The sequence below is a fragment of the Corynebacterium sp. TAE3-ERU16 genome (assembly GCF_019209935.1).
GTDB lineage: Bacteria > Actinomycetota > Actinomycetes > Mycobacteriales > Mycobacteriaceae > Corynebacterium > Corynebacterium antarcticum.
The window spans coordinates 115344-172696 of the sequence record NZ_JAHUTN010000006.1 but is presented as its reverse complement, the minus strand read 5'-3'; the positions used below and the strand labels follow the sequence as shown (position 1 = coordinate 172696).

General features: G+C 66.5%; 56 protein-coding genes and 1 tRNA gene (2 of these 57 cut by a window edge). 24 read left to right on the top strand and 33 right to left on the bottom strand.

Annotated elements, in window-relative coordinates; all coding sequences use genetic code 11:
• A protein-coding gene (locus tag KRX55_RS08100) for a UDP-N-acetylmuramate dehydrogenase (protein ID WP_370625790.1) crosses the window boundary here: on the bottom strand, nt 1-720 show its 5' portion. Its footprint begins 441 nt before the window's first position; 720 of the gene's 1161 nt are visible here — the first part of the coding sequence; the start codon lies at nt 718-720; its stop codon lies beyond the left edge, outside the window.
• A gap of 23 nt (nt 721-743) precedes the next feature.
• Here KRX55_RS08100 and KRX55_RS08095 point away from each other — a divergent pair, with 23 nt between their 5' ends.
• Nucleotides 744-1247, top strand: a complete 504-nt coding sequence (locus tag KRX55_RS08095; protein ID WP_218407235.1) for a DUF2505 domain-containing protein — start codon at nt 744-746, stop codon at nt 1245-1247.
• 19 nt (nt 1248-1266) lie between these two features.
• The gene (locus tag KRX55_RS08090) at nt 1267-2082 is read left to right on the top strand and encodes a class I SAM-dependent methyltransferase (protein WP_218407234.1); all 816 of its coding nucleotides are present in this window, start codon (nt 1267-1269) and stop codon (nt 2080-2082) included.
• A 91-nt stretch (nt 2083-2173) separates the two neighbouring features.
• Here the strand turns inward: KRX55_RS08090 and KRX55_RS08085 are convergent, their stop codons facing one another.
• Nucleotides 2174-2728: a DnaB-like helicase N-terminal domain-containing protein gene (locus KRX55_RS08085; RefSeq protein ID WP_218407233.1), complete on the bottom strand. Its 555-nt coding sequence runs from the start codon at nt 2726-2728 to the stop codon at nt 2174-2176.
• A 267-nt stretch (nt 2729-2995) separates the two neighbouring features.
• Between KRX55_RS08085 and KRX55_RS08080 the strand changes: the two genes are divergently transcribed.
• Nucleotides 2996-3808, top strand: coding sequence for an LmeA family phospholipid-binding protein (locus KRX55_RS08080; protein WP_218407232.1), 813 nt, complete (start codon nt 2996-2998; stop codon nt 3806-3808).
• A gap of 10 nt (nt 3809-3818) precedes the next feature.
• Here the strand turns inward: KRX55_RS08080 and deoC are convergent, their stop codons facing one another.
• The gene (deoC, locus tag KRX55_RS08075; RefSeq protein ID WP_218407231.1) at nt 3819-4511 is read right to left on the bottom strand and encodes a deoxyribose-phosphate aldolase; all 693 of its coding nucleotides are present in this window, start codon (nt 4509-4511) and stop codon (nt 3819-3821) included.
• 74 nt (nt 4512-4585) lie between these two features.
• Here deoC and purU point away from each other — a divergent pair, with 74 nt between their 5' ends.
• The gene (gene purU, locus KRX55_RS08070; RefSeq protein WP_218407230.1) at nt 4586-5488 is read left to right on the top strand and encodes a formyltetrahydrofolate deformylase; all 903 of its coding nucleotides are present in this window, start codon (nt 4586-4588) and stop codon (nt 5486-5488) included.
• A gap of 98 nt (nt 5489-5586) precedes the next feature.
• Here purU and KRX55_RS08065 read toward each other — a convergent pair whose 3' ends face one another.
• From KRX55_RS08065 to KRX55_RS08035, 8 genes are all read right to left on the bottom strand, one after another.
• Nucleotides 5587-5883 (bottom strand): DUF2516 family protein, encoded by a 297-nt coding sequence (locus KRX55_RS08065; RefSeq protein ID WP_255567692.1) that lies wholly within the window; start codon nt 5881-5883, stop codon nt 5587-5589.
• 74 nt (nt 5884-5957) lie between these two features.
• Nucleotides 5958-6716, bottom strand: a complete 759-nt coding sequence (locus KRX55_RS08060; protein WP_218407229.1) for a CGLAU_01105 family protein — start codon at nt 6714-6716, stop codon at nt 5958-5960.
• 52 nt (nt 6717-6768) lie between these two features.
• Nucleotides 6769-8088, bottom strand: coding sequence for a DUF445 domain-containing protein (locus KRX55_RS08055; RefSeq protein WP_218407228.1), 1320 nt, complete (start codon nt 8086-8088; stop codon nt 6769-6771).
• Nucleotides 8089-8140: 52 nt separating this feature from the next.
• Nucleotides 8141-8275 (bottom strand): hypothetical protein, encoded by a 135-nt coding sequence (locus tag KRX55_RS11860; RefSeq protein WP_255567674.1) that lies wholly within the window; start codon nt 8273-8275, stop codon nt 8141-8143.
• An 82-nt stretch (nt 8276-8357) separates the two neighbouring features.
• Nucleotides 8358-8711 (bottom strand): hypothetical protein, encoded by a 354-nt coding sequence (locus tag KRX55_RS08050; RefSeq protein ID WP_218407227.1) that lies wholly within the window; start codon nt 8709-8711, stop codon nt 8358-8360.
• A 57-nt stretch (nt 8712-8768) separates the two neighbouring features.
• Nucleotides 8769-9518 (bottom strand): succinate dehydrogenase/fumarate reductase iron-sulfur subunit, encoded by a 750-nt coding sequence (locus tag KRX55_RS08045; protein WP_198735034.1) that lies wholly within the window; start codon nt 9516-9518, stop codon nt 8769-8771.
• On the bottom strand, nt 9518-11527 hold the full coding sequence (locus tag KRX55_RS08040; protein ID WP_218407226.1) for a fumarate reductase/succinate dehydrogenase flavoprotein subunit: 2010 nt from the start codon (nt 11525-11527) through the stop codon (nt 9518-9520). The genes KRX55_RS08045 and KRX55_RS08040 overlap by 1 nt, the downstream gene beginning before the upstream one ends.
• Before the next feature lie 21 nt (nt 11528-11548).
• Nucleotides 11549-12304, bottom strand: a complete 756-nt coding sequence (locus tag KRX55_RS08035) for a succinate dehydrogenase cytochrome b subunit (RefSeq protein WP_218407225.1) — start codon at nt 12302-12304, stop codon at nt 11549-11551.
• Nucleotides 12305-12989: 685 nt separating this feature from the next.
• Here KRX55_RS08035 and ramB point away from each other — a divergent pair.
• Complete coding sequence (ramB, locus tag KRX55_RS08030; protein WP_218407224.1) at nt 12990-14420, top strand: acetate metabolism transcriptional regulator RamB; 1431 nt, start codon at nt 12990-12992, stop codon at nt 14418-14420.
• A gap of 94 nt (nt 14421-14514) precedes the next feature.
• On the opposite strand, the gene lpdA is transcribed toward ramB, so the two are convergent.
• Nucleotides 14515-15930 (bottom strand): dihydrolipoyl dehydrogenase, encoded by a 1416-nt coding sequence (lpdA, locus tag KRX55_RS08025; RefSeq protein WP_218407223.1) that lies wholly within the window; start codon nt 15928-15930, stop codon nt 14515-14517.
• A 1331-nt stretch (nt 15931-17261) separates the two neighbouring features.
• On the opposite strand from lpdA, the gene KRX55_RS08020 reads away from it, so the two are divergent.
• The 9 genes from KRX55_RS08020 to KRX55_RS07980 all read left to right on the top strand — a co-directional run bounded on the left by KRX55_RS08020 (nt 17262) and on the right by KRX55_RS07980 (nt 27331).
• Entirely contained in the window at nt 17262-18368 is a 1107-nt protein-coding gene (locus tag KRX55_RS08020) for an alpha/beta hydrolase (protein WP_218407222.1), read from the top strand.
• A gap of 230 nt (nt 18369-18598) precedes the next feature.
• Complete coding sequence (locus KRX55_RS08015; protein ID WP_218407221.1) at nt 18599-20725, top strand: prolyl oligopeptidase family serine peptidase; 2127 nt, start codon at nt 18599-18601, stop codon at nt 20723-20725.
• Nucleotides 20718-22157, top strand: coding sequence for a M1 family metallopeptidase (locus KRX55_RS08010; protein ID WP_218407220.1), 1440 nt, complete (start codon nt 20718-20720; stop codon nt 22155-22157). Before KRX55_RS08015 ends, KRX55_RS08010 begins: the two co-directional genes overlap by 8 nt.
• On the top strand, nt 22091-23392 hold the full coding sequence (locus tag KRX55_RS08005; RefSeq protein WP_370625789.1) for a lipopolysaccharide biosynthesis protein: 1302 nt from the start codon (nt 22091-22093) through the stop codon (nt 23390-23392). The genes KRX55_RS08010 and KRX55_RS08005 overlap by 67 nt, the downstream gene beginning before the upstream one ends.
• 4 nt (nt 23393-23396) lie before the next feature.
• The gene (locus tag KRX55_RS08000) at nt 23397-24221 is read left to right on the top strand and encodes a glycosyltransferase (protein WP_218407219.1); all 825 of its coding nucleotides are present in this window, start codon (nt 23397-23399) and stop codon (nt 24219-24221) included.
• Between the two features lie 100 nt (nt 24222-24321).
• Nucleotides 24322-25071, top strand: coding sequence for a glycosyltransferase family 2 protein (locus tag KRX55_RS07995; protein WP_218407218.1), 750 nt, complete (start codon nt 24322-24324; stop codon nt 25069-25071).
• Complete coding sequence (locus tag KRX55_RS07990) at nt 25071-25433, top strand: DUF2304 domain-containing protein (RefSeq protein WP_218407267.1); 363 nt, start codon at nt 25071-25073, stop codon at nt 25431-25433. The genes KRX55_RS07995 and KRX55_RS07990 overlap by 1 nt, the downstream gene beginning before the upstream one ends.
• A 178-nt stretch (nt 25434-25611) precedes the next feature.
• The gene (locus KRX55_RS07985) at nt 25612-26511 is read left to right on the top strand and encodes a DsbA family protein (RefSeq protein WP_218407266.1); all 900 of its coding nucleotides are present in this window, start codon (nt 25612-25614) and stop codon (nt 26509-26511) included.
• 4 nt (nt 26512-26515) lie between these two features.
• Entirely contained in the window at nt 26516-27331 is an 816-nt protein-coding gene (locus KRX55_RS07980; RefSeq protein ID WP_218407217.1) for a cytochrome c biogenesis CcdA family protein, read from the top strand.
• Between the two features lie 25 nt (nt 27332-27356).
• Here KRX55_RS07980 and KRX55_RS07975 read toward each other — a convergent pair whose 3' ends face one another.
• Entirely contained in the window at nt 27357-28613 is a 1257-nt protein-coding gene (locus tag KRX55_RS07975; protein ID WP_218407216.1) for an MFS transporter, read from the bottom strand.
• Nucleotides 28614-29157: 544 nt separating this feature from the next.
• Here KRX55_RS07975 and KRX55_RS07970 point away from each other — a divergent pair.
• Complete coding sequence (locus KRX55_RS07970; RefSeq protein WP_218407215.1) at nt 29158-29703, top strand: hypothetical protein; 546 nt, start codon at nt 29158-29160, stop codon at nt 29701-29703.
• A 35-nt stretch (nt 29704-29738) separates the two neighbouring features.
• On the opposite strand, the gene KRX55_RS12055 is transcribed toward KRX55_RS07970, so the two are convergent.
• The 3 genes from KRX55_RS12055 to KRX55_RS07955 all read right to left on the bottom strand — a co-directional run bounded on the left by KRX55_RS12055 (nt 29739) and on the right by KRX55_RS07955 (nt 33165).
• The gene (locus KRX55_RS12055) at nt 29739-30125 is read right to left on the bottom strand and encodes a peptidoglycan-binding domain-containing protein (protein ID WP_370625795.1); all 387 of its coding nucleotides are present in this window, start codon (nt 30123-30125) and stop codon (nt 29739-29741) included.
• A gap of 1594 nt (nt 30126-31719) precedes the next feature.
• A tRNA-Thr gene (locus KRX55_RS07960) sits at nt 31720-31795 on the bottom strand.
• 71 nt (nt 31796-31866) lie between these two features.
• Nucleotides 31867-33165: a DNA polymerase III subunit delta' gene (locus KRX55_RS07955; RefSeq protein ID WP_370625788.1), complete on the bottom strand. Its 1299-nt coding sequence runs from the start codon at nt 33163-33165 to the stop codon at nt 31867-31869.
• 60 nt (nt 33166-33225) lie between these two features.
• Between KRX55_RS07955 and KRX55_RS07950 the strand changes: the two genes are divergently transcribed.
• Nucleotides 33226-34755 carry an adenylate/guanylate cyclase domain-containing protein gene (locus tag KRX55_RS07950; protein ID WP_218407213.1) on the top strand — a complete coding sequence of 510 codons (1530 nt, stop codon included), beginning with the start codon at nt 33226-33228 and terminating at the stop codon, nt 34753-34755.
• Nucleotides 34756-34847: 92 nt separating this feature from the next.
• Here KRX55_RS07950 and KRX55_RS07945 read toward each other — a convergent pair whose 3' ends face one another.
• The 3 genes from KRX55_RS07945 to KRX55_RS07935 form a co-directional block, all read right to left on the bottom strand.
• Complete coding sequence (locus KRX55_RS07945) at nt 34848-35483, bottom strand: hypothetical protein (RefSeq protein ID WP_218407212.1); 636 nt, start codon at nt 35481-35483, stop codon at nt 34848-34850.
• A 166-nt stretch (nt 35484-35649) separates the two neighbouring features.
• A complete protein-coding gene (topA, locus tag KRX55_RS07940) occupies nt 35650-38601 on the bottom strand; it encodes a type I DNA topoisomerase (protein WP_370625787.1) in 2952 nt (983 codons plus the stop codon).
• 363 nt (nt 38602-38964) lie between these two features.
• Nucleotides 38965-39168: a cold-shock protein gene (locus tag KRX55_RS07935; protein ID WP_200257926.1), complete on the bottom strand. Its 204-nt coding sequence runs from the start codon at nt 39166-39168 to the stop codon at nt 38965-38967.
• A gap of 275 nt (nt 39169-39443) precedes the next feature.
• Here KRX55_RS07935 and KRX55_RS07930 point away from each other — a divergent pair, with 275 nt between their 5' ends.
• Nucleotides 39444-41822, top strand: coding sequence for a DEAD/DEAH box helicase (locus KRX55_RS07930; protein WP_218407210.1), 2379 nt, complete (start codon nt 39444-39446; stop codon nt 41820-41822).
• A 2-nt stretch (nt 41823-41824) separates the two neighbouring features.
• On the opposite strand, the gene KRX55_RS07925 is transcribed toward KRX55_RS07930, so the two are convergent.
• From KRX55_RS07925 to ssd, 7 genes are all read right to left on the bottom strand, one after another.
• Entirely contained in the window at nt 41825-42142 is a 318-nt protein-coding gene (locus KRX55_RS07925) for an Rv3654c family TadE-like protein (RefSeq protein WP_370625785.1), read from the bottom strand.
• The gene (locus tag KRX55_RS07920; protein ID WP_218407209.1) at nt 42129-42458 is read right to left on the bottom strand and encodes a hypothetical protein; all 330 of its coding nucleotides are present in this window, start codon (nt 42456-42458) and stop codon (nt 42129-42131) included. Before KRX55_RS07920 ends, KRX55_RS07925 begins: the two co-directional genes overlap by 14 nt.
• On the bottom strand, nt 42455-42646 hold the full coding sequence (locus tag KRX55_RS11855) for a DUF4244 domain-containing protein (protein ID WP_370625794.1): 192 nt from the start codon (nt 42644-42646) through the stop codon (nt 42455-42457). The genes KRX55_RS07920 and KRX55_RS11855 overlap by 4 nt, the downstream gene beginning before the upstream one ends.
• Before the next feature lie 128 nt (nt 42647-42774).
• A complete protein-coding gene (locus tag KRX55_RS07910) occupies nt 42775-43353 on the bottom strand; it encodes a type II secretion system F family protein (protein ID WP_255567673.1) in 579 nt (192 codons plus the stop codon).
• On the bottom strand, nt 43350-44141 hold the full coding sequence (locus tag KRX55_RS07905) for a type II secretion system F family protein (RefSeq protein ID WP_218407207.1): 792 nt from the start codon (nt 44139-44141) through the stop codon (nt 43350-43352). Before KRX55_RS07905 ends, KRX55_RS07910 begins: the two co-directional genes overlap by 4 nt.
• Complete coding sequence (locus KRX55_RS07900; protein ID WP_218407206.1) at nt 44138-45283, bottom strand: TadA family conjugal transfer-associated ATPase; 1146 nt, start codon at nt 45281-45283, stop codon at nt 44138-44140. The genes KRX55_RS07905 and KRX55_RS07900 overlap by 4 nt, the downstream gene beginning before the upstream one ends.
• Nucleotides 45280-46332 (bottom strand): septum site-determining protein Ssd, encoded by a 1053-nt coding sequence (gene ssd / locus KRX55_RS07895; RefSeq protein WP_218407205.1) that lies wholly within the window; start codon nt 46330-46332, stop codon nt 45280-45282. The genes KRX55_RS07900 and ssd overlap by 4 nt, the downstream gene beginning before the upstream one ends.
• 468 nt (nt 46333-46800) lie before the next feature.
• Between ssd and KRX55_RS07890 the strand changes: the two genes are divergently transcribed.
• The gene (locus KRX55_RS07890) at nt 46801-47625 is read left to right on the top strand and encodes an HAD family hydrolase (protein ID WP_370625793.1); all 825 of its coding nucleotides are present in this window, start codon (nt 46801-46803) and stop codon (nt 47623-47625) included.
• A gap of 50 nt (nt 47626-47675) precedes the next feature.
• Here KRX55_RS07890 and KRX55_RS07885 read toward each other — a convergent pair whose 3' ends face one another.
• A complete protein-coding gene (locus KRX55_RS07885; RefSeq protein ID WP_370625784.1) occupies nt 47676-48377 on the bottom strand; it encodes a hypothetical protein in 702 nt (233 codons plus the stop codon).
• A 227-nt stretch (nt 48378-48604) separates the two neighbouring features.
• Here KRX55_RS07885 and KRX55_RS07880 point away from each other — a divergent pair, with 227 nt between their 5' ends.
• Both KRX55_RS07880 and KRX55_RS07875 read left to right on the top strand, forming a co-directional pair.
• Complete coding sequence (locus tag KRX55_RS07880) at nt 48605-49114, top strand: phage holin family protein (protein WP_200257940.1); 510 nt, start codon at nt 48605-48607, stop codon at nt 49112-49114.
• Nucleotides 49115-49250: 136 nt separating this feature from the next.
• Complete coding sequence (locus KRX55_RS07875) at nt 49251-50165, top strand: alpha/beta fold hydrolase (RefSeq protein ID WP_255567672.1); 915 nt, start codon at nt 49251-49253, stop codon at nt 50163-50165.
• A 59-nt stretch (nt 50166-50224) separates the two neighbouring features.
• On the opposite strand, the gene KRX55_RS07870 is transcribed toward KRX55_RS07875, so the two are convergent.
• From KRX55_RS07870 to nth, 4 genes are all read right to left on the bottom strand, one after another.
• On the bottom strand, nt 50225-51421 hold the full coding sequence (locus KRX55_RS07870; RefSeq protein WP_370625783.1) for a MarP family serine protease: 1197 nt from the start codon (nt 51419-51421) through the stop codon (nt 50225-50227).
• Between the two features lie 78 nt (nt 51422-51499).
• The gene (locus KRX55_RS07865; RefSeq protein ID WP_218407258.1) at nt 51500-52186 is read right to left on the bottom strand and encodes an NUDIX hydrolase; all 687 of its coding nucleotides are present in this window, start codon (nt 52184-52186) and stop codon (nt 51500-51502) included.
• Between the two features lie 83 nt (nt 52187-52269).
• The gene (locus tag KRX55_RS07860) at nt 52270-52869 is read right to left on the bottom strand and encodes a TlpA family protein disulfide reductase (RefSeq protein WP_218407204.1); all 600 of its coding nucleotides are present in this window, start codon (nt 52867-52869) and stop codon (nt 52270-52272) included.
• Entirely contained in the window at nt 52866-53666 is an 801-nt protein-coding gene (gene nth, locus KRX55_RS07855; RefSeq protein ID WP_218407203.1) for an endonuclease III, read from the bottom strand. The genes KRX55_RS07860 and nth overlap by 4 nt, the downstream gene beginning before the upstream one ends.
• Nucleotides 53667-53785: 119 nt before the next feature.
• Here nth and KRX55_RS11850 point away from each other — a divergent pair, with 119 nt between their 5' ends.
• The gene (locus KRX55_RS11850) at nt 53786-53911 is read left to right on the top strand and encodes a hypothetical protein (RefSeq protein ID WP_255567671.1); all 126 of its coding nucleotides are present in this window, start codon (nt 53786-53788) and stop codon (nt 53909-53911) included.
• A gap of 324 nt (nt 53912-54235) precedes the next feature.
• Nucleotides 54236-54919 carry a CRP-like cAMP-activated global transcriptional regulator GlxR gene (gene glxR / locus KRX55_RS07850; RefSeq protein WP_198735063.1) on the top strand — a complete coding sequence of 228 codons (684 nt, stop codon included), beginning with the start codon at nt 54236-54238 and terminating at the stop codon, nt 54917-54919.
• Between the two features lie 626 nt (nt 54920-55545).
• Here the strand turns inward: glxR and KRX55_RS07845 are convergent.
• Nucleotides 55546-55728 carry a hypothetical protein gene (locus KRX55_RS07845; RefSeq protein WP_218407202.1) on the bottom strand — a complete coding sequence of 61 codons (183 nt, stop codon included), beginning with the start codon at nt 55726-55728 and terminating at the stop codon, nt 55546-55548.
• Nucleotides 55729-55794: 66 nt separating this feature from the next.
• Here KRX55_RS07845 and KRX55_RS07840 point away from each other — a divergent pair, with 66 nt between their 5' ends.
• Together KRX55_RS07840 and KRX55_RS07835 are read left to right on the top strand one after the other, a co-directional pair.
• Nucleotides 55795-56082 (top strand): hypothetical protein, encoded by a 288-nt coding sequence (locus KRX55_RS07840; RefSeq protein WP_218407201.1) that lies wholly within the window; start codon nt 55795-55797, stop codon nt 56080-56082.
• Between the two features lie 612 nt (nt 56083-56694).
• Complete coding sequence (locus KRX55_RS07835; RefSeq protein WP_218407200.1) at nt 56695-57030, top strand: hypothetical protein; 336 nt, start codon at nt 56695-56697, stop codon at nt 57028-57030.
• A 133-nt stretch (nt 57031-57163) separates the two neighbouring features.
• Here the strand turns inward: KRX55_RS07835 and KRX55_RS07830 are convergent, their stop codons facing one another.
• Nucleotides 57164-57353: the 3' end of an MBL fold metallo-hydrolase gene (locus KRX55_RS07830; RefSeq protein WP_218407199.1), read on the bottom strand. It continues 626 nt past the right edge of the window; the window shows 190 of its 816 coding nt (coding positions 627-816); its start codon lies beyond the right edge, outside the window; it ends in the stop codon at nt 57164-57166.

The following is a 57353-nucleotide window of genomic DNA, read 5'->3' as shown; positions in this document are numbered from 1 at the left end:
CGCCGGAGCCGGACGGCGCACGGTGCCCGGGGCTCCGGCATCGGCCGCGGTGACTCCGAGTCGCCGGGCGAGCTCCCCGAACCGGAGCGGTGCGCTCAATCCGTCGGTGCGCAGCTGCAGTTCGATCGCGAGCACGACCCCTCTGCCGGTGTGCTTCAGGTTCGAGGTCCGGTAGCCGAGTTCGAGGGAGCCCGCGGACACCCATTCCACGGTGCCGGTCGCCCGTTCGAGGAGGAGAACGCGGGTGAGCACGTCGGCGATCTCCGCGCCGTACGCGCCGACGTTCTGGACCGGCGTCGCGCCGGCGCTGCCGGGGATTCCGGAGAGACACTCGATGCCGCCGAGTCCCGCATCGATCGATGCCGAGACGACGTCGTCCCACACGGCTCCCGCGTCCGCCCGCAGGAATCCGGTGTCGGTGTCGATGTCGATCTCCGAGCAGTCCACGGCAACGGCGATGAGGGGCAGGTCACCGTCGGCGACGACGAGGTTCGAGCCACCGCCGACGACGAGCAGCGGGAGGCCAAGGGAATCGGCGCGTACGACCGCGGTGGAGAGGGCGTCCGGGGTCGCACAGTGCACGGCACCCACCGGACGGCCGCCCAGGTGCAGGGTCGTGGCGTCGGCGAAGCGGAAGTCGTCGGCGAAGCGGATTCCGTCAACCCCCCGGAGAGCGTCGTGGAGTTCGTTGAATCTGTGGGTCAGCGATGAAAGGGACACCCTCTTAACGGTAGTCTTAACCCATGACCACGCGTAAAGAGAACACTGCAACCGTCAATTTTCCGTCCGCGGCCGTGCACGCTGCACTGACCAACCCGGACTACTGGGCGTACAACGTAGCCAACCTCTCCTCCGAGGCCGGTGAGGTGCACTCCTTCGAGGCCGTCGACGGGGGCGCCGAGATCGTGCTCTACGAGGTTATGCCCACCGACCTGCTGCCCGAGGCCGTCCGCGCGATGATCAGCCAGGCGCTGAAGATCAAGCGAACCGTGAAGATCGGCCCGCTGAACGGATCCGACGCCGAGGGCCGCTACACCGCGGACGTCAAGGGTGCACCCGTCGATTTCTCCGGCGACCTGAGGCTGACCGGTGATGATTCCACCGCCACGATGCACTACAGCCACGAGATCAATGTCACGGTCCCATTCATGGGCCCCGCCATCGAGCCGAAGGTCGCCGACGCCGTCGCCGAACTCACGGTGACCGAAGCTGAGCTGACCGAGAAGTGGATCTCCGAGAACAACTGATCCGTCCCGCACGCCCCTGATGGCCGATCACGCGCACAACCTCGCCGCCGATTTCTCCGCAGGTCGTGGTCGGCCCATCGGTGTGCCCACCCGCGGCACCACCAACCGGAACCGGCTCCGCCGATGCGACCGGTGGATGCTGCACGAGCCCCGCATCCGGGAGGTTCTGCGCCGGGCGGACGGCCCGCTGGCGCTGGACGTCGGGTACGGCGCCTCGGACGCCACGACCGTCGAGTGGGCGCAGCGCCTGCGTACGCTCCGCCCGGACATCACGGTCACGGGTCTGGAGATCACCCCCGAGCGGGTGTTCCCCCCGAGATGCGGCGTCACCTTCGAGCTCGGCGGGTTCGAGCTCGCCGGGCACACCCCCCATCTGGTGCGTGCCTTCAACGTACTGCGCCAGTACGACGTCGAACAGGTTGTCCCCGCGTGGCGGACCGTGACCTCCCGGCTCGCCCCGGGCGGGGTCTTCGTTGAAGGCACCTGCGATGAACTCGGTCGTCGGTGCAGCTGGCTGCTCATCGACTCCGCCGGACCCGTGTCCCTCACCCTCGCCTGGGATCCGTTCGACGTGGAACGCCCCTCCGATCTCGCCGCAAGGCTCCCGAAGATCCTCATCCACCGGAACATTCCGGGTGAACCCGTCCACGAGCTCCTGACCGCGGCGGACAGGGCCTGGGAATACGCGGCCGGCTGGGCACCTCACGGCCCACGGGTCCGGTGGCGCGAAGCCCGTCGTATCCTCACCGAATCGGGGATACCGCTCACGCCCATCCGGCGCCCCGTCAGGGACTGTCTGCTCTCGGTTCCGTGGTCGATGGTGGCACCGGCCTAGCCCGTTCCCGCTTCCCGGGCGGGTGGCGGACAGCCGCATCCCCGGAGGCTCCGCTCCCGGTCGACGGGAACCCCCGGTCACCCCACCGACTTCACCGCGGGCGCGCACCGAGGAATTCCGCCCGGCGCTCCGCCGCCCGGCGTTGCCGTCTGCCGTGTTCGACCAACCGCGGGAAAAGCTCCGTTTCATCGGCCCGGAGACCGATGGCCCGGAGGGTCTCCGCCATCTGGACGTACTGGCGGCGGTACCACGTCCCCAGCAGCTGATCCGCGTAGTAAACCGTACGAACCGGGAGTGCATTCAGCCCGGAGAGCGCGAGGAGCACCCGCCTGAGGGCATCGGCCGGGACGGTCCCTCTCCCGCGGGCGACGATCCTGGAGTTGATCGATGTCGGATCGCACGGCCTGCCTGCGGTGACCTGCTCGACGATCAGGTCGAAGATGTGTCCGTAGACGGGGTCGTTGAAGTCGGCGGAGGACAGTTCCCCGCACACGTACCGGACCGCCGGGTCGTCGGCCCCGTCGCCCCACAACAACGCGCAGAGGAGCTGGGCCTCCGGATCGAGGTCGTCGTCTATCGCGTGCAGGAGGTCGTCGAAGCGCTCGTCATCCGGGATGTGATCGGCGGTTGTCCCCGGTTCCCGCACGTCGCCTCCTGTCTCCCCGCCGTTCCCGCAGATCCTACCCCGCCGATCCGCTCGTGCCCCGGCCACACCGTCGGGGTGTGTGGACGGGGACAGGTCGCTGCCCCCTCTCCTCGTCTCCCACGGATCCCGCCCCACGATCCCCGCACGGACTTCCGTTCAGGCTGGTCAGGGAACACCGGTACCGTGCGTCCCCGGACGACCCCGACTTCCCCGCCACCTGCCCCGCAGGTGTGGCGCGGGAGACGAAGATCAGGAACACTGGGAAAAATGAGTAGACCTGTGATCAAGAAACGCGGTTCCGGCTGGTGGAAGATCCTCATCGGTGTCGTCCTCGCCCTGTTCGTCATCCTCCTGGTTGCCGAGGTGGCACTGAGAATGTTCGTGACCAGGGAACTGGAGGATGATTTCGTGAAGCAGAGCGCGGCCACCGGTGCCGCCACCGATGAGAAACCCGAGATCGGATTCGGGCCGGCGCCACTACTGCTGTCGATCGCCACCGGGACGGTCCCCACGGTGAATATGTCGACCCCCTCCACACTCCGGATCACCCACCCGGACGGTGCCGGATCCGAGCTGGACATCAGTGGTATGCCGGCCTCCGACATTCGTATCACCGACCTCGCTCTCCGCAACCCGGACGGCCCGATCGCCGGGCACATCGTCCTGGAGACGGACATCTCCGACGAGATGATGCTCGCACAGATCCAGGCGGCGATGCAGGAGCAGACCGGCGCGGGGGATGACGGGCTGGCGGCTGCGCTCCTGCAGAACCTGGTGAAGGTCACCGACGTCACCGCCGTCCCCGGGACCGGCACGCTGGACATCGAATTCACCGATGGCGCGGCACACATCGTGCTCAGACCGAGTGCGGTCGACGGTCAGCTGCAGATCGAGGCCACCGAGGCCCGGCTGTTCGGTTTCGCGCTTCCGGGGGAGGTCACCGGGGCGATCAGCAACGCCCTCAGATCGGGGGCCGCCGACATCGGCGACGGCATGAACGTCGATGCCGTATCGGTCCGCCCGAACGGCATGCACCTCGAGCTGAGCGGTGACGACATCAACCTGAACGAGATGGGCTGATCCGACCGGGTCACCGTCCGGAGAAGTCGTCCCCGGCGACACCGAGAATCTCCGCCGCCGCACCACCGACGGACAGGCGGGTCGCACCGGCCGCGATGAGCCGCCGGGCCCGGTCGAGGGTCTCGATCCCACCGGCGGCCTCGATCCCGAGTTCCCGGCCGACCTCCTCCGCGATGGCCCGGACCGCTTCCGGGCTCGCCCCGGGACAGCCGAACCACCCTGTCGAGGTACGCACGTAGTTCGCGCCGGCGGTGCGCGCCGCACGTGCGGCGGTACGGATTCCGGCGTCATCCAGGAGACCGGTCTCGATGATCACCTTGAGGGCGACCGGTGCGGGCACCGCTTCCCGCACCGCGACGATCTCCCCGATCATGCGGTTGGTGTCCCCGGCGCGGACCGCTGCGAGATCGATAACCAGGTCCACCTCGTCGGCACCGGATTCCACGGCGAGCCGGGCTTCCGCCGCCTTGACCAGCTGGTGGTGTTTCCCCGAGGGAAAACCGCAGACGGAGACGACCCGCAACCCGTGTCCCTCCGCGGCCCCGGTGGCGTGCAGCATCGAGGGTGTCACGCACACCTGGCCGACACCCAGTTCCAGTGCCTTCGACACGTGTTCCCGGACGTCCGCGGCGGTCGCCCACGGGGTGTCGAGCGTGTAGTCGATCATGGCGGCCAGACGGTCACGGGTGATGGTCTCATTCATAGCTGAAGAGCCTAGCCTTTTCCGGGTGGGACCGGCGGTGGGTGGTACTTGACCTCCGGAGTAGAATTCCTGGAATGAGCAACGCCCAGAACTCCCACACCTCGCCTGTAGCGGAACGTCAGCTGGTCCTCACCCTCGGGTGCCCCGACACCACCGGAATCGTCGCCCGCCTCTCCTCCTTCATCGCCCAGCACGGAGGATGGATCACCGAGGCGGACTACTTCACGGACCCGGACTCCGGGTGGTTCTTCACCCGACAGGCCGTCCGGGCGGAATCCCTCGACACCCCGGTCGAGGAGTTCCGGGCGGAGTTCGACGAGATCGCGACCGGCTTCGGCCCCGGCGCCCGCTGGCGGATCTGGGACACGGCACGGCGAAAGCGGGCGGTGATCCTGGTCAGCAAGGAGGGGCACTGCCTCCACGATCTTCTGGGCAGGGTGGATCAGAACGACTACCCTATGGACGTCGCCGCGGTGATCGGCAACCACGAGGATCTGCGGGTCATCGCGGAGAACCACCACGTACCCTTCCACCACGTACCCTTCCCCAAGGACGCCGTCGGCAAGCGTGCCTCGTTCGACCGGGTCGCGGAGCTGGTCAACGAGCACGAGCCGGACGCCGTCGTCCTCGCCCGCTTCATGCAGATCCTGCCGCCGGATCTCTGCGAGATGTGGGAGGGCCGCGCAATCAACATCCACCACAGCTTCCTGCCGTCGTTCATGGGCGCCCGCCCCTACCACCAGGCGTACAAGCGCGGCGTGAAGCTCATCGGCGCGACCTGCCACTACGCGACCTCGGCGCTGGACGACGGCCCGATCATCGAGCAGGACGTCATCCGGATCACGCACAAGGACACCCCCGCCGACATGCAGCGACTCGGCCGCGACGCCGAGAAGATCGTTCTGGCCCGGGGTCTGCGGTTCCATCTCGAGGACCGGGTCCAGGTCTACGGGAACCGTACGGTCGTTTTCGACTGAGCCGGGTGCCCGCCGGAGGCCACCCGGCGGACATGAGTGTGCCCCGGGTGGTCTCACGCAGAGCCTGCCCGGGGCACCTTCACATCTTCACACCTGTTTCACCAGGTGGTCTCGCCATTCACGATGTCCTTCAGCTGAGGTCTGACATCGAACCAGTAGAGACCGATGACGACCATGCCCACCCACTGGAGCAGCTGCACGTTGATGAACATCGCGACGGCGGAGGCGACGAGCATTCCCGTCCACACCCACTTCTGCTGCCGGTCGGCGGCGGTGAAGGCGTCGTCGCGGGTGGAGACGCACAGCGCCGCTCCGACGAGCCCGGCGACGCCGATGATCGTCGTCATCAGGAGCACCACGTATCCGAGGATGTGCGCGGATTCGAACAAGAACATATCCATTGTCGGACCGGAGACCTTTCAGGTCGGGCGGAAAAGGTGGGGCGCCGTGCCGGCCACCCCGGAGGTGACTATTTCCCGGTTTCGGTGTCGTCGTCCCCGTTGATCACTTCTCCGTCAATGATATCCGCCGTGTCCGACTTCTCCGAACCGGACGCCTGGACCCGGGTGCGGAGATCGTCGATCCGTTCTCCACCGGTGTTCTTCAGGTCCCGGACGACCTCTCCGGCACGGGCGACGAGGTTGTCGACCGCGTTCCGCACCTCGTCGACGGTGGAGGCGTTCTTCGCCGCGTTGTCGTGGTCGTCGTCGCCGCTGCGGTCGCGCAGTGCCTCGACGGCTTCGTCGAAGGCGCGGCGGGTGGCGTCGACGGCCTCCTGGAACGCGGTGCGCGCCTGCTGGGCGGCCTCGGTGTCCCTGGTCTGTCCGGCGGCGTTTCGCACGGAGCCGGACAGATCGCGGATGGTGCTCTCTGCGGTGGCGGCGAATCCGGACACGGCTTTCTTCGCGTCCTCCACGGAATCGGCGTCACCGAGTTCCTCAGCCGCCTTCTTGGCCTCCTCCGCCGTGTCCTCGACGCGATCGCCGGCCGACTTCTTCTCGTCCCGGCCGCCGACATTGCGGAGATCCTCTCGGAGTCGGTCACCGAGTTCCCCGACGAGGGGCCCCAGTGCCGCACCGGCGTTGACCCAGGCGTTGAAGGGTTCGCGGAGCTTCTCGAGCGCATCGGCGAGGACGCCGCTGCCGGTGCCGCGCTGTCCCGCGTCCGCGGCGCCGTCGGCTGCGGTCGTGTCCTCGGGGCCGTGGTCGTTCGGTGTGGGGTTGTTCATGGTGAACTCCTTCATTCGTGGGGAATCAGATCGGTTCCCGCGGATCTCCGTTTCAGGCGCCGAAGATGATGTGGGAGACAGTGTAGATGCCGAGACCCGCGAGGGCACCGACGATGGTGCCGTTAAGTCGAATGTACTGGAGATCCTTGCCCACCATCAGTTCGATCTTCTCGCCGGCCTCGTCCGCGTCCCACCGTTGGACCGTCTCGCTGATGATCGAGGTGATCTCCTCGGCGTAGTTGTCCGCGAGGAACGCTGCGGCGCCGGTAACCCTGCGGTCCAGGGATTCCCGGAGTTCCGCATCGTCCAGCAGGTTGTTTCCCCAGTTCACGGCTAGTTCGGTGAGCTTTGTCCGGAGCAGCGAATCCGGATCCGAGGTGGCGTCGAGAAGTGACTCGGACGCACTCCGCCAGATCGTCGCTGCGGCACCTCGTACAGGGGTCGAGCCCATGACGTCCCGTTTGATCGTCTCCACCCGTTCGATCATCTCCGGATCATTCTGCAGGTCGTCCGAGAGCTGCCGGATGAAGCGACGTACGGCCTGACGTGCCTCGTGTTCCGGGTCGGCGGCGACGGCGGCCGACCACCGGACGAGTTCCCGGTGCACCTTCTCGCCGATGACGTCGTTGAGGATCTGCGGGGCCCAGCTGGGACGCCGCTCATCGAGCATACGGATGATGAATGGTCCCGCGGCCTCGGTTTTGGTGTGGAGCCAGTGGACGAGCTCATCGACGACAGGCTCGGTCTTTCCCTCCTCGATCAACTGCGCCATGAGTCGCCCTGTGGGTGGCCCCCATTCGGGCTCCGCGATCCTGTCGATCAGGGTGGAGTTGATCACGGCCTCCGCGTCGGCGGGGTCGAGGGCGCCGACGATCCTCCCGGTCAGCCGCCCGACCTCCCTGGAGACCGTCCGTGCGTTGTCCGGTTCCGACAACCAGCCACCGAGCCGGTTGGGTATGCCCGCGGCCCGGACCTTGGCGGTGATCAGCTCCGCGTTGAGGAAGTTCTCGCCGACGAAGCCGCCGAGGGATTCGCCGATCTGGTCCTTCTTGTTGCGTACGATCGCCGTGTGCGGGATGGGGAGGCCCATCGGCCGGCGGAACAGCGCGGTCACCGCGAACCAGTCCGCCAACCCACCGATCATGCCCGCTTCGCTGGCGGCACGGACGAAACCGACCCAGGTGTCGGGTTCCCCGGGACGGGTCTCGAGCCACCGGCAGAACAGGTAGATCGCCGCGGCGACGATCAGCAGGCCGGTGGCGAACGCCTTGTAACGTCGCAGCTGCCGACGGCGTTCCGCCTCCACCTCGGGGGACGGCCCGGGGACGGCGAGGAGCCCGTCCCCGTGTTCGGTGAGTTCGTGTGTGCCCATCGCACCATTATGACGGGTGGTGGCCGGGTATCGAGTAATCGCGGCCTCCGGCTCAGGACCGCGTGGCGACCGCGGCGGCACGCCACGGTGGATCCGTGTCCCAGAGCTCGACGGCCGCGGGAATGAGATTGATCACGACGAGGACGGTTATCAGGGCGATCAGGATCCACATGATCTTGTTGCGCATTCCCTGGAGTGTAGCCGCGGAAATGCCGAGACCCCACCACGCCCCTTCGCGGGGCGGTGTGGGGTCTCGGCCGGGCCGGGTGCTAGTGGCGTCCGGTGCGGGCCGCGTACTCGCGGTAGTAGCGACGCCCGTGGTGGATCATCCAGAAGCCACCGACGAGGAAGACGACCGCCATGATCGCTCCGGCGAGAGCCATCGGCGCCCAGTTGGGCTGGCTGCCGACCGACCAGGAGCCGAGGCCGAAGAGCAGACCGCCGAAACCGGCGAGGGAGCTCAGGATCAGTCCCATGCCGATCCAGGTGGACGAGCGGATGAGCGAGGAGTGCTGCGCGTCGAGGCTGGAGGGATGGTAGCCCTCGACGTAGTGCGGTTCACCCTCGAACAGGGGAAATGACTGCTCGGCGTTCGCCGGAACTGGGGAGTGGCTGGCTGACATAGCGGATGCTGCCTTTCGTGGTCGTACCGTCGGCCCGGGGTCGTCGTCGCGACGAGCCTAGGCGTCCTTTGCGGTGAAGGCCGCTCGGGCCCTCTCTTTGTTGATGGCCGCAACCGCGGTCAGCGGGATACCGGCCGGACATACGTCCGCGCATTCGCCGAAGAGCGAGCACGGGCCGAAGTTGGTCTCTACCTCGTCGACCATGTTACGCGCCCGGCGACCTCGCTCGTTCTTGCCGAGGGGCATGAGCGAGAGATGCACCAGCTTCGCACCCGTGAACAGGTGGGCCGCACCGTTCGGGCACGCTGCGACGCAGGCCCCGCACCCGATGCAGGCCGCGTGGTCCAACGCGAGCTCCGCGGTCTGGTGGTTCATGTGCAGGGTGTCGGCGTCCGGTGCGGTACCGGCGTTGACCGACACGTACCCGCCCTGCTGCATGACCCGGTCGAGCGCGGAACGGTCGACGATCATGTCCTTGATCACCGGGTACGCCGCGGAACGCAGGGGCTCCAGCTTGATGGTGTCGCCGTCGGAGAAGTTGAACAGCCGCTGCTGACAGGACGGCTTGTTCTGCTCGGGCCCGTGCGGACGGCCGTTGACGGTCAGACCGCAGGTACCGCAGATACCCTCACGACAGTCGGAGGCGAAGGCGAACGGTTCCTTGCCGGACTCGATCAGAGTTTCGTTGACGTGGTCCAGAAGCTCCAGGATGGACATCTGCTCCACGGCGTCGGGGACATCGATGGACTCGTAGTGACCCTCGGTCGTGGGTCCGGCCTGGCGCCAGATCTCGAGATGCAGTTTCATTACTTGTAGTTCCTTGTCTGCAGAGGAATCGCATCGAAGTACAGCGGCTCCGCGTGGCGGATGAACTTGTTCTCGCCGTTGGGCTCCCAGGCGGAGACGAAGCACCAGTTGAGGTCATCGCGTTCCGCCTCGCCCTCGTCGGAGAGGTGATCCTCGCGGAAGTGGGCACCGCAGGACTCGTCGCGGTCGAGGGCGTCGACGCACATGAGCTCTCCGAGATCGATGTAGTCGGCGACCCGGTTGGCGTACTCGAGAACCTGATTCATCTCCTCGGCGTTGCCGGTGATGTTCAGCCCGCTCCAGAACTCCTTGCGCAGTTCACGGATCTGCTCGATGCCCTTGGCGAGGTCGTCGATGTTCCGTGACACGCCGCAGCAGTAGTAGAGGATGTCGCCGAGCTTGCGGTGGAAGAACTCCGGCCCGTGTTCGCCCCTGATGTTCATGAGCTTGTCCAGTCGGGACTGGGCGCGCTCGACGGCCGCCACGGCCTCGGGAGCGTCCTCGGACATCCGCTCGGAACCGAGCAGGGGGCCGAGGTAGTTCGGCACGGAGAACGGCAGGGTGAACCAGCCGTCGACCGACGCCGAGAGCAGCGAGTTGGCACCCAGACGGTTGGCACCGTGGTAGGTCCAGCCCGCCTCGCCACCGGCGAAGAGCCCCTCGATGGACGTCATCATGTTGAAGTCGGTCCACAGGCCACCCATGGTGAAGTGGCACGTCGGCGCGATCCGCATCGGGGTGACGTACGGGTCCTCGCCGATGGTCTCCTCGTACATCTGGAAGAGGTTCGAGTAACGCTCCCGGATGGTCTCCTTGCCGAGACGCTCGATCGAATCGCGGAAGTCGAGGTACGCGGAGTTGTGCATGGGGCCGCAACCGAGTCCGGCGATGATCTGCTGCGAAATCGCTCGGGAGGCGACGTCACGGGGGACGAGGTTGCCGAACGCGGGGTACCGGCGCTCGAGGAAGTAGTCACGCTCGTCCTCGGGGATCGAGTTCGGATCGCGGTCGTCCTTCGGCTCCTTCGGCGACCAGATGCGGCCGTCGTTGCGGAGGGACTCGGACATGAGGATGGTCTTGGACTGCCACTCCGAGTTGACCGGGAGCCCGGTCGGGTGGAACTGGATGAACGACGGGCTGGCCATGTAGGCGCCGTGCTCGTACGCACGCATGATCGCGGATGCGTTGGAGTTCTTCGCCAGCGTCGACATGTAGTAGACGTTGCCGTAGCCGCCGGTGCACAGGATCACCGCGTGGCCCGTGTGGGCCGTCAGCTCACCGGTGATGAGGTTGCGCATGACCGCGCCGTGGCACCGTTTCGTGCCGTCATCCTCCTCCTTGACGATCAGGTCGACCATCTCGTTGTGGGTGAAGATCTCGACGGATCCGAGGTGGATCTGACGCTGCAGTGCGGCCGCGGCCGAGAGCTGCAGCTGCTGACCGGTCTGACCACGCGTGTAGTAGGTGCGGGAGACCTGGACACCACCGAACGAGCGGGTGGCGAGGGTACCGCCGTACTCACGGGCGAAGGGGGCGCCGATGGCGTTCATGTGGTCGATGACCCGGACCGACTCGTAGGCGAGACGCCAGCAGTCGGTCTCGCGGCAGCGGTAGTCGCCGCCCTTGACCGTGTCCTTGACGTGGCGGTAGGCGCCGTCGTTGTCGACCTTCTTGCCGCGGGCGGAGTTGACTCCACCCTGGGCGGCGATCGAGTGGGCGCGGCGGGGCGCGTCATGGTAGGTGAACGCCTTGACGTCGTAGCCCAGCTCACCGAGTGCCGCCGCCGCGCCGCCACCGGACAGTCCGGTGCCGATGACGAGGACGCGGAATTTCCGGCGGTTCAACGGGGAGACGAGGTTGTAGTGGTCCTTCTGCCATTCCCAGGCGTCCTTCATCGGGACACCCTTGGGTGCGTGGTCCTCGAGGATCCTGCCCGGGGTGACACCTTCTACGCAGGAGGCCGGCTGGGTGAAGTCGGGCTTGGTGTCGGTTTCAGAGTGAGTGCTCATAGTGTGGTTACCTTCCGGGACCTAGTGGATCCAGCCGAGGGCGATGGCCAGCGGGATGGAGATGTTGCCCACCATGACGGCAGCAGGCACCAGGTAGGAGATGAACAGCAGGACGGCGCGGGTACGGTGACCAGTGATCCCCAGGTCGCTGACGGCGGTGAACAGTCCGTGGGACAGGTGCACGAAGAGCACCATCATCGCGGCGATGTAGAAGATGGTCACGGGCCAGCGACTGAAGCTGGCGACCATGTTCGCGTAGACCGCACCGTGCTCGAAGACCGCGGAGGCGGCGGGCTGGACGCCGAGGGTCAGATCGAGGATGTGGAAGACGATGAAGAACAGGAGCACGAGGCCCGAGACGAGCATCGTGCGGGTGGCGAACGAACCCAGACCCCCCATCAGGTTGGTCCGACGGAACTTGCCCCGGGACTGGTGCGCACGTCCGGTCAGGGCGAATGCGCCGTAGACGTGCAGGATCAGTGCGGTCAGCAGCACGATCCTGAAGATCCAGAGCACACCCTCGCGGGGCAGAAGTGGTTCACCGACGGTACGGAGGAATTCTCCGTAGACGTTGATGGCGGGTTCGCCGTCGTGGTCGGGAAGGAAGATCTTCAGGTTTCCGATCATGTGGATCAGGACGAAGCCGCCGAAGATGAGGCCGGTGACGGCCATCGTCAGCTTCAGCGCCCAGCTCGGAACCTTGGGCCGCTCACGCAGCGGCTTCTCAGTAATTTTGCCGTGACGGATTGCGTCACGGTCCATATCTTTGACAGTCATGGCACCTCCAGTGTTGACCCAACCTTACGGCGCGTTAAGCCCGCCAAACCAGCTGTTGACAGACGTGGTGATATAGCTCACATCGGCCAACCCTGCCACCGCGCCGGACTTTAGGGTAGCGTTACCTGTTTCCACCCTCTCTCCACCGTCGACACATGCCGCTCACCTGCTGAAACGGTGACGGATTTAGAGGGTTGTCTACCGGTGTGATCTGAGACACTAATTGGGCTCATGTCACCTCACGCCTACCCCATTCGGGATCAAACTTTAGTTGAATCCTCCCCCCTCATCCCGGGAAAACCGTGTTCCAAGACCGAACCCACCCCCGGCGAGGGGCCAGACGTCGACGACTCCGGACGGCCACCCGTGTGCACCGCCCCCATTCCGACGAGCGGATCCATCCCGCCCCACCACCGGTCTCCGGGACAGAAACACTGTTAACCTCGGTTTTCGCCGTCAGCTCCGAGGTCTCCCCGGTGATCCATCATCAACGGGTCCGACTCCGTCCAGCGCTGGCACAAGACGCTGGCCCCTCTGCCCCCTCCGACTCCGGGGCGGAACGCGGCACCACCGAAGGTACGATCCACCCACTGCCCTCCACCCCGGTTCTAGGGGTGTTGCAACTTTGCACCGTTCACAGGCAAATTCCTGCGAAGGGCCGTCGGAGGCGCTTAGACTCCCTTCCATGGGTAAGACATATGTGGGGTCCCGACTGCGGCAGCTCCGGCGGGAACGGGATCTGAGCCAGGCCGCACTGGCCTCGACGCTCGGGCTCTCCGCGTCCTATGTCAACCAGATCGAGCATGATGTGCGCCCGCTCACGGTGCCGGTTCTGCTCCGCATCACCGAGACGTTCGGCGTTGACGCGACCTTCTTCTCCCGTGACGACGACTCCCGCCTCCTGGCCGAGGTTCAGGACGTTGTCCTCGACCGGGAGATCTGCCCGGACGCGGTCGAACTCCGGGAGCTGTCGGAGATGGTCTACAACCACCCGGCGCTCGCCCGGGCGATGGTCGAGATGCACCGCAGGTACCGGAATGTCCGCGACAAGCTCTCCCTGGCCACCGATGTCCGCCATTTCCCGCCGTCCGCAGACCCCGGTGTCCGGGCGGCAGACAACCCTCTGGGCATGCCCCACGAGGAGGTCCGTGACTTCTTCTACGCCCGCCAGAACTACCTCGACGAGCTGGACGTCTCCGCGGAGCTCCTCTCGGAGGAACTCGATCTCGACCCCACCGATCCGGCCGGGACGGAGGACGCGATCACCCGACGCCTCGCGCTGCACGGGGTCACGGTGCACAGGGGAACCGGATCCGGGGACACGCTCCACCACCTCGACACGGGCAGCGGCACCCTGTCCCTCTCCCCCAGGCTGAACAGCGGGCAGCGGGCCTTCCGGATGGCCGCCGAGCTGGCGCACCTCGAGGCGACCGACGTCCTCGGCGAGGCCGTCGATTCCGGCCACTTCACCTCGGAGGAATCCCGGATCCTCGCCGCCCGGGGCGTCGGAAGCTACTATGCGGCGGCTCTCCTCATGCCCTACCGGCGATTCCACGCGGAGGCGGAGCGGTCCGGGTACGACATCGACCACCTCACCCAACTCTTCGGGGCCGGTTACGAGACCATCTGCCACCGGTTGTCCACTCTGCAGCGACCGCAGCTACGCGGTATCCCCTTCACGTTCGTCCGGGTGGACCGGGCCGGGAACATGAGCAAACGGCAGTCCGCGACGGGCTTCCACTTCACCCATTCGGGCGGCACCTGTCCGCTGTGGAACGTGTACGAGACCTTCACCAATCCGGGTACGATCATGCGCCAACTCGCCCAGATGCCCGATGGCCGGAACTACCTGTGGATCGCACGCACCGTGCGCCACCACCGCAGTCGTTTCGCGGAACCCGGGAAGCTGTTCGCCATCGGTCTGGGCTGCGAGGCCCGCCATGCCCAGCGAACCGTCTACTCGGAGGGTCTGGACCTGACGAATCTCGATGCCGCGACACCCATCGGCGCCGGATGCCGGGTCTGCTCCAGGTCGGACTGTGCGCAACGCGCGTTCCCGCCCGTCCACCGCCCGCTGAAGATCGATGCACACACGTCGACGATCGCCCCGTACTGAACACGGGGAACCGTCCGGGGAAGAACCCGCTGCCCCATGTCCGAGGGGCCGCACCACCGTTCCCGGTGCGGCCCCTCAGACGTACGTACGTGGATCAGAGGTTGATCATGTGGCCGGAGATCCCCTCGACCGCTTCCTTCATCGCCTCGGAGAGCGTCGGGTGGGTGTGCACGTTGCGCCCCACCTCCTCGGCGGTGAGATCGAAACGCTGCGCCAGGGTGAGCTCGGGCAGCAGCTCGGAGACGTTGGAACCGACCATGTGGGCGCCGATCAATTCACCGAACTCCGCGTCGGCGATGACCTTGACGAAACCGGCCGGCTCTCCGAGCCCCTGGGCCTTGCCGTTGGCGGAGAACGGGAACATGGCGGTCTTGATCTCCCAGCCACGCTCCTCGGCCAGCTCGCGGGCGCGTTCCTCGGTGTATCCGAAGGAGGCGACCTGCGGGTTACAGAACGTGGCCCGGGGCATCATCATGTAGTCGCCGAGTTCCATGGTCTCGGCGTCGGCGATGGTTTCCGCGGCGACGACACCCTGAGCCTCGGCGACGTGCGCGAGCTGGAGCTTCGCGGTGACGTCACCGATGGCGTAGATGTGGTCGACGTTGGTGCGCATGCGCTCGTCGATGGCGATCGCACCACGTTCGGTGAGCTCGACACCGGCCTTGTCCAGACCGAAGCCCTCGACGCGGGGGGCGAAGCCGATGGAGACCATGACCCGGTCGACGGTCAGCGTGTCGGTCTTCTTGCCGTCCTTCGACTCGATGTCGACCTCGACGCTGTCCCCGTTATCGCGGACGGCGGTGGTCTTGTGCCCGGTCAGGATCTTCACGCCCAGCTTCTTGTACTCCTTGGCGATGGCCTTGGAGACGTCCGCGTCCTCATTGGGCAGGACCCTGTCCATGAATTCGACGATGGTCACGTCCACGCCGTAGTTGGACAGGACGTAGGCGAACTCCATGCCGATGGCGCCGGCACCGACGATGACCATGGACTCGGGCAGTTCACCGTCGAGGATCTGCTCCTCGTAGGAGACGATGTTGCCGCCGATCTCGATGCCGGGCAGCGAACGTACGACGGAGCCGGTGGCGATGATGCAGTTGTCGAAGGTGACCTTCTGCCCCGCGTCGTCACCGTCGGTGATCTCGATCGTGTGCTCGTCGACGAAGGAGCCGAGACCGTTGATCTCGGTGATCTTGTTCTTCTTCATCAGGTAGTGGACGCCCTTGACGATGCCCGCGGACACCTTCCGCGAGCGGTCGTGCGCCACACCGAAGTCGAAGGACACGTCACCGGAGATACCGAAGAGTTTCGCCTCATGGTTGAAGGTGTGCGCCACCTCCGCATTCTTCAGCAGCGCCTTGGAGGGGATGCAGCCCACGTTCAGGCAGACCCCGCCCCAGTACTGCTTCTCGATTACGGCAACCTTCTTGCCGAGCTGGGAAGCGCGGATGGCGGCCACGTAGCCACCGGGGCCCGCGCCGAGTACAACAACGTCATAATGTTCAGTCACACGCTCAAGGATACGTGCCCGTGTCCCGAATGTCGTGCGAATGCCCCCTCAATTCGGCCACTCCGGACGGGACGGTGCGCGGGCAACCCCGCGCGGCGCCCCCGCCGCCCGGTTTCCCACATGCCCCGGCCGACCCCGGACACTGGGGAAGGGGCCATCCCCGACCGGCAGCCGACGTCGGCGATGACGGACGGGACGAAGAAGACCCCGTCGCACACCGTGTGTGCGACGGGGTCTTCCGCATCGTCCCCTCGATCGGGTGACGATCACGCTGACACCGTGAGATGCCCGGGGATTTGGTCAGAAACGCCCCATCGAGTGGGACATCGCGCTGACGGCAGAGGATCCGACGTGAGCGAAGACGCCGAAGATGTTGTTGAACAGGAGGATGATGGGTTCGAATGCCTGCATGTGTTTTTCTGCCTTTTCAATAGTTCGGAATGTCTGTTTCCGGGGCCGGCCCCGACGGTGACGAGGGTGGGGCACCCGCTGCGATGAACCCCGACGGCTCAGCCGGTAGAAACATCACTGCCCTGTTTATACAGACGATGTGCCCAATACGTTACGCCGCGGGCCCGGGTCTCGACGGGATGGGGTGAAAACGCCCTGCGGAGGCGGGAAACGGGGGTGAAAGTAGCGCGTAAAAAACACCTCCCACGCACCACAGGAGCCATCAGCAACTTCAGCACCGCCCCCGGGCGTCCTCCCACGACACAACCGGCAGGTCGGACCCGGACCGGGCGAACCCGGAGACGCCCCGGCCACGGAGCGGCCCCGGCGGGCCGGGACGGGAAACCGCCCGGACACGGAGTGCTAACGTTTGGATGGCGATCCACGACATACCTTTCAGATCCGGCCAGTCTGCACGGCACCGAGGCACCCTGCGGCTCGCACGAGGACGATGATCATGCACATCGCGGAGCACCTGTTCCACGTGCCGGGATCACCCGCCTCAGACAAAGCACCACTACGCCAAGGACCTTTATGAGGAACCTCCCACGCTTCGCGGCCACGGCCGCGACCTGCACCGCAACCGCGCCACCCGCGGGGGCGGTCTCCGGGCCCGCCACCGCACGGACCGGCACCTCCGGTGCCGCCGTCACGGAACTCCCCGCGACCGGGGACGCGGCCGTGTGGGGCGGAACCGACACACTGATCCGGCGGGATCAGAGCCCCGAAAACGACCGCAACCGCACTGCCGGGCAGTTTGGCCGGAAAACACCCCCGTACGCCCATCGAATTCTTGCCTGTTTCAGCTGCTGACCGTAGCATTTCTGGTGTTCTGAACCACACATCATATTTCCCTGTCCCAACGACCGATTGGTCCCACCGTGAATTTTTACCGACGTATCACCGCCCCCGTCGCCGCCACCGCACTAGCGGTCTCCCTCATCTCAGCGCCCCTCGCCGGTGCCGCTGAGCACAAACCATCCGACATCAGCGGCCAGCTGCCCCAGGCCGAAATCACGCAGGCCCCCCGCCACGTCGAGAATCCCGGCGTGGCCTACGACGGCAACGAGGCTCTCGCCTGGCGCAAGGTCGTCGGAGAGTACAGCCAGAAGTACGGCGATCGTGTCGCGGAATGGTGGGCCCACTCCCCCTCGATGGACCGCCATGTTCCGCTCGTCGTCATCAAGGCCGATCAGGCCGCGGGACCGCGCCCGACCATCTACCTGCTCAACGGCGGTGACGGCGGTGAAGGTCGTGCGAACTGGATCATGCAGTCCGACGCGATCGACTTCTACATCTCCAAGAACGTCAACGTGGTTGTCCCGATGCAGGGCAAGTTCTCCTACTACACCGACTGGGTCGAAGACGTCGACAGCCTGGGTGGAAAGCAGATGTGGGAGACCTTCCTGACCAAGGAGCTTCCCGGACCGCTGGAGGCGGCACTGGGTGCCTCGAACAAGCGCGCGGTCGCCGGAATGTCCATGAGCGCGACCACCTCGCTGCTGTACGCCGAGCACAACCCGGGCTTCTACGATGCGGTCGGTTCCTTCTCCGGTTGCGCCCAGACCTCCGGCGGGTTGGGTCTGACGTCGATCGACATGACCCTCCAGCGCGGTGGATTGACCAAGGAGCAGATGTGGGGCCCGCTCGGCGGCGATCTGTGGAACTACAACGACGCGCTGACCAACGCCGGTGATCTCAGGGGCACCGAGGTCTACGTCTCCAACGCCTCCGGTCTCGTCGGAGCCAGTGACCTCTGGGGCGCGGGCCGCACTTCCGCCGATGTCGCTCTCCTGACCGTCGAGGGCGGTGTGATCGAGGCGGCCACCAACATGTGCACCCACGATCTGAAGACCAAGCTCGACGCCGAAGGCGTCCCGGCGACGTTCAACTTCCGCCCGACCGGCACCCACTCCTGGCCGTACTGGCAGCAGGACCTGCGCGGCTCCTGGGATGTCTTCGCGAAGGCGTTCGGCATCGAGGCGTAGGTAGGGAACAACCGGCTGCCTCCGGGAGACCGGAGCAGCTACCCCGGATCCCATGTCACGGACCCTCTGAGATCCCGTCCTCGGCACGTCGGAGACCCGATCAGGGTAAACCCGCCGTCCGGAGCTGCCCCTTCCGCGATCGTCCCGAGAACTCGGACCGGTCACGGAGAAGCGGGCCAGCCGCCCGGACGGCGGGTTTTCCGTCATTCACCCCCGGTACGATGACGGACATGCCACCGACCCCTCCCACCACGACCGCCGAGAGCTTCGGCGACCCCGTCTCCGCACACCCCGAGCTCGAGCCCGCCTCCGCACCTGACGCCCTCGCCTGGGCGGATGCACGCACGGAGGAGACCCTCGGGCGACTCGACGCCCCCGGTCCCGGAAGGGACCGCGCGGCATTGGAGGCACAGATCCGGGAGTATCTGGACACGGATGACCGCATCGCGTTCCCCAGCCGGAGGCGATCCGAGGTCTACAACTTCTGGCGTGACGCCGACCATCCGCGCGGTCTGTGGCGTCGGGCGCACCTCGACGGTTACCGAAACGGAACACCGGAGTGGGAGGTCCTCCTGGATCTCGACGCGCTCGCCGCGGACGAGGACGAGAACTGGGTGTGGCGGGGCGCCCACGTCCGCTCCCCCGACACCGACAGAGCACTGGTACGCCTGTCCCGGGGCGGGGCGGATGCCGTGGTGATCCGTGAATTCGACCTGATGACGGGGGGATTCGTCACCGAGCAACCCTTCACGGTCCCGGAAGCGAAGACGACGGTGAGCTGGATCGACCGGGACACCGTGCTCATCGGAACCGACACCGGGGAGGGATCCCTCACCGACTCCGGATACCCGGCCCGCGTGCTCCGCTGGACCCGGGGCACGCCCCTGTCGGAGGCGGAGGTGTACTTCGCGGGGCACGATTCGGACATCACCACCACGGGATGGGCGGACACCACTCCGGGACACGAGCGCCTGTTCGTCCGCCGGACCCTCGACTTCTACCGGCACCGCACCTTCGTCGAGACCCCGTCCGGGCTGCAGATCATCGAGGTCCCCGAGGACTGTGGGGTCCAGGTACACCGCGGCACACTGTTCGTCCTCCCCCGGACCGGTTTCGGCGGCATTCCCGGCGGCGGCCTGGGGGTCGCGGATCTCGACGCCTTCCTCGGTGGCGATCACGAGCTGGAGTGCGTGTTCGCACCGGGGCCGACGAATGCCCTGGAGAGCATCTCCTTCACCCGCGGTTACCTGATCCTGACGATCACCGACACCGTATCCACCTCGCTGTTCGCGGTGCCGCTGGATGATCCGGCCTCAGGCCCGGTCCGACTCACGGTCCCGGAACCGGCCACCGTCGCTGTGATCGACACCGCACCCCTGGACGATGACCAGATCTGGCTGGCCGCGCGATCCTTCACGGAGCCGGTCGAACTGTTGTGGGGCGACCTCGCCGGCGGTCCGGCGGAGCTGAGCCTGCGCACGATCCGCCGCGCTCCGGAGGCATTCGACGCCACCGGTCTCAGCACCCGGCAGCACCACGCACGCTCCGCCGACGGCACGCGGATCCCCTACTTCATCACCGGTCGATTCGGGGATCCGGGGGAACGGACCACCGGCCATCCACGGCCCTGTCTCGTCTACGCCTACGGCGGTTTCGAGGTGTCACTGCTCCCGGGCTACCTCGGGACCACCGGGATGGGCTGGTTCGACCACGACCGACTGTTCGTGCAGGCGAACCTGCGGGGTGGTGGGGAGTTCGGGCCCGACTGGCACAGTACCGTCACGGGCACGGACCGCCTGCGGGTCCACGAGGACCACGAGGCGGTCCTGATCGACCTCGTGGAACGCGGCTACACCACACCGGAGCAGCTGGCGGTGTGGGGCGGGTCCAACGGCGGCCTGGTGACCGCGGTGGCCCTGACCCGGTATCCGGAACGCTTCGGTGCGGCGGTGGTCCAGGTGCCGTTGACCGACATGCTGCGGTACCACCGCATGTCCGCCGGTGCGAGCTGGGCCGCCGAGTACGGGGACCCCGATGATCCAGGGTTCCGGGAGGTGCTCGAGGAGTACTCCCCCCTGCACAACGTCGTCCCCCGTGAACAACGACCGTATCCACCTGCGCTGGTCACGACATCGACGCGTGATGACCGTGTGCATCCGGCCCACGCGCGACTGTTCGCGGCGGCCCTCGCGGACGCGGGCCAGCCTGTCGACTACCACGAGAACTCGGAGGGCGGGCACGGCGGCGCGGCGGACAGCGCCCAGCGCGCTCGACTGACGTCGGTGGTCCTCGCCTGGTTGGACCGTCAGGTCGGCCACGTGACCGCCGGCGCGGTATCATCCGCTCACGATGACTAGCCAACGCCTGCGCAATTCCCCGATCCCGGGGACCCGTGACTCCTACACGGGGGTCGACTTCAATCTGGGGTTCCACATCCGGCATTACCGTCTTGAGCTGGACTACCGGGTCGAACCGAACCGTCTCACGGGCACCGCGACACTGGACATGGAGAACTACCTGCCACTGAAGCAGCTGACCCTCGACCTGGGCCCCTCGCTGAAGGTGGGGAAGATCACGGCGACGGGGTCGGGTGGGGTGCACGTCGGGATTGTCCGGTGGCGGCACGCACGCGGCAAGCTGCTGCTGACCTTCGACACCGAGATCCCGGTGGACAGCGAATTCACGCTGTCGGTCACGTACTCCGGCTCACCCCGCCCGGTGCGCAGCCCCTGGGGGACCCTCGGGTGGGAGGAGCTCGAGAACGGTTCGCTCGTGGCATCACAGCCCTGTGGTGCGCCGAGCTGGTTCCCGTGCGACGACACCCCGGACGAGAAGGCACGCTACGACATCCTCGTGTCCGCCGACAATCCGTACGCGGTGATCTGCAACGGGGAACTCGTGGAACGCCGCCGCTCGGGATCACGGACATCGTGGCACTACCGCACGGAGCACGCGATGGCGACGTACCTGGCCACCGTCCAGGTCGGTCAGTACTCGGAGTTCGACGCCGCCGACTTCGATCCACGGCTGTCGGGGCCCGCCCCGACAGCCCCACCCGCACCCGTCCCGGTGTCGGTGTTCCTGCCCGCGGGGACGGCCCCCGCGGCCCGGGTGGAGTTCGCGGATCAGGTGGAGATGCTCCGCCTGTACAGTCGCCTGTTCGGCCCCTATCCGTTCGCCCGCTACAAGGTCGTCGTGACGGAGGATTCCCTGGAGATTCCGCTGGAGGCACAGGGGCTGAGCATCTTCGGTTCGAACCACGTCGACGGCCGGAAGACGCAGGAGCGGTTGATCGCCCATGAACTGTCACACCAGTGGTTCGGCAATTCACTGGGGCTCGCCCAGTGGAACGACATCTGGCTGAATGAGGGCTTCGCGTGTTATGCGGAGTGGCTGTGGTTCGAGCACTCGGCCGGGGTACCCGCCGCGGAAGCCGCGCGGAGGCACCACCGGATTCTGTCCCGGCTGCCGAAGGACGTGCTGCTGGCCGATCCGGGCCCGAAGCTGATGTTCGACGACCGGGTGTACAAACGCGGGGCACTGGTGGTCCACGCCCTGCGGTGCCTGATCGACGATGATGACGTGTTCTTCGCCGCGATCCGCCGCTACACGGCCGCGAACCGGCATTCCGTCGTGGAGCCGATCGATCTCCGGACCGTGATGACCGCGGCCTGCGCCGAGGTCGGTGTCCCCGTCGGCGAACTGACCGCGCTGTGGAACTCGTGGCTGCACGAGCTGCCGCTTCCTCCGTTCCCGGAGCCGCGGTCCGGGAACCGGAGCGCCGACTGATGCGCGCGCTGAGCCTGGCGACGGTGTTCGCCGCAGCCAGTGGCTTCATCATCCTGACCATCGCATCCTGGGCGCTGGGGGTGCAGCGGTTCGGCCAATTCATGGCGTTCTGGAGCCTGTTCTTCGCGCTCGCCGGGGTTGTGGACGGGCTGATGCAGGAGACGACCCGCGCGGTCGCCGGTGCCCGAGCCGCGGACCGGGCGGGCTCAGCGGTGACCCCGCGGGGTGCCCGACCGTTCCGGATCGCCGGTGCGGTCGGGCTCACCGCCGCGGTCGTCCTAGTTCTCGCGGGCCCGTTGTGGGCGCCGAGACTCCTGGAACAGGATCACGGGCTCGCCGTGGCACTGCTGGCGGTCGGACTGGTGAGCTACACGTACCAGGCGGTGCTCTCCGGGGTGCTCTCGGGTTGCGGCCTGTGGGCACAGTACGCCTGGCTGATGGCGGTGGACTCCGGGATCCGGCTGGTGGTCGTACTGGTGGCCTGGCCGCTGGGCTGGGGCCTGCCGGTTTTCCTCCTGGTCACCGTGCTCGGCGCGGCGACGTGGCTGCTCATCCTCGGTTCCTCCGCCGGCGCGCGGGAGGCGCTGCATTCACCGGCCGACGTGGGTTCGGCACGGTTCGTACGGAACTCGATCTCGGCGATGGTCGCCACGGGCGCCACGGCTCTCCTCATCGTGGGATTCCCCACCTTCGTGAAGGCCGTCGCGGGCGGTGAGGTCGCAGCCGGCCTGGACACCACCGTCGACGGGATCATGCTCGCGGTCATGCTCACACGCGCCCCCATCCTCGTCCCCCTGCAACGGTTCCAGTCCGCGCTCATCGTCCACTTCGTGGACAACGCCACCGACCTGCTCGGCGCGCTGCGCAGGCCGCTGGCCGCGGTGCTGGGCGTGGGGATCCTCGGCGCGGCGGCGGCCTGGCTGATCGGCCCGTGGATCATGGGTGTCTTCTTCAGCGAGGGATTCGTCGTCCCCGGCCCGGTGCTCGCGGCACTCACCTTCGGCGCCGCGTGCACCGGAGTCCTGATGGTCACCGGAACCGCGGTACTCGCGGTCAACCGGCACAACCGCTACGTCGCGGGATGGGTCACCGGGAGCATGGTCGCCTTCGGGATGTTCCTCGCCCCGTTCCCACTGGCCATGGACGTGTGTCTGGCACTGGTCATCGGCCCCGCGGCAGGCGCCCTGGTCCACGTCACGGGTCTGCGTCGGGGGCCAGTCCCACTGGTACGCTGACCTCATGCCGACGCTCACCGCACTCGTCACCGTCTACCACGGGAACAACCCCGACCACCTGCGTCAGGCCCTCGAATCGGTGGCCGCCCAGACCCTCCCCGCGGACGAGATCCTCATCGTCCGGGACGGCCCCGTGCCCGAGGAGATCGCCGGTGTCGTCTCCGGTTTCCTGGGCAGCAATCCGACGGCCCGGCAACTCGAGCTGCCGGTGAACCGCGGACTCGGGCCGGCGTCCCAGTCCGCCCTGGACGAGATCGACACCGACTACTTCGCGCGGCTCGACGCCGATGATCTCGCGGACCCGGAACGCTTCGCCGTACAGCTGGCCTACCTCGTGGAACACCCTGAGATCGATGTCCTGGGTACCGCGATGGCCGAATTCACCGACGACGACCCGGACACGGTCACCGGCGTGCGCACCCTGCCGGAGCACCACGACGCGATCGCGCGCTACGCCCGGATCAACACCCCCGTGAACCATCCGAGCGTGATGCTGCGGACCAGTGCCGTGCGCCGTGCGGGCGGCTACCGCGACGTCCACTTCATGGAGGACTACGACCTGTGGGCCCGGATGCTCACCGGCGGGGCCAGGTTCCACAACCTCCCCGAACCGTTGACCCGGTTCCGGACGGGCGACGACATGTTCGCCCGCCGCACCGGACGCGGCATGTTCGCGTCCGAACGCCGCCTGCAGCGCAATCTCGTCGAATACGGCCTCGTGGGGCGGGGTCGCGCCACATTCAACCTCGGTGTCCGCACGCTCTACCGAGCACTGCCGCCGCGTCTGCTGAAGGCCGTCTACCGGCTGATCTTCCACCGCGACAGCTGATCCTCCCCGGCACCACGGGGGCACCCCCGTCCACGTTCCCTCCCCCGGACACCGCCGCCATCCGACCCCTCGACTGACGTCGGCTAGCATAATCACCATCATGGAATCTCCCGACACAGCTTCACCGGATCCCGACCGCACCGGTGACGTCCCGCCCCCGGACCACGGGGACACCTGGCTCGTCGTGCCCTGTTACAACGAGGGAACCGTCATCGGGGACGTCATCCGCGCCGCGCGCGAGACATTCCCCAACATCGTCGCCGTCAACGACGGCTCCGCCGACGACTCGGCCGTGGCCATTCACGCCGCGGGGGCGCACCTGGTCAACCATCCCGTAAACCTCGGGCAGGGGGCGGCTATCCAGACCGGGGTCGAATACGCCCGGGCGCAGCCCGGAGCCCGCTTCTTCGTCACCTTCGACGCCGACGGCCAGCATCAGGTCAAGGACGTTCTCGCCATGCTCGAGCGGCTGCGCACCGAGCCACTGGACATCGTCGTGGGCACCCGCTTCGGACGCCCGCGCGCCGAGGGGGACCAGGTTCCGCTGCTCAAGCGTCTCGTGCTGCGCACCGTGGTGATGCTGTCACCGCGTGCGAAGCGGATGGGGCTCACCGACGCACACAACGGGTTGCGCGCATTCAATCGCCGCGTCGCGGATGAACTGAACATCCGGATGAACGGCATGAGTCACGCCAGCGAGTTCGTCACCCAGATCGACGAACGCGGCTGGCGGGTCGCCGAACAGCCCGTGGACATCCTCTACACCGAATACTCGATGAGCAAGGGCCAGTCACTGATCAACGGTGTGAATATCCTGGCCGACGGACTACTCGCCAGGAGGCTCCCGTGATCACCGGCCAACTGCTCATCCAGGTACTCCTTCTCGTCTGCACCACCGTGCTGGTCATGTACTTCCTGTCCAACCGCAGGAAGGCCCGCGCGAAAGCCGGGGTGAAGATCGGGTTCATCCTGTTCATTCTCGCGGCGATCTGGGCGGTCCTGCGTCCAGACGACCTGACGGTCGTGGCCAACTGGGTCGGTGTCGACCGCGGCACGGACCTGCTGCTCTACGCGCTGACCGTGGCCTTCATGTTCACCACCATGAGCGCCTGGGTCCGGTTCCGTGAACAGGATCTGCGGTACGCACGCCTCGCCCGCGCCATCGCCCTGCGCAACGCCGTGCGTCCCGAGGACGACTACCCGTCCGCGTAGCGGACCTGACGGTTGGTTTTCCCGTCCCTTCGTGGACAATGGGTTACTGACCGATTCACCCACCATGCCCCTCAGAAGGAGCTTTCCCGTGTCCGACGAGACCGCGGATAAGACCGCGTCAACCGATCCCTCCGCATCCGGGGCCGGGGAGACCCCCAGCACCCGGATCCCGCCGACGATGTGGGTGTTCACCGTTCTCCTCGTCATCATCGCCGGACTCGTCGGATACCTGATCGGCGACCGGACCGCGGACCGCCCCGCGGAATCATCCACCACCGCAGCCGGCGGGACCGCGACGTCCGCCACCGGCGCACCGTCCTACGAGGAGGTGGCCGATTCCGTGACCCCCGGTGCCGACGGCAGCCGTGGCGACGGCCCCAGGGAGACCGAGGGCGGCGGCTACGACGCCATGTACTGGGGCCCGCGGGGACCGCTGCAGAGCCAGGCGGACATGCCCAACATCCACCGCCGCAACGTCTACGATCCGTTCGCCGTTGGTGCGATCGACGCACCGGTCGTCATCTCCGAGTTCTCCGATTTCGAGTGCCCGTTCTGCTCCCTGTTCGCGAACGACACGGAACCGGCGATCCTGAGCAGGTACGTCGACACCGGGCTGGTCCGCATGGAGTGGAACGATCTGCCCATCAACGGCCCCAACGCCGAAGCCGCGGCACGGGCCGGTCGGGCCGCCGCGGAGCAGGGCAGGTTCGTCGAGTTCAAGCACGCCCTCTACAGCTCATCGAAGAACATCTCCGGTCACCCGAACTACGGGATCGAGGACTTCGTCCGCTTCGCGGAGGAGGCCGGCGTCCCGGACATGGAGAAGTTCCGCGCCGACGCGACGAGCGACAAGTACGACGAGGCGATCGCCAACGCCCGCGCCTACGCCAGCAGCATCGGTGTGAGCGGAACCCCCGGATTCGTCATCGGCGAGACCTTCGTCGGTGGCGCCCAGCCCCTCGAGGTGTTCGAGGAGGTCATCAACACCGAACTGAAGCGGGTCGCCGACGGCGAGGCCGAGGTCACCGAACCGGACACCCGATCCGCCGCCGAGCTCACCGAAGCCGGGGGACGGTAGGACGTTGCTCTCCATCGGTGTCGTCGGGGCTTTCCTCGGCGGAGTCCTCTCCATCCTGAGTCCCTGCTCCGCGCTGCTCCTCCCCGCATTCTTCGCCTACGCATTCACGTCGAAACGCCAGCTCGTGGCCCGTACCGCCGTGTTCTTCGCGGGTCTCGCCAGCGTGCTCGTCCCGGTCGGTGCGGGTATCGGCGGGTTCAGCTCACTGTTCACCCAGCACCGGGACACGGTGATTTCCGTGGCCGGCTGGGTCATGGTCGCCTTCGGTGTCTGGTCGCTGCTCGGACTGGGGTTCCGCATCCCCGGGTTGTCCACCGTGAACAACCGCATCCGGGGCACCGGGTGGCTGCCCGTGTTCGCGCTCGGCGCGGTCTACGGCTTCGCCGGTTTCTGCGCCGGCCCCCTCCTCGGAGCGGTGCTCGCGACCTCCGCGCTCGGCGGTTCCGCGACCTACGGCGCACTCGTCATGGCCTGCTACGCCCTCGGGATGACCGTCCCGCTGTTCCTCCTCGCCCTGCTGTGGGACCGGTTCGACCTCGGCCACGCGGGTTGGCTCCGGGGGCGGGAGATCCACGTCGGTCCGGTCCACACCAACACACTCAGCGTCGCCGCCGGCGTTCTGTTCATCTTCATCGGATTCACGTTCCTCATGAGCAACGGCACATCGGCACTGCCGACCCTGCTGGACACGGAAACCCAGTTCCGGCTGCAGAGCCGCGTGGCCGAACTGGCCGCGGGCATCGACAACACCGTCGTCCTGCTCATCGTCCTCTGCGTCATCGCCGCAGGCGTCGGTGTGCGGCTCCTGCGCCGCCGGTAGTCGCCCGTCGTCGTAGGTGCCGGGATCAGAATCGGCGCCCCGTCACACTCACGACTCCCAGTACGATCGTCGCGACGACCGCCCCGAATCCGAGCATCAGCGGATAGCTGAACCAGTCGCTGAGCCTGGTCAGCAGAGCCGGGAACGCCATCCCGGTGTACGTGAAGCAGTAGAAGATGCCGGTCAGGGCGCCGAGCTCGTGCGGGGCAGCCATCCGCTGCACCTCCGACAGGCCCGTGTAGACGCACAGCCCGTAGGAGAGCCCCAGGAACACACACGCCACGAGCATCACCGGAACAGACGGATTGAGCACCACCGCGACGGCACCCACGAATCCCGCGATGGTCGCCACCATCGCGACGACGGGGCCCCGCGGCCCTCCGGTTCCGGCGATCGCGGGCGCCGCCTGCTGGACGGCGAATCCGACTCCCAGGGTGAGCAGTGTGATCGCACCGGAGAAGGCCAGTGGGTGCGCAACGTGGTCCTGCATGCGCGCCGACAGTGTCGCGTAGGCGGTGAACCCGGAACCGAACACCCAGGGGGCGATGGGCAGGACCACCGCGTAGAACCGGGGATTCCGCAACGAGGGGACCCGCAGGCTGTCCAGGACCGACCGGCGCTTCGCGTGGATCGCCGGCTGCCTGGTCTCCGGGATCGTCAGGAGCAGGGGAATCAGGACAAAGGACAGCACAACGTGCACACCGAACGAGAGCTGACCGGGCCAGGGCAGCCACTGCGCGAGAATCCCGGCGACCGCCGGACCGACGGCGAACCCGGCGGTCAACGCCATCGAGGCCCGTTTCGCCCCTGACGAGGGTCGGGCCTTCGGGTCGAACAACGGCGCGGAGAGTTCCTTCACCCACGAGCCGCCACCGGTCATCGCCATACCGACCGCGAGTCCGGAGAGGAACCGCCCGATGGTCATCCACCCCGCGGTGTGCTCCGCGAGGGCGATGATCACCGATGCGAGCACCGCGAGCACCGGGGCGGGAAGCATCACCGGGCGTCGCCCGTACCGGTCGGTCAGCGGGCCGGTGACCAGCAGCCCCACCCCGACACCGATGGCGTAGGCCACGAGCATGAGATCGACGAACACCGGGGAGAACTCCCCCGCCTGCCGGTACAGCACGAGGAGGGGAGTGAATTCGTTCCCGCCCCAGGCGACGGTGAACATGCTGAGCGCCACCGGGAGCCATGCCCGGCGTTCCCCGGCCGCGTGTCTGAGCGCGTGCCCGGGACGGACGTAGCCGGGCACGTGTGATTCAGAGCTCTCCTCAACCATGGACACATGCTAGACCGTGCTCCGGTCCACCCGGCGGAGGGGGGAGCATCGGAGCGCCCCTCCCCCGCCCGCCAACACGACACAGCCCCCTCCCCGGATGATCCGGGGAGGGGGCTGTGCGACGTGGATGCTTAGTGACCCATTTTGATACAAGGCTGGTAGGTGGGTGCAAATGGCCGTGGGGCGGGTGCAAACGCCAGCTGGGTGGATGCAGCATTCACACCAGCGGTTGGATCACGCACGAAGATGAGACAAGCCCCGTCGCGCTGTCACAGACGAGGCTTAGAGCGTAGTTGGCTCGGGCGCGTCCTTCATCGCCCATCCCACGGGGTTTGACCACTTTCAGAGCACCCCTCCACTCGCAACAGATAGGCTTAATGGGGTGAACCGATATTTATATTCTTCGTGAGCGTTAATCAGCTTTGCTTTACTTCTAGGTGGATGTTCCGGTTCTTCCAGTTCTCCACCAGAACCCACACCAGCGTCTTCACAACAGCAACAAACGACTAAAGAAGCCGTCCCGAGCCAAACAACTTCCTCGTCCGTGAAGGAAACAACACCTCCACTGACGGATTCCGCCACTGCACAAGTCAGCTCAACCGACAGCCAGGTGTCCGAGAGCCCGAGCGCTTTCTCACCGGAAACTTCGAATCCGCAAGGCTCCGGAGCGCAAGATTCGACACCGATGGGTGAAGTTGAACCCCAATCGCTTCTTGAACCCACGGTGGCCGCACCACAATGGCTCCAAGGTACTTGGAATGCTCATTCACGAAGCCTCGAGGTCTCTCCTGAAGGCGCAGCAGGTATTACCGAACATCTCAGTGGAGAACTTGGCCTTGACGTTCAGCTGCGGCTCGTTACCGTAACTGGAGACCAATCAAACGGGCATGTCACGTTCCAGGTGGAAGGTTTGAGTCACTATGCGTTGCCACCTGGCTCTCCCGAATTCCCTATAGGAAAACATATCTTGTTTACCGTGGAGAACGGCGTGATGTATGGGGAACGAGGCTACTTGGGGAATTTTTGTACCGGCGAAGCCCGCGGCACCCCTGCCCGCGACGGCCTTGGTGGTCTTGCCTGCGGGGTATGATGCTCCGCAAACAATCTGACCACCAGTGTGAACCGTTACCGCGCTAGCTGGGCGTAATCATCTGCCCATACCTGACCGAACAACGTAGTTCCTGGCATTTCGCGTTGTTGGAACCTAGTCACAGCGTCGGCCGTCGCCTGCTCGTACACGCCATCAGCCCACGGTGAGTTTATTGAACTGATCCCGGGGACATAACCCTTAGCGATTAGCCGCTGCTGAATAATTCTGACCACTCGACGTTCGGCGTCATTAATCCCTCCGTGAGATTCATTCGGTCCGCCGATAAGTCCGTAGTAATGACCACGCGGAAGAGGGAACGGCTGCGCAAGAGCAGGTGGATTGGGTGCGGGTGCAGCACTGCAGCCTGAAAGCTTCGCGTAATCATCAACCCACACCTGGCCATAGAACTGCGTGTTCGGCATCTCGGCCTTCTGGGATCGTGCGACAGCATCCGCCGTCGGCTGCTCGAAAATCCCATCAACCCATGCAGAATTCACATCCGTGATACCCGGAACTTACCCCCTTTTCTGGATGAGCAGCCTCTGGATGATCCGAATGACGCGTCGCTCTGATTCGTTTATGCCACCATGCGACTGGTCGGGGCCACTGATCAAGCCGTAATAGTGTCCGGTAGGAAGCGGATAAGGCTGCGGAAGCATCAACTCAACCTGGGGACGAGGCGAGGGGGCGACAGCCCCATTGTCACCTGCGATCAGCCCTTTATCAGCCATATGCTTCAACAGGATGCGGATAACAACCCAGCCCAGGATGACAGGTCGAGGGCGCTCTTGGACCAGGACGAGACCTCCGGAACCAGAGCCTGCGTTGTCTGTATTTCCCTCCACCGCACGATAGGTCGATGTCGTTGGATTAACCCACGAAATTCCAATGTGGTCACTAACGAGACCGTCATCATTCCAGCCGTAGCACACCGGATCACCATCTCGCTCACCTGAGGTTTTCCATGCGCCAAGTCCCTTAGCTTCAGCGATCCAGCTGTCAACCAAGTATGGATACCCGACGAGCTTTCGGAAAGCTACACCGGCTCTCAGATAAGCCAAAACGACGAATGCTGCGCACCACGGTTTCCTGTTTCCGGCAGGATACACTTCATCCCACACCCAGGCTCCGTTGACGTCTACGCAACAATGCCTTTGACCGGCAATTCTTGTTTTCGAGCGTTAGCCAGGACCTGCCTTGCGGACCTACGCGAGTGCGGTGCAGTGCCCCTTGATCGGCTCCTGTCTTCATGGCCCCAATAGCTTCGATAGTGACTTCGATCACGTCGATGCCCAGTCCCGCAGGGGAGTTTCACAGTGTCGCCGTCAATCCGCACGGACTCCAGGACGTAATCTGCACGTCGGGTTTTGTGGTTAATGTGGCGCGCGCAACGCCTCCGCTGACCATCACCTACTCAACGGGAGCGGCAGGCACCCATGTAGGTAGGAGCCGCCCTTCCCTACGATCAGCTCGAGGGGATTCCATTACGGTGACACTCTGCGCATGGTCACCAAGTCTTCGCGAACGATCTCCCGCATACACGCGAAGAGCGGCGTCTTGGGCAGTTTCTCGAAGATATACTGCGATCGGCAGGGCCGAGCCTACTGAAGTTACGGCTGCGCTCTCAGACTAGAGCCAGGCGCCCCTGGTTCAAGAATCGGAGCTTCTGCCCATAGAAGTTCCCGCAGGACTCGCGGACGATGACCCCAGGGGACCGGATGCCCCCAACGCTGCTTGGCGTCGAGTGCAGAAGGCTGGATGAGCACCGGCGCCCGAAACTTTTGACACGACGCCCTACTCTTTGACGGCAGTCCATACCTTTTGACGCCAATCTCTCTCGATGGTCAGAGAGCCACCATGACGGCGCTCGACGCTCTCGCAGACCCTCAATCCGGCACACAGCGTTCAAGCGAACCGCTACCCCGATTCGCTAAAATACAGCCCTGACAAGCAAAAACACCCATCCAGACCGCCACCTTGGTTATCCAAGGCTTTGTATCCAGATGGGTGTCCAAGTGGAGCCGCCTGCGAGAATCGAACTCGCGACCTTTTCATTACGAGTGAAATGCTCTACCGACTGAGCTAAGGCGGCACGCGCGGTACCGGTTGTCCACTTTAGCGCATGAACGTCGCTGACACGAAAGCCCAGCACAAGGGCACTCTTCAGGACACTCCGCAGGCCCTGCGCAGCCGTCCGACGAGCGCATCCATGGCAACGATGGGCCGCACGCTCTGTCCGAGGGACTCGCGGCAGAGCGTCACGGCGTCGAGACACGCCACCAGAGCTTCGGCGGTGTTGCGCTCCGCGAGTGCGTCGACGATCTCCGCCATATCCGGATGGATACGCTGCACCTCCTGCGCCCCGGAGGAGGTGAGCAGGGCGTCCCGGTAGAGTCCGGCAAGGTCCACGAGGGAGAGGTCGAGGGCGTCCCGCAGGTACCGGGTCCGACGCCGCTTCTGCCGCTCCTCCAGTTCCCTGATCTCGGTGCGGGTGCCACGCAGTGCCTTCACAGTCCCCTTGCCCTTCGCCCCGAGACCCAGAGCGACGGCGAGTTTCTCGGTCTCCCGCTCGTCGAGGGCGTCGAGGGTTTCCCCGGCCTCCGTCTCGATGGTGCGGATCAGGTTGGTTACCTCCCGGAACGCGAGGTCCCCCTCGTAGACGAGTCGGGCTAGCCCCAGCACCTGCGCACGCCGTTGCTGGGCCGCGGTACTGCGCACCAGGTTCCGGGCCCTCCCGATGTGCCCCGCGGAGGCCGCTGCCGCGAGTTTCGCGTCCCCCTCGGCGACTCCCATCTCGCGGACCAGGATCCTCGCGACGTCGGGGATCGCCGGTGTCGGGATGTAGACGTGCCGGCACCGCGAGCGCAGTGTGATCGCGATGTCCCGTGGGTCCGTCGACGGGGCACAGAGGATGATCACCGTCCGTTCCGGTGGTTCCTCGACCGTCTTCAGCAGGGCATTGGCCGCGGCGTCGCTCAACCTGTCGGCGTCCTCGATGACCACCACCCGCCACGGCGCTGTGGTGGGGCGCTTCGACGCGTCCCGGATCACGTCGCGCATCAGCCTGACGCTGATGCTCAGCTCGTGCGGCACGACATGGATGACGTCCGCGTGTGTCCCGGCGAGGGCGGTCCGGCATGCGGTGCAGCGCCCGCAGCCGGTGACCCCGGGGTCGTTGCACACGAGCGCCGCGGCGAACGCGAGCGCGGCGACCGAGCGTCCCGAACCGGGCGGTCCGGTGAACAACCACGAGTGGGTCATCCCCGCGCCCGCGACTCCGGTGGGCGCGGCACCACCGCTCCCCCTACCTGCGGTCAGGGCACGCGCCGCGGCCGCCGCCCCCGTCAGGGTACGACGGACGGCCCCGGATCCGGCGATCCGGTCGAAGACATCCGTTCCGTCGTCATCCGGCCCGGATGCCGGGTCTTCGGTGGGGGTACGGGGGGCGCTCGGTGTGCTCACTCCCCCAGCCTATAAGCAACGTCACGCGCATGTCCGACCGTCCGGGTTAAGGTGATGGGCATGAGTCGTGTCGCACAGATCGTCCGGTGGCTGTGGGGGACCTCGTGGCCGCTGTATGCCGCGACGGTGCTCGGCTCGAACGTTCTCGGGGCCGTCGGCGTCATGCTGTTCCTCAAGTTCCTCGTGCCACTGCCCGACGCCCCCGGCGGGCCCCACGAGGCCGGCTACCTTCCGGTCCTCGCCATCGGCTACCTGGTCTTCGCCGTCATCGTCGGGGTCGTCGCCACAGCCGTCCTGTTTCTTCCCGTACTCCGCTGGCAACGGCACCCGGATACCCATGACCCCAACATGGTGCGCAACCTGGTCATGCGGATCCCGGTCTACCAGTCGGCGCTGGCCGGCACCGTGTGGCTCATCGGGATCGGGATCATCACGACCGTCGCCGGTATCGAGGAAACCCCCCGACACGCTCTCGTCGTCGGGCTGACGAGTCTCCTGGGCGGTTCCGTCGTCGTGCTGATGACCTACCTCGAGGCTGAACGCCTGGTCCGCCCGGTGGCGGTCATCGCACTCGCCCGTCGCTTCGAGGACTCCACCCTGGAACCACCGGTGCAGCGGAGACTCCAACTCACCTGGTTGTCGACGACAGGGGTCCCGGTGGTCGGGATCCTGCTGCTCATCGCGGGGCAGAAGACCGGCTATCTCTCCGCCGACCCGGCGGACATCCTGCCCGCGGTTCTCGCCCTCGCCCTGGCGGCCCTGGTCACCGGATTCGCCGCCACCGCCCTGGTGATCATGAGCGTGGTGGACCCCATCAGGGAGCTGCAGGACGCGATCAACCGGGTCCGTCGTGGGGAGACCTCCACCCAGGTCGACATCTACGACGGCTCGGAGATCGGCGTTCTCCAGGCCGGATTCAACGAGATGATGCGTGGACTCCGGGAACGCCAACGCGTGCGTGAACTCTTCGGCAGATACGTCGGTACGGAGGTCGCCCACCGGGCGATGGAGGAACGCCCCACCCTGGGTGGTGAGGACCGCAAGGTCGCCGTCCTGTTCGTCGATGTCATCGGCTCAACCGGGTTCGCGGTGGACCACACCCCCGAGGAGGTTGTCGCGGCGCTCAACCAGTTCTTCGAGCATGTGGTCGAGGTGGTGCACCGCCACAAGGGGATCATCAACAAGTTCCAGGGCGACGCCGCACTCGCGGTGTTCGGGGCGCCGCTGCAGCTCGCCGACGCCACCGGCCACGCACTCGCCGCCGCCCGCGAACTACGCCAGGAGCTCAAGGGGATGGAACTGTCCTGCGGTATCGGTGTCTCGGCGGGCCATGTCGTCGCCGGACACATCGGCGGTCATGATCGCTTCGAGTACACGGTGATCGGGGATGCGGTGAACCAGGCGGCCCGGCTGACCGAACTCGCGAAGGACACACCCGGTCAGGTACTGACCTCGGCCGCGACACTGCGCGACGCGAACGAAGCGGAACGCGCGCGGTGGACCCTCCTCAAGTCGGTGGAACTGCGGGGCCGCCACGAACTGACCCAGCTGGCCCGCCCCATCCGTCCGACCCTCGCGGAGCGGGCGTAGCCTCCGGCCGGGACTCCGGGCCCCGGAACAAAGACCGGCCCCACCTACGGTGGGGCCGGTCTTTGTTCCTACTTCTGCCGGTGACGCGGTGGTCAGCTGGACAGGACGAACAGCGGCGCGAGGAACGCGGGAACCACGAACTCGAAGGGGTGTGCCGGGTCGAAGGGGTTTGGCACGCGGATCACGGTGCCGCGCAGCGCATCCTGGACCGGGGCCGGCACCGGGAAGGGAAGTGCGGGGGCCGGGGCGGGCTGGGAAGGTGCCGAGGGCGTGTTGTTCCCGTGATTGACGGGTGCGGTGCCGTGATTCGCCGGAGCACCACCGTTCTCGGCCACAGCACCCGATGCCGGACCTTCGCTCACGATGCCGCAGGAACGCGCCTTGGCGATACCGGCGTTCGCGCCGGCCCAGAAGGCGTCGTTGAGGCGCTGGCGCTGTGCGGCGTTGATTCCGCCGGCACGCCGCTCGACCCGGGCGATCTGCGCGGCGACCTCGCCTGCGGCACGATCCCGGAGGTCCCCGGTCGTACGGTAGCCACCACCACGGGAATCGAGTTCGCTGCGGACCTTGCTGCACGGGGCGAACTGGACGAGAGCGGTGACGCTGTTGACCTTGTTGACGGCGTTGTTGACCTCGGTCTCGGCGTCGGCGGCGGACGCGGGAACGGCGAGACCGGTCACTGCGATGAGGGATGCGGACGAGACGGCCGCGAAACGACGGATGCTCACGTTGATATCTGCTTTCGGTTAGTTACGTTTGCTGCTCATGTTACGCATTGGATACGAGTTGTCCAGTGGAAAGCTGCGGACATCCCTGAAGAATACGGACGGGCCGGCCTCGGAGCGTGGGGACGTCGGCACGCGATCAGCTGATGTGGAGCGGACGCAAACCCGCCTACTTCTTCCGAGTACCCGCCTTCACCACGCGTTTCGTGGTCTTCTTCACTGTCTTCTTCGCCGCCTTCTTCGCCGCCTTCTTCGCCGCCTTCTTCGTGGTCTTCTTCGCCGGGGAGGGATTCGCCGCCTCCTTGGCGCGGCGTTCCGAGAGCAGCTCACAGGCCCGGATATCGGTCATCGTCTCGGGGGTGTCGCCCTTCCGGAGGGAGGCGTTGGTCTCACCGTCGGTGACATAGGGGCCGAAACGACCGTCCTTGACCACCATGGGCTTACCGGAGACGTCGTTGTCGCCCAGTGTCTTCAGCGGTGGGGTCGCCTGCGCCCGACCGCGACGCTTCGGCTCCGCGTAGATCCGGCGTGCCTCGTCGAGGGTGACCGTGAAGATCTGCTCCTCGTTCGCGAGCGAACGGGAGTCGTTCCCCTTCTTGAGGTAGGGGCCGTAGCGGCCGTTCTGCGCCGTGATCACCCCACCGTCGGACGGATCCGTGCCGACCTCACGCGGCAGGGACAGCAGCCGTAGGGCGTCCTCCAGAGTGACCGTCGCCGGTTCCATGGATGAGAACAGGGACGCGGTGCCGGGCTTGAGGGTCTCCTCGATGATCTGGTTGAGCCGCTTCTCCTTCTGGTTCGCCGCGGTCTTGGTCTCCCAGTTCTTCGCCCGCTTCCCCTCGGCCGCCCGTTGGGCGTCCTCGGCGGCGCGTTCCTCGGCGACGATCTTCTCCGCGACCTCGAGCGCCCCCTCGCGCTCCGCGTCGGTGACCAGCTCGGTGACGTAGGGGCCGTAGCGGCCCTCCTTGGCGACCACGGTACGTCCGTTCGCCGGATTGACGCCCAGTTCCCGGCCGCCCTGCGGCGTGGCGAAGAGCTTCTCCGCGGCCTCGAGACTGAGTTCATCCGGGGTCATCGCGTCCGGGAGGTTCGCGCGCTGGTGCTCAGGCGTGCCGTCCTCCGCGGTGCCCACCTGGCGTTCCAGGTAGGGGCCGTAGCGACCGACACGGACGAAGATGGCGCGCCCCTGATCGTCGTCGAACAGGTGCAGTGAGTTCACGCTCCGGGCGTCGATCTGCTCCAGATTGTCACCCACCAGGGTTTTCAGACCACCGAGCCGGGCGACGGTCTCTGCCATCGCGTCGGACGCCGCGGAGTTGCCGAAGTAGAAGCCGTTGAGCCAGTGTGTCCGGTCCTCGGTACCGGCCGCGATCTCGTCGAGCTCGTCCTCCATGGACGAGGTGAAGTCGTAGTCCACGAGCGAGGAGAACGACGCCTCGAGCAGGCCGACGACGGCGAAGGCCACCCAGCTGGGAACCAGGGCACTGCCGCGCGGGTAGACGTATCCGCGGTCCTGGATGGTCTTGATGATCGACGCGTACGTCGACGGACGCCCGATACCGAGGTCCTCCATCTTCTTCACCAGCGACGCCTCGGTGTAGCGGGCGGGCGGGTTGGTCGAGTGCCCCTCGGCGGTGACATCCGCGATGGTCAGGTCGTCGCCCTCGTTCAGCCGCGGGAGCTGTTTCTCGGCGTTGTCCGCCATGTCGCGACCATCCGCCTGGCGGGACACCTCGACATAGGCTTTGAGGAAGCCGGGGAACGTGATGGTGCGGCCGGTGGCGGCGAACTCGCACGCCGAGCCGTCGTCGGCGGTTCCGGCGATGGTCACCTTCATCGACGTTCCCCGCGCATCCGCCATCTGGGAGGCGACGGTGCGCTGCCAGATCAGCTCGTAGAGCTTGAACTCCTCGGCGTCCAGCTGACCGTGCAGCTGGCCCGGGGTGGCGAACGTCTCGCCGGCCGGGCGGATGGCCTCGTGAGCCTCCTGCGAGTTCTTGGCCTTCCGGGTGTACTGGCGCGGCGAGTCCGAGACGTAGTCCCGGCCGTAGAGCTCCACGGCCTGTGTACGGGCGGCCTCGATGCCCGAGGCGGACAGCGTGGTCGAGTCGGTACGCATGTAGGTGATGTGGCCGTTCTCGTACAGACGCTGCGCGATGCGCATCGTGCGGTCCGAGGTGTAGTGCAGCTTGCGCCCGGCCTCCTGCTGGAGCGTCGACGTCATGAACGGCGGGTACGGGCGGCGGGTGTAGGGCTTCTCCTCCACCCCGGCCACGGCCATGGTGGACTCGGTGAGTCCGTCGGCGAGCTGCCGGGCCCGGGCTTCGTCGATGACCACGACGGAGTCGCTCTTCAGGACACCGCGATCGTTGAAATCGCGCCCGGAGGCGACACGGGAACCGTCTACGCTGGTCAATCTGGCGGAGAACACCCGGGGATTGGTTCGGTCCGCGTTCGGATTGCCGGTGTCGAACTCGGCGGCGATGTCCCAGTAGTTCGCGGAGATGAACGCCATGCGCTCCCGTTCGCGCTCGACGATGACGCGGGTGGCTACGGACTGCACGCGACCGGCGGACAACCGGGGCATGACCTTCTTCCACAGAACGGGTGAGATCTCGTAGCCGTAGAGGCGGTCGAGGATGCGCCGGGTCTCCTGGGCGTCGACCAGGTTGTCGTCCAGCTCGCGGGTGTTCTCCGCGGCGGCGAGGATCGCCGGTTTCGTGATCTCGTTGAATACCATGCGTCGGACCGGAACCTTGGGCTTGAGCACCTCGAGCAGGTGCCAGGCGATCGCCTCACCCTCGCGGTCGGGGTCAGTCGCGAGATAGAGCTCGTCGACCTCCTTCAGCTTGGCCCTGAGGTCGGCGACCTTCTTCTTCTTGTCGGCGCTGACCACGTAGAGCGGGGCGAATCCGTGCTCGACATCGACACCGAGACGCGCCCACGGCTCCTTCTTGTACTTGGCGGGCACATCGGCGGCACCGCGCGGAAGGTCACGGATGTGGCCGACGGACGCCTCGACGATGTAGTCGTCGCCGAGATAAGGCGCGATCTTCTTCGCCTTCGTCTGCGACTCGACAATGACCAGTCGTTTCGTTCCTGACCGCTTTGCTGGTGCCACTTGGGTTACGTCCCTCTCGCACAGTGGGTGTTCTTCATCTCCGACTACCGTACACAGTTGTATATGCCTCCATTGCACAGCATCACCGGTGCACTTCACCGTACGGGTGTGCCCGACGGGGAGCATTCGTGCCGTACACGCCCGGTTTCCCGGTTCGACCCGGGAGCACGGGGGGCACCCCCACCCGGGTTAGCTCAGTCGACGGGCCCCCGGACCGGAACACCGGGATCCGATCCGAACCGACCGCCCCGGCCCCCTGGCCCAACGCCGACCCCGGTCCGGATACGGACGCCGAAAACAGCGAAAACCCGGCTCCACCGCATTTCTGCGGGAAAGCCGGGCGATCGTATCAGGCGGTGAGACCTAGATGGCGCGGACCTGCTGGGCCTGCGGGCCCTTGGCGCCTTCGCCGATCTCGAACTCGACCTGCTGGTTCTCCTCGAGGGTACGGAAGCCGTTGCCCTGGATCTCGGAGTAGTGAACGAAGACATCATCGGATCCATCGGCCGGGGCAATGAAACCAAAGCCCTTTTCAGCGTTGAACCACTTCACAGTTCCCTGTGCCATACTTTTAACCTTTTTCTTAACTTTAGGATGCGGTAGAACTTCACCTGACGAAGAACACCGGGCCGTCACGAAAACCTCCTAGCAGGCTGGCTTACAGCTCCGAAGAAACTGATGGAACAGCCTGGGTTCCGTGACACTATCCTCTGCGTGTACCGAAGTACCCCGCATGAAAATCTGCGACCGAGTACCAGTGTGTCACGTTTCAACGCTGAGCGATAGTCTGGATCCGAAAAAACTTCATCCCCGCTGGTCAGAAGCAGAATAGAAGGAGAGAGATGTCGACTGCCGCATCCTTCGGCGATGAAATCGCGACAATTCTGTCCAGCCGGCTACCCGAATCCACGTGCACATCCTCCACCACTTCCGCACCACGCGCGGCCAGGTACGGCGTCTGGCCCGACTGGGTGCATCCACCGCTGCTCAGACACCTGTCGGATGTCGACGGCATCCGACGCCCGTTCATCCACCAGGAACTGTGCGCCCGAGCCGCCCGGGATGGCCGCCATGTCGTCATCTCGACCGGAACGTCCTCCGGGAAGTCGCTCGGTTACCTCCTCCCGGTGTTGTCCGGCCTGGCCGATGACGATCGGGCGTGCGCCCTCTACATCACCCCGACCAAAGCACTCGGCAGTGACCAGCTCGCAGCCGTCAGCCGGTTGACACGGAGCGTCGAGGGACTGGGTTCAATCCATCCGGCGCCCTACGACGGCGACACTCCGGACGAGGTACGCCACCACGTCAGGGACACCAGCCGGATGGTATTCACGAATCCGGACATGTGCCACGCCTCCCTCCTGGCCAACCACACCAGGTGGGCGCGCGTCCTGCGGAACCTGGCGTACGTCGTCATCGACGAGTGCCACTCCTACCGGGGCATCTTCGGGGCGAACGTCGCGCTGGTCCTGCGTCGACTTCGCAGGATCTGCGCCCGGTACGGCAGTTCACCGGTGTTCATCCTCGCGTCGGCCACCATCGCGGATCCGGCGGGACACGCGAGCCGGCTGACCGGTCTCCCCGTCGACGCCGTGACCGACGACGGGGCACCGACCGGGGCACGGACGGTCGTGCTCTGGGAACCGGGCTTCATCGATCCCCCGGACGACACCTCAACGACCCCGGTCCGCCGCGCCGCATCCACCGAGGCCGCGCTGATCATGGCCCGCATCGTCGCCGAGGGCGCCCGGACGCTCACGTTCGTCCGGTCCCGCCGGGGCGCGGAGGCCGTGGCACTGCGGTGCGCCGAGGAACTCTCCCGGATGGGGCGTCGCGACCTGGCGCAGCGGATCGCGGCGTACCGTGCCGGATACCTCGCCGCCGATCGCCGACGCCTGGAACGGCAGCTGGACGACGGCACCCTGGTGGGGGTCGCCTCCACCAGTGCGCTGGAACTGGGCATCGATGTCGGGGGACTCGATGCGGTGGTCACCGCCGGATTCCCGGGAACGGTCGCGTCGTTCTGGCAGCAGGCGGGCCGGGCCGGTCGGCGCGGGCAGGGGTCGATCGTGGTGCTCGTCGCCCGGGACGATCCCATGGACACCTACCTGGTGCACCATCCGGAGGCGCTCCTCGGTTCCCCCATCGAGCGAAGCGTGTTCGACCCCACGAACCCCTACGTCCTCCGGGGACACCTGTACTGCGCGGCGGTGGAGCTTCCCCTCACCGACGGGGATCTCGAGCTATTCGGTCCGCGGGGAGGCATCCACGACATCGTCACTGAGCTGGTGGACACGGGCCTGCTGCGGAGACGCTCGCGGGGCTGGTTCGCCGTGGACCGGCACACCGATGATCGGCCGGAGCTGCCGCGACCGCACACCGCGCACGGATCGGTGTCCCTCCGGGGCGGCGCGGGCGGGGACGTCACCATCGTCGATTCCGGGGACGGCAGGCTGCTGGGCACAGTGGATTCCGTCCGGGCGATCTCCCAGGTGCATCCCGGCGCGGTGTACATCCACCAGGGTGAGTCGTTCGTCGTGGACGATCTCCTGCTGGACGATCACCTCGCGCTCGCCCACGCGGAGATCCCCGACTACACCACTTTCGCCCGGAGCACGACGAGCATCAGGATCATCGAGAACCCGGGCGACGGCGAACTGCGGAATCCGTCCCCGGGACTGTGGGTCGCGAACATCGGCGTCGAGGTGACCGAGCAGGTGACCGGATACGTCATGCGCATGTCCGACGGGACGGTGCTGGACCAGATTCCCCTCGACTACCCTCCCCAGCAGCTGCGTACCCGCGCCGTGGCCTACACGGTGGATCCGGCCGCCCTGACCGCCATGGGGGTCAGCGCCGCGGATCTGCCGGGGACGCTCCACGCCGCCGAGCACGCGGCGATCGGGATGCTCCCGCTGATCGCCACGTGCGACCGGTGGGACATCGGGGGTGTGTCCACCGCCCTGCACGCCGACACCGGGCTTCCCACGGTGTTCGTCTACGACGGGCATCCCGGTGGTGCCGGGTTCGCCGACTGCGGTTTCGCCCGTTTCCGGGACTGGATCACCGCCACGTTCGAGGCGGTCCGCGCCTGTTCCTGCGAGGACGGCTGCCCGTCCTGTGTACAGTCCCCGAAGTGCGGGAACGGCAACTCACCGCTGGACAAGCATGGTGCACTCACCCTGCTCGGGGCGATGGTGACGATGCTCACCGGCAACTGACCTCACAGGGGACCGGCCCGTGCCCGAACCGTGCCGACCCCCACCGAGACCTCCACGATGACATCCGCGCCGTCGACCTGGCAGTCCCGGAGCTCTCCCCCGGAGTTCCGGGCGGCCGTCCGGAAGGCCTCGGCGCAGGCGTCATCCCCGAACCACAGGGCGGTTGCCGCGGCGACGGCCGCCAGATCGGCGGACACCTGCGCCCGGTGCCGGTCCAGCACATCACCCACGCCTTCGAGGAGCACGAGAGTGAGCACCACGAAGGCGGCGATCGCGACCGCCGCGGAGAGTGTGGCCGAACCTCTCTCACGGCGTTCCACGGGGATACTCCACGGGATAGAACGCCCGGGCCGTCGCGTCTCCGAGCGGGGCGGGAACCGTGACACTGGCCGTCACCACTCCCGCGGTCTCGGTGAGGGTGATACGTACGCCGCGTCCAGGTTCCAGTTCCCGCCCGAGGGCGTGTCCACGGGCCGCGGCGCCCGCGAGGTCGATGGCTGCGACGTGCGCGGCGAGCGTGGCGACACCCGCCGCGATGATGACGCACACCACGATCAGCGCACTGATGGAGACAGCTGCCTCAACCGTGACCGATCCACGTTCAGAGCCGGGCGCCGGCGCACGTGTCTCCTTCATGCTGCGGGGCCGCTGTTCAGGGCATCGACGATGATTCCGCGGATCGCTTCGACGACGTCGCTACCCGTTATGACGGTGTACAGCACCGCCGCCAGGGCTGCAGCCGCGATACTTCCCATGGCGTACTCGATTGTGCTCATCCCCAGGTCGTTTGCCAGAGGACGGATTGATCCGGGACCTCCCGTCACTTCGGCAGGTGCCGGGGAGTCCGGGCAGGGAGGTCCGTCCGGATCCGGCCGGGTTGGTGGGGTCGTGGAACTGATGGTGTTCTCCATGGTGATTCTCTTTTCCTGATAGTTGGTGGATTGATGGTGGATCATGCGAACAACTGGCTTCCGAGACTCAGCACCATCGGCGCGAGTCCGAGGAGCATGAACGCCGGCAGGAAGCAGAGCGTCAGCGGCAGGGCGACGAGCACCCCGGCGCGTTCGGCGGCCCCCACCGCCCGGTCATCGGCGTCCTCGCGTAGACGGGCTGCAATGCGTTCGCAGCCCGCGGCCATCGCCGCGCCGGAGTGTCCGGAGTGCCGCGCGGTGCGGGCCAGCTCGTCGAGCCCCCGACGCTGAGCGAGCCCCCGCCAGACATCGGGGAGCGGGGCCCCGACCGCGAGCAGCGCCCTGGCTCTGCGCCAGTCGTCCACGGTCGCCGGACCGGCAGCATCCGCGACTGCGGCGATGGTTGTCCCGATGGCCAATCCCGCTGTGGTGCAGGCCGCGAAAAGCTCTATGTCCGCGGCGATGTCGAGCGGGGACACCTCGGTCGGACGGTCCCGCGGCTGCTTCGGACGGTACCCGGGTTTCGGGTGGATCCGTCCGGACGGATCCGGGTCGGAGCAGAGCGTCGCACCGGCGAGCAGGAGCATGGTCACGGTCGCCCAGATGATCGAGGCCGTCATGTCGCGTCTCCCCCGGCATGGAGCACGATGATCCTCGAGACGATGGTTCCCGTGCAGGTCAGCAGGACTCCGCCGAGCAGGAGCAGGCCCCCGACACCGCCACCGGTGAGGAGGGCGAGCGGTTGCGCCCCCATCAGGGTCCCCATCACCGTCCCGACCGGAGGGAGGAACGTGAGGATGACGGCGCTCGCCTGGGGCCCCTGAAGGGCGGCCCTCGTGCGATCACGGTGCCGGATCCGGGCATCGACCCGATGCTGGGCGTGCTCGAGGACCGTCGCAAGAGGAATACCGTGCCGCTCGGACAGGTGCCACAGTCGACCTGCGGCGGCGAGATCGGGGACATCGTCGGCTTCCGCGAGCACCAGGCCCGCTCCGGGTCCGTCCGAGGCACGACGTGCAGCGGTCTCAACCAACGCGATGACCCTGGCGGGGGCGGTTCCGTCCTCCCGCTGGATCTCGACGGCTGATCGTACGGCGTCCGGCATCCCCGCTCCGGAGTGCAGGTCGGCGACGATACGACCGAGCATGTCCGCCGTGGCGTCCGCGGTACGCGCGGTGCACCGTCGACGCCGGGCATCCCGGATCCACCATGCTACTGTCGCCGTCACGACGATCCCGGAGAGCACGACGGACAACGGAACGAGTAAGACCAGCGGAATCCCGGAAATCAGGGGCGCGATCCGGAGAATGGGGCGGTTCCCCCTCCCGGGCGGCGGGGAGAAGATCCGGGTGCACGGAGCCTGAGGCATGATCAGGCAGGCCACGGCGAGGAGGATGAGTGGGATCATGTGGTCACCGACTCCCGGAATGCGGGGAAACCGTCGAGCTCCCCTGATCCGGAGTCCCAGACGGGTGTGACCTTCACCGGGTTCCCCTCCAGAACCCCGATCTGGTCGACGCACCGCCCACCGTCCGGTGATCGGCGCACGGACACCACCACCCGGACTGCCGCGGTGAGCTGGGAGTGCAGGGTGTCGCGGTCCAGTCCGCCGAGCGCCCCGAGCGCCTCGAACCGTGCGGGAAGCTCGGCCAGGCTGTTGGCGTGGACGGTACCCGCGCCACCGTCGTGGCCGGTGTTCAGCGCGGTGAGGAGATCGACGACCTCGGCGCCGCGGATCTCACCGACGACGATCCGGTCCGGCCGCATCCGCAGAGCCTGCCTGAGCAGCACCGACATGGTGATCTCGCCGACCCCTTCGGCATTCGCCTGCCGGGCGACGAGACTCACCACGTGAGGGTGCGTCGGATGTAGCTCCGCGGTGTCCTCGATGCACACGATGCGCTCACGGTGTGACACCTCGGCGAGCAGCGCCGCCAGTAGCGTGGTCTTCCCGGAGCCTGTGCCACCGACCACCAGCAGTGAACGGCGTGATCGGACGATGCCCCGCAGGAGATCCGCGATCTCCGCGGTCACCGCTCCACGCGCCACGAGTGCGTCGAGGCCCAACGACGCCTGACGCAACACCCGGAGGCTGATGCAGGTGCCTTTCTCCGCAGGCGGGGAGAGCAGCGCGTGGACCCGGACCGCGGTACCGTCGGCGCGCCGCATCCGACCGTCTGCGAACGGGTGCGCGTCGTCGAGGCGTCGACCGCAAAGCGCCGCGAGCCTGGTGGCGAGGCTCCGGACCTCCGCGTCGGAGGTGAACGTGTCCTCCGCTCGTCGCAGGCCGTATCCGGTGTCGAACCAGACGTCCCCCGGACCGTTGACGACGACATCGGTGACACCCTCGATGGCCAGGAGGGGTTCGAGCGGCCCGGCGCCTGTGGACTCGTGCCGGAGCCGCCGGAGCACCTCGAGTACCTGAAGGTCACTGATCACGCCGGCCTCTTCCCGGATGATCCGGGCGGTATCGCTCTCCTCCCCGCCGTCGACCGCGCGGTCCGGGAGTTCCGCCAGTCGACGCCGGACCCGTTCCACCAGGTCGGTCATGGGATCTCCCGGAGTTCTGCGGTGACCGCTCGGGCGACGGACGCGAGAACCCGGGGTGTCCGCCCCGGTAGTCCGTGCAACTCACATGCCTTCGACAGGCCGGCCACCCGGCCGAGTTCCGCGATGCAGTCCGTCGAGGTGAGCCGTTCCATGTCGTCGACATCCATCCCGGACCACCCGCGGTGCCGGAGAACCGTGCGGCAGGGTGTCCGGTGCGTGGCGAGATCAGCCGTCAGCGACGCAGCGGCGGCCACCGCCCGCACCTCGGCGGGGACCACGAGTATCACGAGATCGCAGAGGCTCGACGCCCACCGGGCACCGACCGCTCCCGCGGGCAGATCGACGACGGCGGTTCCGGCACCGGAACGGATGCAGTCCAGGACTCCGGACACCCGTTCCGGACCGAGGGTGAATGAATCCCCCAACCGGCTGCGCGCGGTGGAGAGAACCGCGATTCCGTCCGGTGTGCGGGGCAGGGCCCTCCGCAGATCGGCGAGTTCGACGTGCCCCCGGTCGAGGGTGACCTCGGGCCACCGCACGCCGGGCACATCCTCCAGGCAGAGCAGCAGATCCAGTCCCCCGGATCTGTCGACCGCGTCGACGAGGATCAGTGCATCATCGGCGAGCTCCCGTGCCACGGCCGCGGCGAGTGTGCTCGCTCCGGCGCCGCCGACGGCACCGAGGACACCGAGTACCCGGCCACCGGACGGGGTCCCGTCCTCCCTACCGAGCGCAGCGAGGAGCTCAGGAGACTGAGCCGGTAGGAGCAACGCGGATTCCGCGTGACACGTCATCGCCGCCCGCCAGTCGACGGGACCCGGATCCGGTGCGACGAGATAGAGGTGCGGATGCCGTATCCCGTCGCGGAAGTGAACGGATCCCCCGGCGTCGACGAGTACCGCGCGTGCCCGCGGTGCGTGCCTCGCGATCTCCTTCGGATCGACCGTGTCGATCACCGTTCGACCCGTGACGGTGGCGACGTGGACGGCCTCCGGATGGAGGACGGGGTCGGACACCACCACGAGGATGGGACTGTCGGTTGCACTCATGCGGGTGAGTTTCACCCACCGGTGCCCGACCGGGGCCCGGCAGGCCGGACCACTGTGCACAACCCCTGACTCCGGACCTGAATTCAACAACCCCCGAACGAACCCGGCCGTGTGGGGAAACCGTGTGGAGAGATGTGGAGACATGGGGACGGCCCGCGTATCGGGGGGGTGTTACGCGGGCCGTCGTAACCCGGCCTCGGGGGGGGGTGGCCGGGGCGGGCCGCACGGTATATCGGGGCCCAGCACAGGCAAGTATGGCACAGACATTCACCGTGTTCAACACCGTCGGACGCATGGTCGGACGCATGTAACCACCCCGGCTGGCCGAACGATAGACACCACAGAGGACGCGGCACCGGGCCGCGCAGTACCGGGCCGCGGAAGGAGAGTCACATTTACCCCCTCAATTCACACCAGCCCCAGCAGTCACATCCCAGCTGTGGTTCTTTAGCGCGTGATGCAGCTAGACTGGTCCCCGTGCCTGAGCAGAGTCCGACCCCGAACGCCGCCGAGTCCCCGGTGGCGGCCTTCTTCGATCTGGACAAGACGGTCATCGCCACCTCCTCCGCCTACGCCTACGGCCGCGAGTTCATGAACAACGGCCTGATCACCCCGGCGGAGGCCCTCAGGATGACCCTGGCCCAGTCCACGTACATGGTCGCCGGACACTCCTCCGAACAGATGGACTCCACCCGTGACCATCTCGCGGCGATGGTCGCCGGGTGGGACGTCGAACAGGTGCGGTCCATCGTCGAGGACACCCTCCACTCGGTGGTCACCCCGGCCATCTACGCAGAGGCCCGGGAACTCATCGGGCACCACAGATCCCTCGGGCACGACGTCATCATCATCTCCGCTTCCGCGGCGGAGCTCGTCGAACCCATCGCCCGCGAGCTGGGGGTGCAGAAGATCGTCACCACCCGGCTGGGCACGAAGAACGGCAAGTTCACCGGCGAGGTCCTCTTCTACTGCAAGGGCGACGCGAAGCGTCGGGCCCTCCAGGAACTCGCCCGCGAGCACTCATACGATCTCGACCGGAGCTTCGCCTACTCCGATTCCGTGACGGACGTCCCGATGCTGGAGTCGGTGGGGAACGCCGTCGCGGTCAACCCGGACAGGCCGTTGAAGAAGATCGCGTTGCAGCGCGGCTGGGAGATCCGCAGCTTCAAGAACCCGGAGCCCCTCTTCCAGATGCCGAGCACCCGTGACGTGGGCATCGGGACCGGCATCGCGGCCGGCATCGCAGCGGTCACGGTGGGCGGGTTCTGGCTCGCGCGCCGCGCCCGGGCCTGAAACGGCGGACTGATTCCGCCCTTTCGCGGCGCCTCCACGCGCACACGGATTCACAACGCCGCGGCGATCCCCTCCGCCTCCTCCGCCCCCGCGACGAACGAGCGCATGTGCAGGACGAGGAATCGCCCCACCCCCTCCGGCCCGGTACCGAATGATTCTCCGGCCGCCCGGTATTCCGCCCGGTGCCGGTTGAGCCACGGCTCGGGTACCGCGAGCCCACGCGGATCGAAACCCCCCGCCACCGCGGCGAGCCGGGAGGCCGCCCTCGCGATGACACCGGTACGCTCACCGAACGCCGACGTCGACAGCAGCTGGCCGTGGACGATTCCCGGCAGGAGATCCGGATCAGCTCCGGAGGTCACCGTGGCCGCCAGGACCATCAGTTCACCGCCCGCACGCTCGGGACGGCCGGTCCCCCCGGCCAACACATCCATCCGCGCCAGCACCTGCAGCGGGGACCTCAGGAAAACGCGCGACGTGTCCTGGACGAACTCGGGAGCGAGCAGACTGTAGACATCGATGTTCCGCGCGACGACCGCCGATTCCTCCCCCGCCCCTCCGGGAACGACGCCGTCGATCAGGGCACCGGCCCGGGCACCACGGAGCACTCCCTCGGCTCCCGTTATCTCCGGGCGACGGAGGTTGACGGGCCGACGGTGAACGGCTGCGAGCGCATTCCGGGCCTGCATCGTCGACTCCACGACTCCGGGAATCCGGCGGAGCGGGGCTAGCGGGTCTGGTCTTTCGGTCACCGCACAAGGGTAGCCGCCGGGCGCCTCCCGCCACCTCGGAGCGATGCTCCGGATGTTCCCGATACTCACCCTCGGTTGAGATGCCCGGGTACGGAGTTCGCACAAAATCCGTGTTCGTGGCACGATTGGCGGTAACTGAACTGACAGTGCCAGCAGTGTCCACCCCCGTGCACCCGGTCGGCACCGTCACACATCCCATATTTCACCCACGTGGAGGACTACCTACCGTGAGCAAATCTGACGGCCTTTTCACAGACGGAAACGACGCATTCACCTCCAAGGTGAGCAGCATCCCTCTGTCCGACGTCGATACCCGCGCAGCCGGCCAGGGTTCCATCGGCGACCTGGTCTCTGATGCCACCGCGCAGATGTCCACCCTGATCCGCGGCGAAATCGAACTCGCCAAGACGGAACTCGCACAGGAGGCGAAGAAGGGTGCGGTCGGCGGCGGAATGTTCGCGGTCGCCGGCGTCATCGCACTCTACAGCTCGTTCTTCTTTTTCTTCTTCCTCGCCGAAGTCCTCCATGTATGGCTCGACCGCTGGGCCGCGTACCTCATCGTCTTCCTCCTCATGGTCGTCCTCGCGGCCGTGATCGCCTTCATCGGCTACAAGAAGATGAAGAAGATCGGAGCCCCGAAACAGACGATCGACTCGGTGCAGAAGCTCAAGACACTCGTTCCCGGCCAGGCCGAGAAGAAGCTCGAGGCATCCTCACGCCAGGGTCTGCTCACCTAGGAAAAAGACCCCGACCAACCCGACCTCCACGTGCGTGACGGTCGAACTCTCCCGCCCCGATGCAGCCGCCGGGGCGGGCTCGTTTTTCCACCCGCACCGCCAGTCGCCGATCGTCGACGGAAAGGACGTGAATCGCTTGTTCCGGAAGAAGGGGAAGCCGAATCCACCGTCCGTCGTCGCACTCGACGGCCCCTGGAACCACGGACGGGTCTACGCCCGCGGCATGCGTTTCCACGTGGCGACACTCGGTGATCCCGCCGCCCCACTGGTAGTTCTGTTGCACGGCGCCTTCGGAGGCTGGTTCGAGTGGCGCGAGGTCATGCAACCACTCGCCGAGGCCGGATACCGGGTCGCGGCCGTCGACATGCGTGGTTACGGCATGTCCGATAAACCTCCCCGCGAATATGAACTCCGCTACGCCGTCGGGGACATCTCCGACGTCATCGACTCGCTCAGCAATTCCGGTGCGATCGTCGTCGGCTCCGGCACCGGCGGTGCCGTCGCCTGGACCCTCGCCGCCAACTACCCCCAGTGCGTCAACGCGCTCGTCTCGGTGTCGGCGTCGCACCCCACCGAGATGAACCGTGTCATCGCCGCCAGGTTCTGGCAGCACACGGTTCCGCTCACCAGGGGGATAACCGTCCGACTGCCGGTGCGCATGGCCCCCGATCCCGTGGATCTTGCCCGACTCGATCTGGCGGCGGACACCGCCGCGCCCTTCCACCGCACGAGGCGCTTCGCCGACTACCTCGAGTTGCGCACCGAGGCGGCACGTATCGACAACACGGGGCCCGCGATGATGCGCAACGCCCGTCTCGAGATGGCGCAACTTCCCCCGAAGTGGGTGTCGACCAGGGTTGAATCACCTGTGCTGTGGATCAGCGTTGACAACGGGACATGGCGGGCACTCGCGACCCGGAACTCGCGCCGGACGGACGGGGACTGGACGCAGACGACCATTCCGGGCACGAAGAACCTCCCGCACATCGAGGACCCGGTCTCGTTCACCCGTGTCGTCCTCGATTTCCTGCGCGGGCTGAAAACAGCGTAGGTAGCGGACCGCGCAACCGGGAGGATGGCGGTCCCCACCGGAACACACGCCGCATCCGGTCAGCGGACCACGCATTCCCGGGTGTCCACCGGCTCAGTCAACCGGGTGATGTCGCCGATCCTGCCGCGGACTTCAGCGGTGGTGAGGGTGTAGCCGACGTCGGTGGCCTCCGTGGCGGCACCGAACACGACGCCGAGCACCTCGCCGCTGTTGTTGACCATGGGCCCGCCGGAGTTGCCCTGACGGATCGTGCCGCGGACGGTGTACGCCTCGCGCTCGACGCGCCCCGTGGCGTAGATGTCCGGACCGTTGATGGTGAGCCGCTCGCGGATCCGGGCGGGCGCCGCCTCGAAGGGACCGGACTCGGGATATCCCATGACGATCGCCTCATCTCCACTGACGGCGGGTTCGTTCGCCCACTGGAGCGGGGGAAGATCGAGGTTGTCGGCGCGCAGCACCGCGATGTCCTCACCCGGATCGTAGAAGACGACGCGGGCCTCCTTGACGCCGAGAGCGGTGTCGAGGAGCACCGCATCGGTTCCGGCGACTACGTGGGCGTTGGTGATGACGAGATCGGGGGCGGCGACGAAACCGGAGCCCATGAGTCGGCGGCGGCACTGGTGGGCGTCGCCCAGTACATGGATGACACTGGGTTGCAGGGCCGCCACGAGCGCCGGGTCACCGACCTCGGGGGCAGGTGCGTCGACGTGCTTCACACGACCCTCGAACGGGGAGATCATCGGCGGTAGGCCCGTGTCGTTGAGCATCGCGGAGATCTTGTCCGGCAGAGTGTCCAGGGCATCCGGGGTGGAACGGTCGACGAGGTTGAGGACGACCGAGTTCCGCAGGCCCCGGGCGATGGGGCCGGTGATCCCGGTGGCCAGGGTGCTGGCGACGAGCCAGGTCACGATGAGCGTGGCGATGACCTGGAAGATCGCACCGATGATCGAGTCGATGACCAGGGTGTGCCGGAAGCGGGCGGATTCGCGGAGAGTCGACCCGGTGACACCACCGACGAGATTGCCGAGAGCGACGAGCACGAGCACCGTACCGAGGGCGTAGAGGTAACGGAGCGCGGTGGAATCGGTGTGGGCCATCACGACGGGGGCGAGGGCCGCACCGCAGATGAGACCGGCGAGCACGCCGACGGTGGAGAGCACCGATGCGAACGCGCCCTGACGCCATCCACCCCAGAGCGAGATGATCACGACGGTGACGAGTACGCCGTCAACGACAAGCTGCGGGGACTCTGTCACTTCGCGGATTCTTCCTTGGTCGGTTCCCCGTGGGGGATCGGTCGGCGGGCGGTGCTGTGCTGCTGGAACTGCTGGCAGCTACACCAACCTCTCATTATTGCGCGAGCGGGCGAGTGCGTCGTGGAGGTTGTGCACCGTGTCGCGGTCCCAGGGATTGTCCCAGCCCGCCTGGTGGAGTGCGGCGTTGAGCAGACCCGCGGTGAATCCCCAGACCAGGAATCCGTCGACGGTGAACGCTGGTCCGCGCCAGTTCTTCCAGCCGACCATGAGTCGATTCACCGGATCGGTGAGGTGCATGAGAGGTACCTCGAACACCTCGTCCGCTTCGTCGGGGCTGACCACGCCGACGGGCGTACGGGTGTGCCAGTGGGCGACGATGGGGTGAACGGGATATCCGGAGGCGCGGATGTGGACATCGTCGAGTTGGGCGAGCGGGGTCGTGCTGGTGCGGTCGAGCCCGGTTTCCTCCCAGGCCTCGCGGAGGGCGCAGTCCACGGCGTTGACGTCACCGGGATCGACGCGGCCTCCGGGAAAGGCGATCTGACCTGAGTGGGAACGCATCGTCGGCGACCGGTGGGTCAGGAGCACCGCTGCGTCGTTGGGCAGCTCAGCCGAGGTCTCGGCACCGGAGAAGAGCATGAGGACGGCGGCACGGCGGTTGTGGTCGCCCCCGGAACGGGAGCTCTCCGGCAGCCCGCGGTGGAGCTCGCCGGATGTGACGCTGTCCACCAGCTTTCGCATCCAGACGGGTGCGGCGTGGGGCATCAGATCGGTGTTGACGCCGGGCCGGTCAGGGACGGTGGGCGCCCGACGCTCCCGCGCCCCGCTGTCGGCGGTGGTGCGATCGCTCAAGAGAGTGCCTCTTTCACTGCATCATTGATTTCCCCGACGCTGGTGAACGTCCGGGGAAAGGTGCCACGGACGGAGCCGTTGCCATCGGTGACCACGGTCACCGGTACGACCCCAGGCAGTCCGAGCGTGCCGGCGAAGGTGCCGTGCGGGTCAGTGTAACTGGGTAACCCGATCCCCCACTCATCCAGCCTGGCGACGCCTGCGGCGGTGGCTGTGTCCGCGTGGATCCCGACGACGGTGTAGTCGGGATGCTGTTCCGCGAAGGTCTCGAACAGCGGCATCTCCTTCCGGCAGGGGGCGCACCACCAGGCCCAGACGACGGCGACCGTCGGCCGGGCCTCAGCGGGTGCGGGGCCGGTGTCACCGAGGCAGTCGAGTTCGACACCGGCGACGGTCGGCCCGGGGCAGGCCGGCCTTCCGGCGAGCGCGTCGGGATCGACGGTTGTCGGTGCGGCTGTGGAGCCGTTCCCGCCCCCGGGTCCGGATACGTCCGAGGCTGGGCCGTTGACGGCACGGAGCATGACCGGAACCGCGAGCACCACCAGAACGGTGAGAATGACGCCGGCCACCATCCCCCATACCGTGTGGCGGCTCATTCTCCGACTCCCGCGAGATCCAGCAGGTACTCACGGTCCTCGCTGGTGATCAGGCGCGCGGCAGCATCTGGCTCCGTCGGCCCCGCAGCGCCGAAGGAGGGACAGTCCGCGGCGAGGAAGCAGGCTCCGCACGCGGGTTTGCGCGAGTGGCATACGCGGCGACCGTGCCAGATCATCCGGTGGGAGAACATCGTCCATTCGCGCCGCTCGATGAGTTCGGCGAGGTCACTCTCGACCTTCACCGGATCCTCGTTGGCCGTCATCATCATTCTGCGGGCCAGGCGACCGAGGTGGGTGTCGACCGTGATTCCGGGCACCCCGAAGGCGTCACCGAGTACCACGTTCGCGGTCTTCCTTCCCACACCGGGTAGTTTCACGAGTTCCTCGAGTGTGCCGGGAACCTCGCCGTCGTGGTTGTCGACGAGCGCCTGTCCCAGCCTCATGAGACTGCGGGTCTTGGCGCGGAAGAATCCGGTGGGCCGGATGATCTCCTCGATCCGCTCCGGTTCCGCGTTGGCGTAGTCGATTGCCGTCGGATAAGCGGCGAACAGGGCCGGGGTCACCTGATTGACGCGGACATCGGTGGTCTGTGCGCTGAGGACGGTGGCGACGAGAAGCTCGAGCGGCGACGAGAACTCCAGGTCACAGCTGGCTTCGGGGTATCCGACGGCGAGTGTCCGGTTGATTCTCCGGGCACGACGCTTCCGGCCGAGGTCCGTCTCCCGTCCGGACGCGGCGGGGTGCGCACCGACCCGTGGGCGGGCGGGGTTGGTGAGTGTTTTGGGCGGTGCGGACATGGGTCCCACTGTAGTCGGCGGTGGCGGAGATGCCGGATCGGTGACGTACCGATGCCGCGTCTCCACCGTGGTGTGAATCGTGCTCCACGGAACACCGAAGGGGACTAGACTCCGGAGACATGACCGAAATCGCAGCTCTCTTCGTCCCGGTGATTGTCGCGGTGTTCGCGATGCAGATGGAACGGTTCGAGACCTACTGCACGCGGTGCACCACCCAGCCGTCCACCGCGGACACCACGAACTAGCACCACAGTGTCCGCCCCACTCCGGTAGGCGGGTAACGACACCGGTTTTTCATGCTTCTGCTGCACAGGGGTACGGGTGTCATCAACACACGAACGCAGATGAGACCACCCCCGAAGGAACCCCGCGAACCCTAAAACGGTCACAATGAGGGTGCGTTCGTGACACATAACATAGTAGAATGCTGGGGAACAACGTTATTTATTGACCGCACAAGTTTTTCCGTCACGGGATGCCCCTGCGGGGGCGGAGTAAGTGAGCTGGAGAATCTGCGGACCAGCCTGTCCCCTACATGCGGACCTGCTTCATCTGATTAGGAGAAACGAGTGGAAGCCGTACAGGAGATTCTGTCCCGCGCAGGAATCTTTCAGGGCGTCGATCCCGTCGCCGTCAACAACCTCATCCAGGAACTCGAGACCGTGCGCTATCCGCGCGGTACGACCATCTTCGACGAGGGCGAGCCCGGAGACCGGCTCTACATCATCACCTCCGGCAAGGTGAAGCTCGCCCGGCACGCCGCGGACGGGCGTGAGAACCTCCTCACCGTCATGGGCCCGTCGGACATGTTCGGCGAACTCTCCATCTTCGACCCCGGCCCACGAACCTCGTCCGCGGTGTGCGTCACGGAGGTCCAGGCCGCGACGATGAACTCCGAGATGCTCCACAAGTGGATCAACGACCACCCGGAGATCTCCGAACAACTCCTCCGTGTCCTCGCCCGCCGCCTCCGCCGGACCAACGCCTCCCTGGCCGACCTCATCTTCACCGACGTCCCCGGACGCGTGGCCAAGACGCTGCTGCAACTGGCCAACCGCTTCGGAACCCAGGAAGGCGGCGCCCTACGGGTCAACCACGACCTCACCCAGGAGGAGATCGCCCAGCTCGTCGGCGCATCCCGCGAAACCGTGAACAAGGCACTCGCGACCTTCGCCCACCGTGGCTGGATCCGTCTCGAGGGAAAGAGCGTCCTGATCTGCGACACCGAACACCTCGCCAAGCGCGCACGCTGACCCGAACACCACAAAACCCGCCCCCACACCAGCCGGGGGCGGGTTTTTCAGGCCCCGGCTCCGCCCGGCACTCACGCACTCGCCGGTATCCGCACAACCAGCACAAAGAACTGGCGTAACGGGACCCGGGCTCCACGTGGAAACGCGTTTCTCGACTCTTCACATAATTTTCATTTCGGAACCTATCTATATCTAAAGTCCTCTGGATAGGGTCCAGGAGGTCAGCACATCCGGCTGCGTGACAGCCCATACAGCATCACCTCCGCGGGCTCTTCTCCATCGACCTTAGGAATGGCCCACCGTGCGTCCCCATACGTTCAGAAGAACCCTCCCCGCAGCTATTCTGTGCACTGCCCTGACCACCTCATTCACGCCCCACGCCGCTGCGGATCCCCACGTCTTCGGTGAGACGCACGCCACCAGCCACGATACGACCAACACAGGCACCGGCACCGAGCCATCCGATCTCGGTTCGGTAGCAGTGCCTGTGGGCGCACCGAGCTTCGCACTGCTCCATGCACCACACCAGCAGCGGTTTTCGCGGGTGTCTTCGGTCTCATAGCGACTCTCGGAATCGTCCTCATCGCGATTATCTCCCGGATCCCCGACTCCGGTAGCGGCAGTGGTCACGGCACCACCCCGGCTACCACGTCCTCCACCACCACACCGTCCACCAGCACCACCAATCCGACGAGCACGACAACCGGCACCAGCACCGGCACCACCGTGCCCGGCACCACCACCGCACCAATCACCACACAGCCGACAACCACGACAACGCAACCGCCGGTGGAAACCCGCGACGTCATTCCCGATGACGGCCTCCGGATTGCGGTCAATCAGGCGATGGGCGCACCGAGAACCCTCTGATCGATGTGACTCCGCGTGACATCAACGAGCATCCGGTCGAGGATCTCACGGTCAGCACCTGGTCATTCGTCGGCGATGAGTATTACCTCGTCGAGAGCCTGAGTGGCCTCGAGCATCTGACGAGTCTGAGAACGCTCGACGTCTATGGGCAGTGGCCCGTGAATCTTCCCGATCTACCGAACCTCCCGCACCTGGAGAGCCTGCATCTGACGAGCTACAACGGGGGTACCTCCCGGAGCCCACCGCCTCCTTCCCCGCTCTGCACTCGATCGTCATCGAGGGTGGCGGGCTAGTAGACCTCCCCACGGCGATGTTCTCCCCGGTCGGCAAGGTCCCGGGCAGCAGCGTCTCCACGCAGCTGACGATCGAGAACGCCGAGCGTTTCACCACACTGCCGGCCAATCTCGGGCAGCGCCCGGTATTCCGCACCATCAATATCTCGGGAACCGCCATCACAGAGCTGCCGGACAGTCTCGGTGGTGTTGCATCCGTCGAGTCGATCACGTTGAAGAGGAACCCTCAGTTGTCCCGCATTCCCGAGGGGCCCGCGCCCCTGTCCAACCTCACCCGGGTGGACATTTCCTGGTCCCCGGAGCTCTCGTCACTGCCTACCTCGTTGTTCGAGGCCCGGCCACTGGACACCCTCAACGTGGTCCGCACCGGTCTCACAGGACTTTCCTCGACCCTCGGAAATGCGTCCTCGTTGAGGCTTGCCGACGTCCCCCACAACGCGATCGTGACACTCCCCGATTCCATCGGACAGTTGGACAAGCTGGGGAGTTTCGTTGCCTCGGCCAACAAAATCTCGGATCTTCCCCCGAGCATCACGGCGCTGCCGTCGCTGTACTACCTGGATCTGAGTGAAAACCAGCTGACCACCCTGCCGTCCCGGTTGGGGTGCGGCGGTGGGGCTCCGTTTCCTTCTCCTATCCCACAACCAGCTGAACGATGGACTTCCCGAGGACATCAGCCAGATCCGGCTCCTAGACGCGATCACCCTGGGGAACAACAATCTCACCCAGACACCCGCTTTCCTCAGTCACCGGCCCGGGCAGGGCAGGGAGAACGACGATTCCCTGGTGAATGTCCACCTCAACGCCAACCCGATCTCGACGGTTCCGGAATCGGTGCTCACGTCCCACGCGACCATCGATCTGGAGGGCACGAGCGTGTCCCCGGAAGACCCCGTCGTCCAGCGGGCGGGCGAGGATGGTTCCGGTGTCGCATTCACCTTCTCCTGAGGAGCTGTAGCCTCTTGATCAGGGAATGAACCAAGGAGGCACCCCTCCCCCCGGTCGTCTCCACGACGAAGCCCCGCCCCCGACCCACGGGGATGGGGCTTCTCCGTTCGTTCAACCGCGGTGGAGACCGCTCCTACTCGCCGTTGTTCTCCAGGTAGCGGAGGGTGACGCGGGTGGACTGCTCGGCCGCTCCCCGGAGGACGGGATCGACATCGGTGTAGATCTCGTCGACCAGGGTCTTCAGGGGGGTGTCCCTGCCGAGGCGGGCACGGACCTCACGGACCTGCTCGAGGCGCTGCTCGCGGCGGTCGATGTACTTGCGG

What these genes read in the sequence shown, in the direction of transcription:
- KRX55_RS07920 (WP_218407209.1), bottom strand. Translation starts at nt 42,458, where the DNA reads ATGAAGGAGACACGTGCGCCGGCGCCCGGCTCTGAACGTGGATCGGTC.
- ssd (WP_218407205.1), bottom strand. Translation starts at nt 46,332, where the DNA reads ATGAGTGCAACCGACAGTCCCATCCTCGTGGTGGTGTCCGACCCCGTC.
- KRX55_RS08000 (WP_218407219.1), top strand. Translation starts at nt 23,397, where the DNA reads ATGCCGACGCTCACCGCACTCGTCACCGTCTACCACGGGAACAACCCC.
- KRX55_RS07930 (WP_218407210.1), top strand. Translation starts at nt 39,444, where the DNA reads ATGTCGACTGCCGCATCCTTCGGCGATGAAATCGCGACAATTCTGTCC.
- KRX55_RS07975 (WP_218407216.1), bottom strand. Translation starts at nt 28,613, where the DNA reads ATGGTTGAGGAGAGCTCTGAATCACACGTGCCCGGCTACGTCCGTCCC.
- KRX55_RS11850 (WP_255567671.1), top strand. Translation starts at nt 53,786, where the DNA reads ATGACCGAAATCGCAGCTCTCTTCGTCCCGGTGATTGTCGCGGTGTTC.
- KRX55_RS07985 (WP_218407266.1), top strand. Translation starts at nt 25,612, where the DNA reads ATGTGGGTGTTCACCGTTCTCCTCGTCATCATCGCCGGACTCGTCGGA.
- KRX55_RS08090 (WP_218407234.1), top strand. Translation starts at nt 1,267, where the DNA reads ATGGCCGATCACGCGCACAACCTCGCCGCCGATTTCTCCGCAGGTCGT.
- KRX55_RS07905 (WP_218407207.1), bottom strand. Translation starts at nt 44,141, where the DNA reads ATGATCCCACTCATCCTCCTCGCCGTGGCCTGCCTGATCATGCCTCAG.
- KRX55_RS07865 (WP_218407258.1), bottom strand. Translation starts at nt 52,186, where the DNA reads ATGCCCCACGCCGCACCCGTCTGGATGCGAAAGCTGGTGGACAGCGTC.
- KRX55_RS08040 (WP_218407226.1), bottom strand. Translation starts at nt 11,527, where the DNA reads ATGAGCACTCACTCTGAAACCGACACCAAGCCCGACTTCACCCAGCCG.
- KRX55_RS08080 (WP_218407232.1), top strand. Translation starts at nt 2,996, where the DNA reads ATGAGTAGACCTGTGATCAAGAAACGCGGTTCCGGCTGGTGGAAGATC.
- KRX55_RS07910 (WP_255567673.1), bottom strand. Translation starts at nt 43,353, where the DNA reads ATGACGGCCTCGATCATCTGGGCGACCGTGACCATGCTCCTGCTCGCC.
- KRX55_RS07860 (WP_218407204.1), bottom strand. Translation starts at nt 52,869, where the DNA reads ATGAGCCGCCACACGGTATGGGGGATGGTGGCCGGCGTCATTCTCACC.
- deoC (WP_218407231.1), bottom strand. Translation starts at nt 4,511, where the DNA reads ATGAATGAGACCATCACCCGTGACCGTCTGGCCGCCATGATCGACTAC.
- KRX55_RS08050 (WP_218407227.1), bottom strand. Translation starts at nt 8,711, where the DNA reads ATGTCAGCCAGCCACTCCCCAGTTCCGGCGAACGCCGAGCAGTCATTT.
- KRX55_RS08045 (WP_198735034.1), bottom strand. Translation starts at nt 9,518, where the DNA reads ATGAAACTGCATCTCGAGATCTGGCGCCAGGCCGGACCCACGACCGAG.
- KRX55_RS08055 (WP_218407228.1), bottom strand. Translation starts at nt 8,088, where the DNA reads ATGGGCACACACGAACTCACCGAACACGGGGACGGGCTCCTCGCCGTC.
- KRX55_RS08065 (WP_255567692.1), bottom strand. Translation starts at nt 5,883, where the DNA reads ATGTTCTTGTTCGAATCCGCGCACATCCTCGGATACGTGGTGCTCCTG.
- KRX55_RS08010 (WP_218407220.1), top strand. Translation starts at nt 20,718, where the DNA reads ATGACTAGCCAACGCCTGCGCAATTCCCCGATCCCGGGGACCCGTGAC.
- purU (WP_218407230.1), top strand. Translation starts at nt 4,586, where the DNA reads ATGAGCAACGCCCAGAACTCCCACACCTCGCCTGTAGCGGAACGTCAG.
- KRX55_RS08095 (WP_218407235.1), top strand. Translation starts at nt 744, where the DNA reads ATGACCACGCGTAAAGAGAACACTGCAACCGTCAATTTTCCGTCCGCG.
- ramB (WP_218407224.1), top strand. Translation starts at nt 12,990, where the DNA reads ATGGGTAAGACATATGTGGGGTCCCGACTGCGGCAGCTCCGGCGGGAA.
- KRX55_RS07935 (WP_200257926.1), bottom strand. Translation starts at nt 39,168, where the DNA reads ATGGCACAGGGAACTGTGAAGTGGTTCAACGCTGAAAAGGGCTTTGGT.
- KRX55_RS08060 (WP_218407229.1), bottom strand. Translation starts at nt 6,716, where the DNA reads ATGAACAACCCCACACCGAACGACCACGGCCCCGAGGACACGACCGCA.
- KRX55_RS11860 (WP_255567674.1), bottom strand. Translation starts at nt 8,275, where the DNA reads ATGCGCAACAAGATCATGTGGATCCTGATCGCCCTGATAACCGTCCTC.
- nth (WP_218407203.1), bottom strand. Translation starts at nt 53,666, where the DNA reads ATGTCCGCACCGCCCAAAACACTCACCAACCCCGCCCGCCCACGGGTC.
- KRX55_RS08035 (WP_218407225.1), bottom strand. Translation starts at nt 12,304, where the DNA reads ATGACTGTCAAAGATATGGACCGTGACGCAATCCGTCACGGCAAAATT.
- KRX55_RS07900 (WP_218407206.1), bottom strand. Translation starts at nt 45,283, where the DNA reads ATGACCGACCTGGTGGAACGGGTCCGGCGTCGACTGGCGGAACTCCCG.
- KRX55_RS07845 (WP_218407202.1), bottom strand. Translation starts at nt 55,728, where the DNA reads ATGACGTCGCGGGTTTCCACCGGCGGTTGCGTTGTCGTGGTTGTCGGC.
- KRX55_RS12055 (WP_370625795.1), bottom strand. Translation starts at nt 30,125, where the DNA reads ATGCCGAACACGCAGTTCTATGGCCAGGTGTGGGTTGATGATTACGCG.
- KRX55_RS07950 (WP_218407213.1), top strand. Translation starts at nt 33,226, where the DNA reads ATGAGTCGTGTCGCACAGATCGTCCGGTGGCTGTGGGGGACCTCGTGG.
- KRX55_RS07995 (WP_218407218.1), top strand. Translation starts at nt 24,322, where the DNA reads ATGGAATCTCCCGACACAGCTTCACCGGATCCCGACCGCACCGGTGAC.
- KRX55_RS08015 (WP_218407221.1), top strand. Translation starts at nt 18,599, where the DNA reads ATGCCACCGACCCCTCCCACCACGACCGCCGAGAGCTTCGGCGACCCC.